Here is a 57,671-nt window from a genome sequence, read left to right on the forward strand (position 1 = left end):
GCTCCTCGGGGGCGGCGACTCCGTCGCGCAGGTTGAGCGTGGCGGTCAGGCCGACGTGCTCTCCGACGGTGACGTCGGAGGCGTCGGCAACCGTCATGACTGCGTCGGAAAGGGGGTGGGGGCGCAGGGTGACGCGCACGTACATGGGGTCGGACTGGCACACGCCGAGGTCCTGCTGCTTCATATCCACGCCGCCCGCTCCGAGTGTGCCCTCCATGGAGCACCAGGGGCTGAAGTCGTACTTGGACTCGAGGAATTCGATCTTGTAGGTGGCGCGCAGAGTCGGGTCTGCCGCGCGCACGGTGGCCGTGTACTGGTCGGTCGTACCGGGAACGAGGTCGTAGGAGACGTCGACGCGGCGCGAGGCCACGGGCAGGCGGTCGGGGTTCCATTCGGGCGCGGGATCCGGGTTGGAGGGGCCCAGGATCGTGTCGGATCCACCGACGCTGACGGGCTCGGTGTCCTTCTGGGAGTACTGCACGGCCTGGGAGACCCAGCGGGCGGAGGTGGAATCGGAGGGGATGTAGATCGCCTGGACAGCCGCCGCGTCCGCGCCGAGCAGCTCGGAGACGGTGACGCGACCGCCCTCAACCACGGCCTCGGTCAGGAAGTAGCCGTTGACGGTGATCCACGCGCGTCCCGTGTCGGTGGAGACGCCCGTGTCGATCATGATGTCGGTGAGGTGATTGTCGCCGGGGTGCTCACGCTCGGTGTGGTGGGACAGGGTGAGCGTGGGTGTGGCGGCGTTGCCGTCGGTGCGCTCGGCTCGTGCCGCATTGTAGGCCGAGACGATGTCCTTGATGGTGCCGTCGGCGGGGTTCGCGCCGCCGACCTGCCAGACCAGCGGGGTGATCGGCGAGGAGTAGATAGCGGTGCCGTCGGCGCTGCGAGCGGTCATCTTGTAGTTCGCGACGTAGCGACCCGGCTGCGTGAAGGTCGTGTACAGGTGCGTGTGGCGGGGGTTGTAGACGCTGCGGTAGGCGGTGTCATGGCTGGAGAGGAAGCGGTTGACGCTGTCTCCGTTGTCGATGAACATCTCCATGCGGCCCGGGCCGTCAACGCTGATGAGGTCGAGGGTGTAGGTCTCACCCTCGAACTTGTCGGTGTCGCCGATCTCGCCGGCGCCGAGGCCAGCCCAGATGGGCGTGTTGCCGGGGCCGGGGTTCTGGGGCGCGGCGTTCAGGACGGTGCCCTCGGCACCCAGNGTCGTAGCTCGCGTCCGACAGGGAGGCCGGGCGCACGAAGCGCGCGTTAGGGCCGACGGACAGGGTCGTGGAGGACAGGGTACGCAGCACGGAGGTTCGCGCGGCCGTCAGGGAGTCATCCTTGACGGCGAGCCCGTAGGTGGTTCCGTTCTCACCGGCCGCCTGGGTCAGGCGCACGTCCAGGTGGCCTCGCGCGATCTCGACGGGGTCGGAGAGCAGGGACGAGGCCGGGGCCGGGGCTTCCCCGTTCCCGTGACCGGGCGAGGGGCTGGGGTCTGGAGTGGGCATGGGCGCCGGTTCAGGCTCCTCGGGGGCGGCGACTCCGTCGCGCAGGTTGAGCGTGGCGGTCAGGCCGACGTGCTCTCCGACGGTGACGTCGGAGGCGTCGGCAACCGTCATGACTGCGTCGGAAAGGGGGTGGGGGCGCAGGGTGACGCGCACGTACATGGGGTCGGACTGGCACACGCCGAGGTCCTGCTGCTTCATATCCACGCCGCCCGCTCCGAGTGTGCCCTCCATGGAGCACCAGGGGCTGAAGTCGTACTTGGACTCGAGGAATTCGATCTTGTAGGTGGCGCGCAGAGTCGGGTCTGCCGCGCGCACGGTGGCCGTGTACTGGTCGGTCGTACCGGGAACGAGGTCGTAGGAGACGTCGACGCGGCGCGAGGCCACGGGCAGGCGGTCGGGGTTCCATNCGAGGTCACGCGAGAGCGCGTCACGAACTACACCTACTGGGACTACCAGAAGCTGCGTTTCCCGAAAAACCAGGGGATGCGCATCGACTTCGTCTACTGTTCACCCGCCCTCGCGGCTCTCGTGAGCGGCGCCGCGATCGACCGCGACGAACGCAAGGGCAAGGGCGCCTCCGACCACGTGCCCGTCATCGTCGACGTCGACTAAGAGAGGCGACGAGGCCGGAACTCACTCTCGCACGCAGGCAAGGGTCAGGGCCGCGGTGCTGGAACGCAACCAAGTAAGACCCGCTTACGCGCGTCACCACAACACTCAGGATCGTTCGCGCGCAAGAGCCAACAGAGAGGCGTTGAGGCTGGCCCAGTTGTCGTGATGCCACGGGCCGAAAGGTTGCGCGCCGACAAAGACCGCACTCGCGCCTAGGTCCGGGTCCGCCCACACAAAAGACCCTGACTGTCCGAAATGCCCGATCGTTCGCTCCGAGGCATCGGGAGCGGTCCAGTGCGGCGACTTCTCCCCGCGAATCTCCAATCCCAAGCCCCACGGGCATGGAGCGAAGCGCCCGTAGCCAGGAACGACGCCCGCGAGGGCAGGAAACTGGGAAAGCCCGGCGAGAGCAGCCAGCGGAGCGCTCACCAGGGTCGGGCGCGCCAGCTCCGCGCCGAAAAGACTCAGGTCGTCCGCCGACGCGACACCAGCGTGCGCGGGACTGCCCGGAATATCTGCCGTCGTCATGCCGAGTGGCTCGAAGACGCTGCGCCGCACCCACTGCGCGACACCCATGCCGGTCGCCCCGGCCAGGACCTCGCCGAGGACGTCGAAACCCTCGTTGGAATAGATCCGGCGTTTGCCCGGCGCCGCCACGGGGCGACGCCCCTCGAAGGGCAAGCCCGAGGCATGGGCGAGCAGGTGACGAATGGTTGCTCCTTCGGGACCGGCCGGATCATCAAGGCCGATGAGTCCCCGCTCAACGGCGACGAGGGCAGACCACGCGACGATCGGTTTAGTGACAGAGGCGAGAGGAAAGACACGATCAACGTCGCCGTGAGAATAGAGAACGCCGCCCTCGACACGAAGGACGAGGGCGACGTCGAATGACGGTAGAGGGCCAATCACGCGGTGGCCACCGGAGCGGGCGCGGATTCTGCTGCCGCCGTCGTCTTCTCGCTGATCTTACGCAGCGTGCGCGCGTAGACTTCAGCGACTTCCTCGGGAACGGATGCGCCGAGCTGCAGCACGTAGTGCGCGGGCAGGTGCAGAAGCTGAACGCACACGGCTAAGAAGTCCGCGACAAACTCGCGGGCGTCGATGGGCTCGTCGTTGTAGCGAGCCGACACGACCGAGCCATACCAGTAGCGGATCAGGATCTTTGCGAGCGTACGGGGGGTAGTACCGATGTCGGCACCCTCCTCGTCGACGAAGCTCTGGATCATGACGGTCAGAGCTTCCTCCATCTGCTGTGTCCGGAACTTGTAGTGGATATGCGCAGGATGGGCCTCCGACGAGGACTCCGCCCACAGCACGCAGTCCAGGGCGATGGCCGCGTCCGCGCCAGGCTTCATTGCGAAACGCATCTCGCCTACAGCCCAGTCGACGAACGAACCAGCGGTGATGCCGCCTTCGTCGAATCCGCCCTCTACTTCGTCGTTAATGGTCACGTCAAAGAGCGCGTTCATTTCCTCGTGGCGCTGAATCGCGCTACGCAGGATCGCTTCCTTCGACGGGAAGTGATAGACGACGGCGGGGTGCGAAATACCGACTCGACGACCGAGGTCACGCAGAGAGAAGCCGTTGTAGCCTCGCTCTGCGATCAGGACCATCGCTGCCGAGAGGATGGATTCACGCGTTGCCTGTCCGACAGAATAGGCTCCACGGGCCTTCCTCTGGGTTGTCATATCATCTCCTGCTGTTGCGGGCCTCACATACCGAGAGTCCGAAATACACACTGGTATTTAGTGTAGCGCGCAATGTCAGGGTTTACCAACATTCATGACAAGGCCATCAATCGTGTCGTTGATGTCAACTGTCACATTCTGCCCATCCTGGACATGCCCACCCAGCAGAAGAACGGCCAGACGATCGCCGATCTCACGCTGAATCAAGCGGCGAAGCGGTCGCGCACCGAAGGCCGGATCATAGCCCACACGCGCTAGCCAGCCGCGAGCAGGTTCACTAACTGTCAAGTTAATTCGACGATCGGTAAGACGCTTTTGGAGCGAAGCAACCAGCAGGTCAACGATCTCTCCAAGATTTTCGCGGGTCAGGGCGTCAAACATGACGGTCTCATCCAACCTATTGAGGAACTCGGGTCGGAAACTGGCCCGCACGACCGACATGACCGCATCTTTCTTCCCCTCCGCCGTCAAATCAGGGTCCGCAAGATATTGCGAACCAAGATTAGACGTCAAAATCAGAATCGTGTTGCGGAAGTCGACCGTTCGCCCCTGCCCATCAGTGAGACGCCCATCATCGAGGACTTGCAGGAGGATGTCGAAAATCTCAGGGTCAGCTTTCTCCACCTCATCCAGCAGAACCACGGAATAAGGACGGCGACGCACGGCTTCAGTCAGCTGACCACCCTGCTCGTAACCCACGTATCCCGGAGGAGCTCCGACCAGGCGCGCAACCGAATGCTTCTCCGAGTACTCAGACATGTCGATACGCACCATAGCGCGCTCATCATCAAAGAGAAACTCTGCGAGAGACTTGGCCAGCTCCGTCTTACCCACGCCCGTAGGACCCAGGAACAGGAAGGAACCGGTGGGACGATTCGGATCAGACAGGCCCGCACGCGAGCGACGCACGGCATCAGACACTGCTCGCACGGCATCTTTTTGCCCAATGAGCCGCTTACCCAGTTCACTCTCCATGTGCAAGAGCTTCTCCGTCTCGGTCTGGAGCAGCTTACCCGTCGGAATTCCCGTCCACGCTTCGATCACCTCGGCGATCTCGGTGGGGCCAACCTTCTCAGCGATCATCGGCTCATCAGTGGAGACCGCCTCCTGCGATGCGACCCGAGCCTCCTCCTGCGCAATCTGGCGCTCGACGGCAGGAATCTCGCCGTTCTGCAGGCGACCAGCTTCCTCCCAGCGCCCCTCGCGCACGGCGAGTTCGAGCTGAGTGCGCAGCGTATCGAGCTGGACACGCAGATCACCCACACGGTTGTGGCCGGCCTTCTCGGCCTCCCACCGGGCAGTAAGGGCGCGCAGCTGCTCCTCGCGGTCCGCCAGGTCCGCGCGCAGCTTGCTCAAGCGATCCTGGGTCGCCTCGTCGAGGCTCTCCGGGTCGGACTCAGTCAGGTAGGACTCCTCCATGCGCAGGCGATCCACGCTGCGGCGCAGCTCGTCGATCTCCACCGGGGAGGAGTCGAGCTCCATGCGCAGACGCGAGGCGGCCTCGTCAATCAGGTCGATGGCCTTGTCGGGCAGCTGACGACCCGTGATGTAACGATTCGACAGGGTCGCGGCGGCCACGAGCGCACCGTCGGAAATGGTCACCTTGTGGTGGGCCTCATACTTGGGGGCGATGCCACGGAGGATAGCGACCGTATCCTCGACCGAGGGCTCACCGACGAAAACCTGCTGGAAGCGGCGCTCCAGCGCCGGATCCTTCTCGATATTCTCGCGATATTCGTCGAGCGTGGTCGCACCCACCATGCGCAGCTCGCCGCGCGCAAGCATAGGCTTAAGCATATTGCCCGCATCCATGGCACCCTCGGAACCACCGCCCGCACCAACGACCGTGTGCAGCTCATCGATGAAGGTAATGACCTGCCCATCCGAACGCGCAATCTCAGCGAGGACCGCCTTCAGGCGCTCCTCGAACTCGCCGCGATACTTGGCTCCGGCGACCATCGAGGACACATCCAGGGAGATCAGACGCTTGTCACGCAGGGATTCGGGGACATCGCCCGCGACGATACGCTGTGCCAGCCCTTCGACGACGGCGGTCTTACCGACACCGGGTTCGCCGATGAGGACCGGGTTATTCTTCGTGCGCCTCGACAGGACCTGGACGACGCGTCGAATCTCGTTGTCTCGACCGATGACCGGGTCGAGCTTGCCCTCGCGCGCCACCTCGGTCAGGTCGCGGCCATACTTCGCCAAGGCCTCGAACGACCCCTCGGGATCAGCGGAGGTAATCGGGTCAGGACGCAGCTGGGCGAGCGCCTGCGTGAGCGCATCGGCCGACGCTCCGCCCTGAGTCAGGATTCGACCAGCCTCGGTGTCCGAGGCGGCCAGAGCAATGAGCAGGTGCTCAGTCGAGACGTACTGGTCACCCCCCTTATCCGCAAGCTGTTCGGCTTCCTGGACAGCGCTGAGCAACGCACGCGAGGCCTGGGCGGAGCCAGCGGATACCCCCTGGGTACTCGGAAGGGCTACCAGGGCATTTCGTGTGCGTGCGCCAATCATGCGCGCATCCGCACCCACGGCCTCGAGCAAGGACAGAGCAATGCCCTCGCGCTGCTCAATGAGAGCCTCAAGCAGGTGAATGGGTTCAACCTGCGGATTACCGGCCGCCGACGCGGCCTGGAGCGCCGAAGCAACGGCTTCGTGCGCTTTCGTTGTCATCTCATGTGCCATGAGATCATTCCTCCAAATGGTTCGCAATTGTCGCGTCGACGATTCCCGACGCTTCTAAGGGACATAACGAACCCAAAGTTGAGTCTATTCCACTCAACTTCAAGATGAGAAACGACGCCGCGACTCAGTTCTCAGGAAGCCACGCAGGACCATCAAAGCCGCGCTGATGCCCACCCGACGGACCCGAATCCTGCCCATCCTCAACCCCATAACGCTCCGCGAGCGCACGGAAAAGTTGCAACGTCGTCGCCAGCGCACACATCACCTGCTGCACCAGCTGCGCATCCGTCGCCCCATACTCGTAATCACCATTGACCTCAGCAACCACGCGATCACCCTCAAGCTGCTCTGCCACGTAAGCCTTGGGCCACAGGAATTCCCCGTGCCACGCCTGGAGGAAATCGCGCAAATCATCCCCATACTCCAGAGGGATAAGCTGCTTCATGAACGCAACAATCGACAAAACCTCACGCGAATCACCGAGGAAACGGAAGCAGAACAGGTGCCCCTCCCACAGGCCGCACAAGTCGCCGTCATTGTCAATGCGCCATGCCCAACCTTCAGAGTCGAAAAGCAACCCCAGACGCTCTTGCGTGATGGGACGAACCATATCGAAGCGATTGGCTTCGAACTCCGAATTACCCGTTGCGATTCCTTCCACCGTCGCTGCGTTGCTATCCTCCCATTGTTCCACATCGGAAGGCACACCGTCCGTCGGTTCGGCGCGGCGAGGCGACTCCTCGCCGTCGGCTCCACCGTCGGCATCCGCCCGCCATAGCCAGCCCATGATGACTCACCTACTCGTCTCTCTCATCCTTGACGCGCCACTGCATCACAACTTCGGAGACGTGAGCGCGTCGACCGTCCCGACACGTGAGCTTTATACGCACATCCATCGGCCGCCTCCTCGCTCGCCACATCATGCCACCAGCGTGTGTATCGCCACACCCTCACAGTAGCGCAGAATCCGCGAAATACCAATGGCCACGCAGTCTCACATGCATCGCTACCCTTATCCCCCAGGAGCACCCCACAACTATCGCCGCAGCTCACCGCTATGACACAGAGACATTCTCAAATAGTTGTCTAGTGCATCACATTTTGTTGCACCTCTTGCACGCCGCATACTTTTGGGCTATTTAGACCGCCGATCATTCTCCGGTGGGCCGTAGTAACCACGCACCCCACGGGCACCCCCAACACCATTCAACGGAACTCTCCCGGACGGAGGAACCAGGCCGCCAGGCACCACCCCAGGAACCAGGCCGCCAGGCACCACCCCAGGAACCACCCCAGGAACCAGGCCGCCAGGCACCACCCCAGGAACCAGGCCGCCAGGCACCACCCCAGGCACCACCCGAGGAACCAGGCCGCCAGGCACCACCCCAGGAACCACCGGTCCCCACGGCGCCATCGGCACAGGGGGAAGCGGCAGCACCGCCGCACTGCGTGCGACCAGCCATCGTAGGAGCCGCTCAGCGGGTCCCCGCGTGTGACCCATACCGTCGGATACCACGCAGCCAACACCAATGACGGCCCACACGGCCAACGCAATGAGCGCTGAGACCACCACACCCACCGATCGCACACCCGCCAAACCCAGGCACGCAAAGACAGCGACGAAGAGCAACGTCTGAGCAAGGTAGGCGGTCATGGAACGGCGGCCAATGGCACTCAAAAAAGAACGAACGACGCCCAGCTCCTCAGCTGGCGAGCTGCCCGACATCATCGACAAACCACAGTCCACGCGCGGACCACCGCCCAAAAGCGCCAGAAGGGCCAGCCACCCACAGGCTCCAGCAACACCGCAGGCATGAAAGAGCGGGAACGTCCAGCCAGCACCACCCACATGAGCCCAATCGAGCTCACCAAGCGCGTACGGCACAGCTCCCAACGCGCCAACAGCCAGGCCACCACACGCGAAGATCCCAAGCGCGCATCCATGGCGATGAGGATCCTGTAAGGCTCCCCACCGTTGAAGGGCAACACCGATCATGACACACGGGATGACAAGAGCAGTGAAGGCAGCGAACGGCGTCGCAAACAGCCACACACCGAACGACATCGCAGGATAAGTCGCACCCACAGACATCGGACTGTGATACTCGAGCGACATGGGCCGGCCCCCCGCCCCGTACCCGATCGAAGCCATGGATAACAAACTCAACGCCGCAAACGATACTGCGACCACCACGCGCGGCCACACGCGCGTCATGACGATGACCTCCGCGAAAACCACCGCGACGAGGCCATACGTTCCAATAATGTCACCCTGAAAAACGAGAGAATGCACTCCACCAATAGCCAGCATCCACCAGCCGCGTCTCCGAATTAAACGCGACGCCGCACATCGAGCGCGACGCTCCACGGCCTCGCCAAAAAACTGCCACTGCGCGGGATTCCAGCCGGCGCTCAACTCGGCGGGCAGCGCGCCCAAGNGACCCCCGACACGTAAAGGAAACATCATGACCAACGATTCCCACAAGGCGCGCCTGGCGGCGCTCGTCCAGGAGCTGTCCGTCATCCACGAGAAGGTCACCCTGGCGTCGGGGCGCGAGTCCGACTTCTACGTCGACATGCGCCGCTCGACGCTGCACCACGAGGCGGCTCCCCTCATTGGCCACGTCATGCTGGACCTCCTGGAAGAGGCTGGCTTCGCGGTGGGCGAGGAGTACGTGGCCGTGGGCGGCCTGACGATGGGCGCGGACCCGGTGGCCACCGCGATGCTNGAAGAAACGCACCCAGAACGGCACGTTCGCCAATGCAATAAGAGCCAGCATGAAACCGCGCGCAACGTCGGGGGCGGGGTAGCGTACCTGGCGCTGGCCAGTGAAGGACAGGGAAGACAAACAGACTCCTTTCACGGTGCAAACCCGGAGCGTCAGGGGGCGAAAAAGGGGCGAGGCCGGAGCAGTTTCCGGGACACGCCCCCTCCACGAGTCACTCGCTCAGCGGTAGACAGACATCATCGCCTGCTGGGTGAGTTCACGCCGCTTCCGGTTCACCCGTACCAGGAGAACAATTCCGACGATCATCACAATCAGACCAATCACACCAACGACGGTCGCCCACACGAAAGGCACGATAAAGGCCATACCCGCCTCATCAGGCGACATACCGAGTCCCACGACCTGCGCACCGGACGACAGACCATCACACGAGAGCTGATAGTTTCCAGGCGAAATGCCCGTAATCGAGAAAATACTGCTATCGCCCTGATAGGCATTCATCACATAACCAGCACCGTTCGCGTCGGTGAGGGAGCACGAATTGGCCAGACCATCTGTGATCAAGACCGTAAAGTTGCCTCCCTCCGAGACGGACACAGTATCGCCGTTACGTAGTCCGCCGTCACTGCCGGCGAGCTGGTCAAAGGTTGAACCGAGGCCCGCGATCAGCGTGACCACCAAGGTGATCGGTGCGATGACAAGCATTGCAACAATGCCAATAACCAACGTGGTAATACCGGGGGCACGGCTGGGCATAGGGGGAAGTTCCACAATGGGTGACCCGTAGCCTGCGCCAGGGGAACCGGCGTAGCCCTGGTCGGCTGCGCCCGGGTAGTCCTGGGGAACATCGACATTTTCGCCGTACTGGGGCCACGGCGTGTTCGCTCCACCCGACGATCCATAGGAGGACGGATTCGACATGTCAGTGCCTTCCTCGTGAGAATTTGTTTCAAGCATAACAACGCAACGAGCGCCCCGAATAACGTGTCGCGACGAACGGAACGCCGACCTCCACACGTCAAAGCAACGGTCGAGGCCGGAGAAACGTTCCGGGTACGTCCTCGTCACCGGGTTCGAACTCGCCGCGAACGCGGCACGCGCCTATCGTAATTGCCTGCTACTGCCACGCACCGGTGTGTCCATGGTCGAGGGAGCAGCCTCACGCATATGCAGTAGGGACGCACTCCGAGTAGCGCGCATTCGTAAGCTAGGACAACTGAACACCACTTAGGCGCTGCGCACGCAGCTGGGCCACGCCGGGAACCTCAAGGGGTTCCAGCGCTACGCCTGTCGCCCGCTCGAGCAGCAGGTCCGCCAGCTCGGGGTTGCGTGCCAGCGCCGGGCCGTGCATGTAGGTAGCAATGATAGACCCCTGAACGGCTCCGTCGTAAGCGACCTCAGCGGGTTCGCATCCCTGCGGCGTCCCATTGCCCACGCCCGCGACGACACGCCCGAGGGGAGCCGCGTCGGGACCCAGAACGGTTCCACCGCCGTGGTTCTCGAAGCCGCTCAGCGGCTGGGTGAGTCCATCAACAAGCGGTAGGGTCACAAGTTCACCAATGGCGCGATGGCCTTGCGGCTGGGTCGTAATGTCCAGAACTCCCATGCCAGGCACGCGAACGCCGCGCGCATCCTCGTACCAGTGGCCGAGGACCTGCAGCGACGCGCAAATCGCCAGAAGCGGACGCCCGGCATCGAGAGCACGAGCCAGGCCCGAAGTACCCCGGAATTTGTCGGCTGCAAGCGCCTGGGCAGTATCTTCGCCGCCACCCAGCGTGTAGATGTCGAGGCTATCAGGGATTTCTTCGGTCAAGCTGACGTGGACGACTTCAGCGTCAATACCCCTCCTGCGGGCACGTTCAGCCAAGATCAGGGCGTTGCCCGTGTCCCCGTAGGTGCCCAACACCTCGGGCATGAGGACACCAATGTGCAGCGTGGATGCGCTCACCGCTTGCCTTCCTTTCGGTCGAGCAGGACCTTAAAGTCGCGCATTGCCGTGTAGTTGAGGAGGACTTCGACGCGCCCCGGCTCACAGCGAGCCAGAGCATCCATCGGTAGGTCCACGAGGTCGCAGTGAATGCCCGCGTACTCGAGGCGGACGGCCAAGTCGGCCCCGCGCTCGCCACAGGCGATGACGCGGCGACCGGGCCGGTTGACACCGGAGAAGTCAACGTCCCACAGCCAGGACAGGTCCTGCCCATCGGGCACCTGCCCGTTGACGCCAATGACGACCTGGGCGACCCTCGGATCAATCATGGTCATCGCTTCCTGCCAGCCCGCGGGATTTTTCGCGAGCATCAAACGGGCGCTCCGACCATTCACGTCGTGAACCGAATAGCGGCCCGCGACCTCGGTAACACGACTGACGGCCTGCGCGGCCACCGCGGGGTCGATACCCATTGCGACCGCAGCAGCGACTGCCTGCGCCGCGTTGCCGAGATTCGCTCGACCGGGAAGCAACAGGTTGAGGGGGACGTTCACTCCGCCCGGTCCGTGCAAAGTTGCTCGCGGGCCGTCGGGGGCCAGGTCAACGTCGGTAAGCCACCAGTGGGGCTGGGGCCGACTCTTCAATGCGGGAAGCTCTTCATCGGCGAAGGCAGGGATCAGGTGCCAGTCCTCACCGTTGCGCACGACGCGCCCTCCGCGCGGGTAGGCCGCCGAGTCGCCACCCCACCCCGCGCCGGCGGCGACCCACACGACGCGGGGGTTATCCGCGGCTGCGGAGACGATGAGCGGATCATCGCAGTTAGCGACGACGACGGCGTCCGGATGGGCCGACGAACCCTCGCGAAGGCGCTTTTCCACCGAGCCGATCTCACCGACGCGATCAAGCTGGTCGCGCGAGAGATTCAGGTAGACGAAAACGTCGGGCTTTACATCAGCGGCGACCGTCGGCACATGCATTTCGTCGACCTCGAGGGCAGCGCGAGAGGCATCCTTTCCCCGCATGAGCGCAGTGATGACGCCTGATGTCATGTTGTCGCCGTTGATATTGGAGGCAACAGGACCAGCACTCTCCAAAGCGGCACGCACCATGCGCGTCGTCGTGGACTTGCCGTTCGTGCCGGTGACGATAACGGATGAGAAGGGAGCTGCCAGCTCAGCGAGGAAGCGCGGGGAGATGCGCAGCGCGACCTCCCCGCCGATCATGCCGCCGGAGCCTCGTCCGAGGGCGCGGGAGGCAAAGCGGGCGGCGCCACCAGCCGCGTTGGCCACACGGGAGCGCACCGAGAGGTGATGCGATGATGTCGTCATGCATCAAGGTTAGCGCGTGCGCGGACATGTCTGCGCCTTCGGAAGGTGCCCACTCCTTGCCCTGAGATGATGCGCACGTGAGAGTAGGCGACGCGACGATCGCCCCGACACGCCGAATGCGGGATGACCTGCACTAATAGTGCTGCATTGCATATTGACGTTACCCACGCCATGTCACTGTGATGACATCGATATGTCTCAACGGTCAATACTGACGCCGGCGCCGCAGGCACCCAAGAGCATCTCCCTTCAAATTCTGCGTTTTTTCAAGGAAAAATACACCTAGTAGCCAAAGCCGCAGGTCAGCGGCCATTTCGTGAAAAATGTCGTCAACGAGACGCACACTATTTTCAGGTGGGGTGCACATTCGTTCAACACCCCAATCGAGCACATTATCGACTATCGAAACCAGCCGTGACCTGGTAAAACTGTCGTAGCAGGCGAGAGCCTGTCGCCTGTTCCAGGCTTCGGTCAAGGATCCAGTGTGCCCCCGGATCCCTGATCGAATTACGCTGCGGGACTCATCCGGTGGATGGGTCCCGCAGCCCCTTGTTACCTCACTGTCGAGACGCCGTCACAGCTTCCACTGCGACTGCGACTGCGACTGCGACTGCGACTGCGACTGCGACTGCGAGCATATCCGTAGGGTTCCCCCCGCGTCCATCTCACGCCACCTCCGTCTCGGTGCGCCAATCTCCGTGCGCCAGCATCCGTGCCCACTCAATCCGCACGTGGGTCCGATGACATGCACGTGGGTTCGACACCTCGCACGTGGGCCCTCTAATCCGCGCGTGGGCGGCGCCGCCCCGAGGCGCGACCTCACCACCATCAAATGGGGGGAATTGCGCTGCACGAGGACCCGTGCGCGACTTGCCTGCCGATGACATCGCCACCAAACGGGGGGAATTGCACCATTAGGGGCGCGACACGCCGGCGACACGCCGAGGGGAGGCTTCTAATGCTGCAAAACCCCCACCACTACCCCTGGCGTCATGCTCCCTCACTGGTGCAGGACTGCCCGGCGGGGCGCCGATAAACACTGGAAGGACGTCGCCGACGGGACCCTGCTGCACGCGCGGCCAGCTCCCAGGCGATGCTTGTGGCCGATGAGGTGCAGTCCTCCCGATCGGACTTGATTTTCTCAACCAGGGCGCCCCTGTCGACGAGGTGGGCACGCCACCGCCCGGACCCACTGCGGCAGCGCCGCCCCGACGCGGGCGCGTCGGGGCGGCGGTTCAGCACTCAGGACACCGGCATTGCGTCGAGCCTCTCACCGGGAGATGATCGTCCCCTCGATAACGGCGCGAGCGCTTGCGCGCCCGGCAGGCCCAGGCTGCTTCGATCGTCCGGCAGGCCCGGGCAGCTCCGGGCGGTCGAATGGCCCGACCGCGAGCATCGCCGCGCGGGCACGGATCGGGTCCCACACGGTGAGCGGTCCGCCGGAGGACGAAGCAGGACGTTCCCACGGGCGTTGGCCTCGACGCAACGGCATGACCTGCCCGTCCGCGGACGCTGCGAACACGCGGTTGCGGCGAGCTTCGGACGCTGCGACGGACTCGCGCAGGGTATCCCGCTCGGATTCGAGAGCCTCGACGCGGCGTTCAAGTTCAAGAATGCGACGGATCCCCGCCAGGTTGATGCCCTCCTCCTGGCTCATGCGTTGGACGTCACGTAGGCGTTGGACGTCGCGTTTCGTGTAGCGCCGACCTCGGCCCTTCGTGCGGGCGGGGATGACCAGGCCCAAGCGGTCGTATTGACGCAGGGTCTGGGGATGCATCCCCGCCAGCTCGGCCGCAACCGATATGACGAAGGTGGCTGCCACGTCCCCAGTCGTTGCCACGGCTTACTCCTCGGCGCCCTGAGCCAGGCCGGCGCGCACGTCGAGGTCGCCCTCGGTCTGCGCCAGCTCCTTCGCGAGCTTCTTCAGCTCGCGGCCCGGCTTGTCGGGTACCTGGATGGACACGCGAGCAATCAGGTCGCCCGTCACCTTCGAGGTCTTGACTCCTCCGCCGCGCACGCGGATCTCCGCGCCCGAGGAGGAACCCGCGGGCACCTTAACGGTGGCCGTGTTGCCGTCTACCATGGGCACGTCGACTACGCATCCGAGGATGGCCTCCGACACGGTGATGGGTAGGGTGAGCACCAGGTCGTTGCCTTCCCGCGAGTACACGGGGTGAGGCTTGACGGTGACTGAGACCTCGAGGTCGCCGGTGGGGCCGCCATGCGTGCCCGGCTTCCCATGGCCCTTGACGCGGACCTTTTGACCATCCTTAATGCCCGCCGGGATGCGGACCTTAATGGGAGAGCCGCCAACCTTAATGGTCAGGGTCGCGCCGTTGAGGGCTTGAACGAAGGAAATCGCGAGCTTCGCGCGCACGTTGGCGCCCTTCTTAGGCGTCGGCGCACTGCGCGGAGCTTGACCGCCGCCACCGAAGGACGAGGCGTAGGCATCACCACCGAAGTGAGCGCTGCTGGAGCCGTTAAAGAGACCGGAGAGGATGTCCTCGAAGCCGGCCCCGCCGCCGGGCATGCCGGAAGTTTGGAAGCGCACGTTTCGTGCGCCCCCACCAAAGCCGCCGCCGCCACCGAAGGCTCCGAAGAGGTCCTCGAAGCCACCCGTGCCGCCCGAACCGGCGGCGAATCGTGCGCCCCCGCCGGCCATGGCGCGGATTGCGTCGTAGCGCTTACGATCCTCGTCATTGGACAGGACCGCGTATGCCTCACCAATTTCCTTGAACTTGGCTTCGGCCACCTTGTCGCCCGGGTTCTGATCCGGGTGCCACTTGCGAGCCAGCTTACGGTAGGCCTTCGTGATGGCCTTCTTGTCCGCTGTCTTGTCGACTCCGAGGACCTTGTAGAAGTCCTTGGAGAACCATTCTTGTTCACTCACGCGCGTGTCACCTCTCTTTCAGTTACGAGCGTGTTGTTGCTGTTATTCAGGGTTGTTCACCAGTACTTTCGCGGCGCGCACCACGCGGTCTCCGCGGCGGTAGCCACTGGTGAGAACCTGCCCGATGACGGGGTGGTCGACGTCGGCGCTGGTGGTGGCCATGAGGGCGTCGTGCAGCGCGGGGTCGAAGTCCTCGCCCGCGGCGCCGTAGCGCTCCAGCTCGAAGCGCGTCTTGAGCGTGTCCTCGAGTTTCGTGGCGATCGACGCGAAGGGCCCGTCCTGCAGGTCGCCGTGCGCGCGTGCGGCGGCGATGTCGTCGAGGACGCTGATGAGTGATTCGATGACGTCGTCCTGGCCCGCGGTCTTGTGACCGGGGATGGCCTCCTTGGAGCGGCGCACGTAGTTGGCGTACTCCTGGCCCTGGTTGTACAGTTCCGCGTTGGCGCGGGCCAGCTGGTCTTCGACGGCTGCGATGCGTTCGAGGGCCTTGGCGAGGTCAGAGTCCTCGACTTGATCCTCGAAGGCGCTCATGTCGTCGGTCGTCGCTTCGGACGAGGCCTGGGCTGCGTCATCTGCGCCAGGCGCGGTGTCGTTGTTCTCGGATTGACCTGCCGCCTGGCCGACCGGGGCCGACTCGGTGGAGTCGGCCCCGGCGACGTTGGCGTCTTCGTTGGGCGCCGAGAAACCGTTGGTTTCTTCGGTGCTCACTTGTCGTCCTCGTCAACGATTTCGGCGTCCACGACGTCGTCCTGCGCGGGCGCGGACTGGGCTGCGGCCTCGTCGGCCTGCTGCTTGGCGTAGATCTCCTGGCCGATCTTCATGCCGGACTCGGACAGGGTGGCCATCGTGGTCTTCACGGCCTCGATGTCGTCGCCCTTGAGGGCTTCCTTGACGGAGTCGACGTCCTTCTGGACGGCCGCGCGGGTCTCCTCGGAGATCTTGTCGGCCTCGTCCTTGAGCAGCTTCTCCGTCGAGTAGACGGCCTGCTCAGCCTGGTTGCGGGTGTCGGCTTCCTCGCGGCGCTTCTTGTCCTCGGCGGCGTGCTCTTCGGCCTCGCGCACCATGCGGTCGATGTCCTCCTTGGGCAGGGAGGAACCGCCGGTGATGGTCACCGACTGCTCCTTGCCGGTGCCGCGGTCCTTCGCGGAGACGTGGACGATGCCGTTCGCGTCGATGTCGAAGGTGACCTCGATCTGCGGCACGCCACGCGGGGCGGGAGCGATGCCGGACAGCTCGAAGGTGCCGAGCAGCTTGTTGTCGCGGGCGAACTCGCGCTCGCCCTGGTAGACCTGGATGAGCACGGAGGGCTGGCCGTCCTCTGCGGTGGAGAAGATTTCCGAGGCCTTGGTCGGGATCGCGGTGTTGCGGTCGATGAGCTTGGTCATGACGCCGCCCTTGGTCTCGATGCCGAGCGACAGGGGGGTCACGTCGATGAGCAGGACGTCCTTGCGGTCACCCTGGATGACGCCGGCCTGCAGGGCGGCGCCCACGGCGACGACCTCATCGGGGTTGACGCCCTTGTTGGGTTCGCGACCGCCGGTGAGCTCCTTGACGACCTCGGTGACGGCGGGCATACGGGTGGAGCCGCCGACGAGCACGACGTGGTCGATCTCGGAGACGGTCACGCCGGCCTCGGCCATGACGTCACGGAAGGGCTTCTTGGTGCGCTCGAGCAGGTCCGCGGTCAGTTCTTCGAACTTGGCGCGCGTGAGGGTCTCATCCAGGTGGATGGGGCCGTCTGCGGTCATGGACAGGTACTGCAGCGAGATGTTCGTGGAGGTCGCGGAGGACAGTTCCTTCTTCGCCTGCTCGGCGGCTTCCTTGAGGCGCTGGAGGGCGACCGCGTCCTTGGACAGGTCGGCGCCGGTCTTGGCTTTGACCTGGTCGATCAGCCAGTTGACGATGCGCTGATCCCAGTCGTCGCCGCCCAGGTGGTTGTCGCCGGAGGTGGCGCGCACCTGAATGGTGGAGAAGCCGTCGTCATCCTTGCCCACTTCGAGGAGAGACACGTCGAACGTGCCGCCACCGAGGTCGAAGACCAGGATGAGCTCGTCTTCCTTGCCCTTTTCGAGGCCGTAGGCCAGGGCCGCGGCCGTGGGCTCGTTGACGATGCGCTCGACCTTCAGGCCGGCGATCTGTCCGGCGTCCTTGGTGGCCTGACGCTGCGCGTCGTTGAAGTAGGCGGGAACCGTAATGACGGCCTCGGTGACGGGCTCACCCAGGTAGGCCTCGGCGTCCCTCTTCAGCTTCTGGAGGATACGCGCGGAGATTTCCTGCGCGGTGTACTTCTTGCCGTCGATCTCCGTGGTCCAGTCGGTGCCCATGTGGCGCTTGACGGAGGAGATGGTGCGGTCAACGTTGGTGACCGCCTGACGCTTGGCGATCTCGCCGACCAGGACCTCGCCGGTCTTGGAGAAGGCGACGACCGAGGGGGTCGTGCGGGCGCCTTCAGCGTTAGGGATGATGGTGGGTTCGCCGCCTTCGAGGACGGCGATAGCGGAGTTGGTGGTACCGAGGTCGATGCCGACTGCACGTGCCATGGTTGTTGTCCTTTCGTTCACGAGGCCGACCGCGTTTTCGGTGGGCGGCTCGCGTTGGTCTGTGTGGCGCCGGGGTTTCCGGCACATCATTGAGTCTGATGTACTCAACTTTAGGAGCAGGGTTTTTATTCCGCAACCCGTAGCTCTTTAACTTGAGTCTGATGTACTCAACTTTCAATTCATGGTTTTATTCCATCCACACCAACACCAGACCAGGCCCGGCCCTGACCAACCCATCACGATCATACGAAATCACTTCGTAAGTAACGCGAAACCAATACGTTAGAAAATGCAAAGCCTCGTGGTGGCACACCGCACCGACACTCTGGCAGACTAGAGGCACTCTCACCGTTCGAGAGCCACGTCAATCAATGGAGACTTGATGCGCATCACAAACCGACTGGCTGGCAGCCTCCTCGCTGGCCTACTAGCACTTGGAACGGCAGGTCCCGCCTTGGCAGACACTCCCGAAGCCGGCGGCGCCCAGTCCGCCGCCCCCGCCCCCCAGGAAACCTACGACGCACGCTACGCGATCCCCGCAGCCGTACCCGCCTCCAGCGAGGCGAAGGTCGCGCAGTGGCAGGACATGAAGTACGCCATGTTCATCCACTGGGGCGTCTACTCCTCCTACGCAGGCTGGTACAAGGGCGAGAAGCAGGAAGTCGGCTACCCCGAGCAGATCAAGGCATGGGGCCACCAGCAGACCTGGGATCAGCGAATCCCGCTGCAGGGCATCCCCCGCGAGGAGTACCTGGCCACCGCCCAGACCTTCGAGGCCCCCAACTTCGACGCGACCTCGTGGTGTCAGCAGGCCAAGGACAGCGGCATGAAGATGCTGCTCATCACCTCCAAGCACCACGACGGCTTCGCCATGTGGAACACGGCCACCACCGACTACAACTTCACGAAGCAGTCACCCTCCCACCGCGACCCGATCCTCGAACTGTCACAGGCCTGCAACAAGGTCGGCATCAAGTTCGGCCTCTACTTCTCCAACATCGACTGGGAGAAGCAGCCCGAGGACCCCTGGACGAACGCCAACACCCTGGACGAAGAGGGCTACATGGACTACATCCATGCCCAGCTCAAGGAGCTCCTCGGCGGCAAGTATGGCGAAATCACCGAGCTCTGGTATGACATGGGCAAGCCCAACGAAAAGCAGTCCGACCAGCTGCGTCAATGGGCCCACGAGCTCCAGCCGAACATCATGATCAACTCGCGCGTCGGTAACGACCGCGCGGACTTCGAGGTCGGCTGGGACAACGAAATGCAGTCCGAGCAAACCCAGGGGCCCTGGGAGTCGGCCGTCTCGATCTTCCACAAGACCTGGGGCTACGCCAACTGGGACGACGCAGCCCCCACCTACAAGGACACCGGCTACCCGGACTACACCGACGAAGAATGGGACCACATCCAGCAGGTCGACAACACGACTGCGCTGCGCAAGGCCCCGGGCGGAGCCAAGACGAAAACCACCGAGATCGTGGGCAACATGTTCTCGACCGTGGCCCTGGGCGGCCAGTTCCTCTTCAACGTCGGCCCGAAGTTCGACGGCTCCTACGACCCGTGGGACGCCTCGGTCCTGAAGGGCGTCGGCGACTGGAACCGCGCACACCCCGGCATTCTGGGCAACTCGCGCCCGACCCACTACCCCATCGAAACCTGGGGTAAGACCATGGTCGATGACTCCCACATCTACCTGGGCATCGAGAAGTGGCCGGCAGAGGGCACCATCACGCTGCGCGGCGCCGGCGCCAACGACATCTCTTCGGTGAAGCTCGACGGCTCCGACGCGGCTCTGACCTACAAGGTCGAAGGCAACGACCTCGTCATCACCCTGCCCGCACAGCCCGACGAGATCCTCCCCGTCGTCACGGTCACCACGAACGGCACGCCCAACTACGTGCCCACCGGCCTGACCACCATCGGCGAGCAGGCGACCACGATCCCCGCCTCCAGCCTCGAAAAGTTCAAGGCCCCCACCCCCAAGACCGGCGAGACCAGCTTCACGGCATCCATCACCTCGGGCGACAAGGTCGCCTCGGGCGTGACCGTCTCCTTCGATACCGAGGGCTTCACGGACTCCTACGCGAAGTACAAGGTCACCGTCGCCGGCCAGGTCAAAGGCGGCCTGACCGTCGCTGACCTGAAGGCGGGTGTCGGCCCCTTCACGATCGGCCCGAACCAGACCGCTCGCGCCACCCTCGAGTACGACAACCCGGCGTACGTGCTGAAAGGCTTCGGCAAGGACACGACCGTCACCTCGGTCACCGTCAAGGCTGCGACCCTTTCCACGCCCGCCGTCACCGTCGAGCCGTCGAGCGTCGAGGCCGGCAAGACCGTCACCGTGACGGGCACGGGCTTCGCTCCTTCCACTACCGTGACGCTCACGCTGCACTCCGAGCCCGTCGAGGTCGGCGCAGCCACCGCGGACGCCAGCGGCGCGTTCACCNCCCCCACTTACACTTGAAGGATGCGCTGCGACCACTATGACGCCGGAACCTGCCGGTCCTGCTCCCTCCTCCCCCAGCCCTACGAGCGTCAGCTCGCGGGCAAGGAAGAGGCCGTCGCGGCCGCCCTAGCCCCCGTCCCGGGAGCCGACCATCTCCACTGGCTGGCCCCGGCCTCGTCCCCCGAAAGGGGCTTCCGCACGAGCGCCAAACTCGTCGTCGGAGGAACACGTCGCCGCCCCACCCTGGGGATCCTCGGGCATAACCGCCGCGGCGTCGACCTGCCCGGCTGCCCCATCCAGCACCCGGCGATCAACCGCGCGACGCCCGGCCTGAAGCGTTTCATCCGCTCCCTGAACCTCACCCCCTACGACGTTCCCACCAAGCGCGGAGAGCTGAAAAACATCCTCATCACCGTGGGCGAGGGCGAGCGGCTCATGATCCGCTTCGTGCTGCGCACCCGCGAGCGCGTCTCCGACATCCGCCAGGCGCTGCCGCTGCTGCGCGACCTCGTGCCCAGCGCCCACGTCATCACCGCGAACATTCACCCCACGCACGAGGCCATCGTGGAGGGGCCCGACGAGATCATCCTGACGCGCGCCCGTACGCTGGCGCTGTCCGTCGAAGGCCTGGAGCTGGGGCCTCGTTCCTTCGCGCAGACCAACGCGCACGTCGCCTCCGCCCTGTACGAGCAGGCCTCGGTGTGGGCGTCTCGCCCCTTCGCCGACGGACGACTGCCCGAGAGCCTCTGGGACCTGTACTGCGGCGTCGGCGGCTTCGCCCTCGCCTGCGCGCGCGCCGGATTCCCCCGCGTCACCGGCGTCGAGGTATCCTCCGGGGCGATCTCCTCAGCGATCAGCGCCGCACGCCACGCGGGCCTGTCACGGCGTGCTGCCACCTTCATCACGGACGACGCGACCTCGTGGGCGCGCGCCCAGCCCGAGGCGGACGTGCCCGACGTGATCGTCGTGAACCCGCCGCGCCGAGGCATCGGAGCCGACCTGGCCGCCTACCTGGACCAGTGCGGCGCGCCGCGCGTCATCTACTCCTCGTGCAACCCCACGTCGCTCGCCAAGGACCTGGCGGCCATGCCCTCCCTGCGCCCCGTCGAGGGCCGCCTCTTCGACATGTTCCCCCACACGACCCACGCCGAGGTCGCCCTCCTCCTGGAGCGCGCGTCAGCGTAGGTAGCTCCGATCGGACGGCCCGCCCCGGCCTCGTTCCACGTCGAGTGCCACCTCACGACAGGCGAGCGGATCGACTCGCGCCCGGCGCAGTTGCTCCACGCGCTTCCTGTCTGATCCATCTTTACTCCTCGACGGGGAGCACCGTCCACCCGTTCCACGAACCACCCGAGCGCCCAGGTTCACCGCCCCGTACAGTTACAATTGGACCTAACGTTAGGAGAATTATGACCGTCGAACTGATCACCGCCGCCACGCCCGAGCTCCACGAGGCCATGGCGCGCCTCCTCCCCCAGCTGTCCCGCTCCGCCAAGCCCATGAGCGAGGCGGACGTTGAGCGCTTCCTCGCCCAGGGCAGCGTCCACCTCTTCGTGTTCCGCCCGGACGCAGCCGACGACGAAGGCAACCGCCCGATCCTCGGCATGCTGTCGCTGGCCACCTTCGAGATCCCCACTGGCGTGCGCGCGTGGGTGGAGGACGTCGTCGTCGACGAGGCCGCCCGCGGCCAGGGCGCCGGCCAATCCCTCGTGGTAGCCGCCATCGAACACGCGAAGAAGGTCGGCGCGCGCACCGTCGACCTGACGTCACGCCCCTCGCGCGAAGCCGCAAACCGCCTCTACCAGCGCGCCGGCTTCAAACTACGCGAAACCAACGTGTACCGCGTGACGCTCGAGCAGAAGTAAGCACGCGACGCACGCGCTGCTTGCGACCCTAGTGTCATGTGCACCGCATTCGGCGCGTGCGCTGCTTGGGTTGCATGCACTGCACGTGCTCCACGCGTTCTTCGTGTTGCCGCCCGCCCCCGCATGATGCGTGGGCGGGCGCTTCGCGTAGGGTGAGGCCCCCTCACGTGCGCGGCCGGACTGTCCTACCCGAGGGCGGCACTGACCTGGCTGGTGACGTTCCGGATAGGTGACGGCGATCCGGATAGGTTATCGCCACGTGGATAGGTTAATAAGCTATCCGGATGCTCATAACCTATCCAGATAGCAACAACCTATCCGCGTATGCGGGGCGCATCGACACCGCTGGACTATGTCGGACGGCAATGGACGAGAGAGCGCAGCATTGCACGAGCCACGAAGCGGTGCATTGCCTCTTCAACGAGTGCAGTGCCTGCCTCACCAGTGCACGACCGGCGAGCAACAAGCTCAATCACGAATTCCAACCACGCCGCCGGCGTGGACGGCGCCGGAGGGCCGGAGGCCGGAGGAATCAACCCCATCGGTAACGTTCAACCTCGTCGGGTACAAGCCACACCGCAACAAGCATTTTCGTGAATTCAGGGGCCAAGGAGCCGCTCCCAACGCCCGCAGCCCTCGACAGGGCCAAGACTGACCAAAATTCGCACGTAATTTAACACGGTCACTTTTGGAGACCGTCCACAAACGTTGCAATTGCAACGACGTCAGTTCATGGTTTGAAGTAACCGCAAGGGAATTACGTGCGACATCGATGCGGAGAGACGGGTCCTGGCCGGGCTTCAAGGCACGGTCCTGGCCGCGGTGCCGGTGGGCGGCAGCAGGGCCAAGACTGACCAAAAGTCGCACATAATTTCCTGCGGTCACTTTTGGAGACCGTCCACAAACGTTGCAATTGCAACGACGTCAGTTCACGGTTTGAAGTAACCGCAAGGGAATTACGTGCGAAATTGCTAGGCGGTGAGCGATGAGCACGCTAGCGACGAACAGCGACAAGCCTCGCCCGATTGGAGGCCGCCGCAGGGCCTGCAGGGCCTTGCCGCGGTGCCGGTGGGCGGCAGCANGGCGAATGCGACGTCCAGGTAGGTGGTGACGTCTCCGTTGTAGTAGGTGACGGGTCCGACAACCTCGACGGAGAGGAGGCGGCGCACATCAATGCGAACGTCGGCCTCCTCCAAGGCTTCGCGGGCGGCAGCAATCGCGGGTTCCTCGCCCGGGTCAACGATGCCGGTCACGGGAGTCCAGGCGCCGTTATCGGAGCGGCGCACGCACAGGATGTCGACGGCTTCGGGCGCGATGGGGCGCTCCCAGTCGATCGGCGGGCAGCCGGGGGCCGGGCGCCGGATAACGACGGTCNGCCTCGGCGGCCAGGGCGACGATCGCGGGGTCTTCGACGATGCGCCACTTGCGGCCCAGCGGGCTCCACGACTCGGTGCGCACGCCGATCTGCTCGTGGTAGGCCAGTGCGGAGGCCTGCGGGAAGTAGGGGTGCAGCTCGATCTGGTTGACGCTGGGGTACTCGCCGGTCTCGGCGTGCACGCGGTCGAGGTGTTCGGGCAGGAAGTTGCACACGCCGACGGAGCGGATCAGGCCGCGGGCGCGCGCGTCCAGCAGGGCTTGGAAGGCCTCGACGTAGAGGCCGCGCTTGGGGTTGGGCCAGTGGATCAGGTACATGTCCCAGTAGTCCAGGCCGGCGCGCATGAGGGATTCCTCGACGGTGTAGATGGCTTCGTCGTAGCGCTGGTGGCGCCCGGGGAGCTTGGAGACGAGGCGCAGCTCCTCGCGGGGAACACCGCAGCGGCGTACGGCCGCGCCGAGGGCGCCCTCGTTCTCGTAGTTAAAGGCGCTATCCAGCATCCGGTATCCGGCCTCGACCCCAGAAACTATCGCGGACACGCCCGAGGTGCCGCGCAGGTTGTAGGTGCCCAGTGCGATCGCGGGAACGTCCAGGCCGTCGGACAGGGTGTATGCGGGATTCTCGCTCATGAGTCAAGCATAGGCGACGCGGAGCGTCCTACCATGGGGGGTATGGCACAGCTTGAACTGGATGAGGTCCACGCGAACGCGGTGGACTATCAGCATTTCCTTCTTGATTCTCCTTCCCCTTTTCACGCGGCCGAGGTCGTGGCTCAGCGCCTGGTCGACGCTGGGTTTAGGCGCGTCGATGAGAAGGGCGCGTGGGATGCGTCTCCGGGCGGTCACGTGATGGTGCGCGGTGGCGCGGTGGCCGCGTGGTTCGTGCCCGAGACGGTCGCCGATGACGCGGGTTTCCGTATCGTGGGCGCGCATACGGATTCGCCGGCGTTTTCGGTGAAGCCGTCGGTGCAGTCGACGACGCCGGATGGCTGGGGCCAGATTGACGTCGAGGTGTACGGCGGCATGATGTGGAATTCGTGGCTGGATCGCGAGTTGACGCTGGCGGGTCGCCTGGTTTTGACGAATGGCGAGGTGGTGTTGGCGCGCACGGGTCCGATTGCGCGTATCCCGCAGCTGGCGATCCACCTGGATCGTGAGGTGAATCCGGTGGGGTTGAAGCTGGATCCGCAACAGCACCTGCATCCGATGTGGACGGTCGATAACCCGACCGGCAGCGTGTTGGAGATTGTCGCTCGCACGGCGGGCCTGGAGGATGCTTCCCAGATCGCAGCTTTTGACCTGATTTTGACCCCCAGCCAGGGGCCGGGTTTTTTCGGCGACAAGGGTCAGTTCGTGGCCGCGTCGCGTCAGGACAATCTGTCGAGTGTGCATCCGGGCCTGGTGGCCCTGGAGCGCCTCGCCGCGGCGGGTGCGCCCGCGGGCGGGGACGTCACGGNGCGCTCAGGGCTTTGGCGACGGCGCGGCGGAAGCGGTCGTTCATGGGAGGGAGCTGGTCGCCGCGGAAGAACGCGGTCTCGCTGTTTTCCCCGTCGGCGGGGCTCGGTTCGCCGCTCACCCACTCAGCGGCGAATGCGACGTCCAGGTAGGTGGTGACGTCTCCGTTGTAGTAGGTGACGGGTCCGACAACCTCGACGGAGAGGAGGCGGCGCACATCAATGCGAACGTCGGCCTCCTCCAAGGCTTCGCGGGCGGCAGCAATCGCGGGTTCCTCGCCCGGGTCAACGATGCCGGTCACGGGAGTCCAGGCGCCGTTATCGGAGCGGCGCACGCACAGGATGTCGACGGCTTCGGGCGCGATGGGGCGCTCCCAGTCGATCGGCGGGCAGCCGGGGGCCGGGCGCAGGATAACGACGGTCGTGCCGGGCATCCACAGGGGCGCGTGGCCGACGTGTCGACGCAGCTCAAGGACGAAGTCGGGGGTAGCCATGGCCCTAGTCTAAAGCGTTCACAGGAACGAAGTGATCATCGGCAAGAGCAGTATCTTGACGATGATCGCGAAAGCGAAAAGGGTCGCGTAGGCCGCCTCGATGCGCTCGTCGGTGACGCGGGCGTCGGCGGCCTGCAGCACGGCTGGCTGTCCGAGGAAGCCGGCGACACCGCCGGCGGCGCGCGGCGCAGACAGGCCGATAAACTTCGCGCCCAGGGCCTGGAGGACGCAGCACACGAGAACCATGACGGCGGCGAGGACGGCGGCGCGCCAACCGTCAGGGCTGCCGAGCAGGCTCGCAAACTGCGGGCCTGCGTTGAGGCCGAGAGCCGCGAGGAAAAGCATGAGGCCAATCTGACGGATCGTCAGGTTCGCCGCGGCGGGCAGGGTCCACACGAGCGGACCCGTGCGGCGCAGAGCACCCAGCAACATGCCGACGATCAGGGGGCCCGCCGCGGCTCCCAGCTGGAATCCCTGTCCGCCGGGCAGCGGGAAGGACACGATACCCAGGAGCAGACCGAGGACCAGGCCGATGCCGAACGCCATGCCGTCAACCTCGGCGACTCGCCGCTCAGAGTCACCCAGCCACTGCGCGATGTCGTCGAGTTCATCCGTGGGGACGACGACAGCGACGTGGTCGCCGAGCTGCAGGTCGAGGTCGTCACGAGCCAGGAGGTCCAGGTCGCCTCTACGCACTCGGGTGATGACGGCTCCGAATCGCTTCGTAACGTTGAGTTCCGACACGCTTCGCCCTGCGACGTCAGGGTTAGAGACGACGATACGTTCAAAAGCCAGGTCGGACCGATCATCCTCGAGGTTATGGTCGAGGATTTCGCCGACCAGGGGAGCGGCGTCTTTGATCGACGCGGGGTCGCCAACCATGACGACATGGTCGCCTGGCAGAAGGTCTTCGCCGGGCGCGATGACGCGCGTACGATCACCGCGGCGCAGGTAGGACAGACGCACGCGCTGCTCGCGCCACGCGGTGATGTCACGCGTGTTGATCTGCTTGGAGATATGAACGCTGACAGCCTCGAGCGACGCGCCCGCGAGGGAGGGCGTGTCCTTGGGACCCAGCCACTTCCTCGTGACGGTGATCGTCACGATGAGAATGCCCCCGATGACGCCGATCGGATAGCCGAACGCATAACCGACGGCTGCGTTCGCGTCGCCCGTGAGCCGCGTCGCCGTATCCAGGGCGGGCGCCGCCGTCAATGCTCCCGTGAAGAGGCCCGAGGCGAGGCCAGAGGACAGGCCGAGAAGGCGACCACCGACGAAAGTAATAACTGCACCAACGACGCAGACGAGCGTGGTGAGGGCCAGGAGGTTCGTCTGCTTGCGCAGGTCCTGAAAGAACGTCGCACCAGCGGAAATGCCGACGCAGTACACGAAGAATGCGAGGCCCATTGACTGGACGATCGACATGTGCGTGCTGACAACCTCGGGATGGATGGCGGAGACCGTCAGACCAACGAAGAGAGCACCCGCCGCACCGAAACGAAGGGGACCGATCCGGATCGCCCCAATCGCCGCGCCCAACGCGACGACGACAAACAGCGCGAGCAGGGGTGACGACGAAAAGAGAGCTGCCATACCTTTCAGGGTACCTGTCACCCCGCACGGCAGGCGTGATGTCCCGAACGAATACCTCGTTATAACGCTCACGACGATGGGTATAGACTGCTTTCAGAAACTGAAAGGACGGTCATGTCGCAACCAGTACCCGGATGGTACCCAGATCCCGCTGGCAGCCAGCGCCTGCGCTGGTGGAACGGTGGGCAGTGGATCGATCAGTACCAGCCCATGCCCGGCGTCACCGTGCAGGGTGCGCCCGCCCAGCACGGTACGCCCACCCCGAACAACCAGCAGGGCGTCCCCGGACCGCGCTTCCAGCAGGGCGTGCCAGGTCCCCAGGGCGCACCCCAGCAGCGCCAGCAGGGCGTGCCAGGCCCNCTTCGAGCGGATGCTGGCGGCTTCGTCGTGTGTGAGTGCAGACGCGGCGCATTCGGTGCATCCGAACTACGCGGGCCATCATGATCCGGATAACCGCCCGGTGATGGGGCGTGGCCCGGTCATCAAGATCAATTCGAAGCAGCGTTACGCGACGGACGGCGAGGGCATTGCCTTGTGGAATCGGGCGTGCGCGGCGGCGGGTGTGCCTTCGCAGAGTTTCGTGGGCAACAACGCGATGCCATGTGGTACGACGATTGGCCCGATCACGGCGTCCCGCCTGGGGATTTTGACGGTGGATGTGGGCGTGGGCTTGTTGTCGATGCATTCGGCGCGCGAGATGAGCCATATCGATGATCTGCTGATGCTGTCGAAGGCACTCGCGGCGTACTGGCGCGGCGCCTGAGCGCCCGGATCGNCCAACAGGGCGTGCCAGGTCCCCAGGGCCTACACCAGCAGCGCCAACAGGGCGTGCCAGGCCCACAGGGCCAACCCCAGCAGCGCCAACAGGGCGTGCCAGGTCCCCAGGGCGCACCCCAGCAGCGCCAACAGGGCGTGCCAGGCCCACAGAGCGCACCCCAGCAGGGCGCACCCCAGCAGCGCCAACATACCCAGGCAACCATTCCGGGCGCGTCCCAGCCGGGAATGCGCACCCAGCGCAGTATGCCCACCCCGAACAACCAGCAGGGCATCCCCGGGTCCCGCTTCCAGCAGGGCATGCCAGGCCCACAGAGCGCACCCCAGCAGCGCCAGCAGGGCGTGCCAGGCCCACAGGGCCAACCCCAGCAGCGCCAGCAGGAGCAGGCCGCCACCCGGGACACGTCTGCGAAGAAGACGCGGCACATGCCCTCCGCGAAGCCGGCACCAACGGTGTCCTCCGATCCCTATAACGCCACAGGTACCAAGCCGACGTTCGATAGTTCCGACGACGCTTCCTCCGATAAGACGGACAAGAAGAAGCAGAAGTCCAGTTCCGGTAAGGGCTGGCTCATCGGCACGGCAGCAGCATGGATCGCGGTCATTGCTCTTGCCGTGACCTCCATCTACGTGGGAACGATGTTCAAGAGTGCCCGCGCCGACCTCGCTCAGGCCGAATCCGAGCACAGCACCGCGCAGAGCGAGCTCGACCAGGCGAACTCTGATCTACAGCAGGCGAACAAGGACCTCGAGGAGGCACAGAAGTGAGCAGCACAACGTCGCAGGCGCATTCGACGTCGCGCGTTTTTAAAATTCTCACGATTGTCGGGGTGGCCTTGGCCATCTGCCTGATGATCACGTCAGGCTTGCTCGGGTATGGGACCTACGCGGCGTCGAACAAGGCGACGCAGACGCGCGCCGACACGGAGTCTTTACACGCCCAGAAGAAGACCACCGAGACTGAGACAGCAACCGTACGTACGCAGGTGACTGCTGCGAAGAACTCTTCGGCGGCCACGACATGGTGCGACGGCTTAACCTCCGACCAATCAGACATCACGATGCTCGACAATAAGAGCCTGGAGCTGAAGAACAAGTCCCAGAGTGAGCTTGATGCCATCGCAGCGCAGTGCCCAGCAAAGAAGGCTTTCATCGAAGCCTTCCGCGACGCGCCCTCGAATCTTTTCCTTGGCAAGGTGACTGATTGCACGCCAACAGACAACGGTTTGACAATGTCGGGTTCTCTGACCCTGAATGGAGACTCTTTGACAAGCGTGGGAGACCTTCAGGTCACTCTCAATCTCTTTGTCACTGCTTCGACACCGACGAGTTCCGACAAACCTCTTGGGACGACTACGCTCACGATTTCGGGCGGGTCGGGCACATTCAGTCAAACGCTGCCCGATCCCGGCATCTCGAGCGGTCACTGCAACGCCGTTGCGACAAATGTGTGGCCGGTGGGACTCTGATTCCATCGTTGCCCGCTAGTCGCAGGGCAGCTAGACTTCCTGACCAGGTATTCGACTTGTTGTAACCCGAGAGAGAGTAACGATGAGTGTGCCCGTGCAAGGCTGGTATCCCGACCCCACCGGCGCCACACAGCTTCGGTGGTGGGACGGGAGTTCCTGGACCGACGTCACGACGCCCAACGCGGCGCGAGCGAGCGATGCCAACACACCTGAAGTCTGCGTGCCGGACGAGGCCTTGGTCTCGTCGCACGGGAATAGTCAGATTCCGCTCCCGGGACACGCGCCCGACAACCCCTCACCCTGGGAGGAAACCCCGGCCTCGTCAACGACTTCGAGGACCCCTAAGCCCGGCGATCACGGACCCGCACGATCAGGAACGCTCCGTTGGACGCTCGCGTGCGTCGCCTCGTGGATGCTCGTTGCTACCTTCGTCGGTGTCCTCGTCTTCGCATGGTCACATTTGGGTGCATCCGGTGCGATCTATGACGACGCGAAGGAGCATGCACGAAGCGCGCAGCAGGAACGCGACTCCGCCCAGTCCACGCTCGATGACATTAACCGCCAGATCGAGGAGGCCGAGAAGTGAGTACTGTTCCCGTTCCTGTGCGAGCAGCGACCGTCGCCGGCACGATCCTCGCCGTCATCTTCATCACCTTGTCCGCTGTCGTTGGTGGCGTGAACGTGTGGCGGACACGCTCCGCGGCAACCTACGAGGCCGAGGCCAGCCAGGCCGTATCCGAGAAGGCCGCCATCGACCAGCAGATTATTGAGGCCCAGACCCACCTCGAGGCCGCTAACGCCCACAGAGACGCCACCGCCTGGTGCGCGTCGGTCACACGCGACAAGGCGGGTTCGATGCGCGATGTCGTCAAGTCCTATGATTCGGCGACACAAGCCGTTAAGGAGGCCATCCACGCCCAATGCGCCGACAAGGAGTCCCTAGCCAACGCGCAGCGCACACTGTCGGACTCTGACTTTTCTATTGCGATCGGGACATGCACGACCGACCAAGTCACGACGACGATGAGCGGCACGTTGACGATGACACAGTCGAGTTCCGTCGCATCCTTCGGTGACCTTGATGTCACGATTATCGGGTACACGGTTGACAAGGACGCGTCTTTTAACCCTTCCTCCCCCTACCAGGGGTCCACGACCGCGACACTGACACCCGGGACGCCTCTCACCTTCACTGTGTCGGTACCCTATGATCCGCAGATGTCCGCCACATCCGAGTGTGGCGCGACCATGACCTCGTGGTGGCCTTCAAGCATGTAGTGCACCGCGTGGCCTGTCCTCACACCGATCACTGCCATGCCATATGGCATTGCTGCACCGATCGCGTGAGTTGACGATCACACACGTGTGCCACGAAAGACACCACTGACCCTTCATTTAATTTTAACTTTTCATAGAATTTACGGGACACAGTGAAAGGAGCTTCCTCGTGAGCAACCCTATCCCTGGCTGGTACCCAGACCCAGCCGGTTCCCCCCAGCTGCGCTGGTGGGACGGCGGCCAGTGGACCGACCAATTCCAGCCTGATCCCGGCGCACAAGCACCCAGCTCTGCTCCCGGCGGCTTTCCCGGCGACGCTGGTTCCCAGAAGAACGGCAACGCTGGCACCGCCCAGGGCTACGCCCCCATGGCATCTAGCGCGCCCTCCGGCTATCCCGGCAACGTGGGAGCACAGGGCTACGGAGCTTCCGCAACGAACTCTGCCTCCGGCAACGCCGGCACCGCCCAGGGCCACTCCCCCATGGCATCTAGCGCGCCCTCCGGCTATCCCGGCAACGTGGGAGCACAGGGCTACGGAGCTTCCGCAACGAACTCTGCCTCCGGCAACGCTGGACCCAGGGGCACCTTCAACGCAAGCACCGCGACCAACAGATACCCCTTAGGCACTCGGCCCAACGCTCCCGCCAAGCCCTCCGGTCCCAAGACGACGACCGGTCAGATCATCACCTCCATCGTGCTGGTCTGCCTGACCCTCGCTTTTGGCGTCGGCGCGCTCATCGGCACGAAGAGCTACGTATCCCACAACAAGGAATACAAGCAGGCTCAGCAGGAGCTGAACCAGGCGAAGGAAGATCTCCAATCGATCCAGGAGTCAAGCAAGTGAGTACAAGCGTCACCCCTGCGCCTACGGCCCCCAAGAAGAACCCGACCATGACCATGGTCAACCGCATTCTGCTCGTCCTCGCGATCCTCGTCGGGGTCGCAGCCGCGGTCATGATTACCCTCAGCGTTATGCGTTCCGTCGCCACCGAGAACACGCGCAAGGAGACGGAATCGACGCGCCAGCAGGCAGCGGACCTGTACGCCACCAACTGGTGTAACCAGATCACCGCTGATAACGCCTCGAACATTTCTTCGCGCTACGCCGACTACAGTTCGGCCGATAAGACGAAGTCAGCCGCCATCGACAGTCGTTGCCCCAAGCGCGTTGAGGTCGCGCAGGTGGTCAGCACCTTTAGCGCGAGTGACGATTTTAAGATCAGCGACAAGTCGTGCACGATGAACGCGGATGGCAAGTCCGTCTCCTGCGCCGCGGAAGTCACGGTCACTGACTCTGATCTGGTCGCCAAGCTCCCCGATTTCTCCTCCGTCGACGTGACACTCAAGATGACCTACTCGGATAGCGGCCTGTCGTTCATGCCCCCGAAGCACACCGAAGACAACGTCGCAATCGTCAAGGTCGATTCGGACGGCAAGGGCACAGCCGTGTTCCAGGCCCCCTACGATTCGTCGTGGGGCGATTACTACAGTTTCGCGGTCACCTCGTTCTTCCCGAACGAGTAGGCCCGCAGCTTTCACCACTGGTCCCGTCGTCCCATGGGCGGCGGGACCAGTCGTTGTGCCTGACGCGTCGAAGCCACCGCGCCCCGACCGATTGTCTTGCCGATCGGGTCAGTGGTGTTCGTGGGAGTCGTAGCCGCGCAGACGGTCCAGCTCCCGCCGTTCCTTCTTGGTGGGTCTCCCACTGCCCTTCTCGCGCACCGCGATGGGTATATGGACGCGTGGCCGCTCGGGCGTGCGATCGTCGTAGGCCATGCGGGCCTGTGGGTAGGACACGCGTTTGTTCAACGGTAAGACAACGCCGAGGATCCGGTCGAAACCTTCAACGCGCAGGCGCACCTCGTCACCCGCGCGTACCTTGTGGGCAGCCTTCACCGGTTCGCCGTTGACCCGTACGTGACCAGAACGCACTGCGGCGGTCGCCTGTGAGCGAGACTTCAGCTGGCGGATCGCCCACAGCCACGTGTCAACGCGCACGCAGGACGAGGCCAGGGCGCCTGGCGGAATCACGACCGTCTCGGGTACGTCACTCATGAGCGGGCTTAGTTGATGCGGCGGATTCGATGCTGCTGACGTGGCGTCAGAACAATTGCGACGAGCGCACACAGGAGAGGCATGCCGACGAGCATACCGACGAGGGCCCCCCACGGGATGACCGGCGTGAGGGTCACCAGGGTCCGGAAGATGCCCGAGCGGGCGAAGGTGACGACCGCGAGAACTCCGACGATGAGGCCTGAAAGAACCGCGGTGGGGATCGCGTTGAGGGCCAGGACGACGCCCTGCCAGGTCGTAACGTGGCGGCGCATGGCGGGGGCGGCGCCGATCGCGTCGAGGGTGTCGAGGTCTGGGCGCATGTCGGAGGCCGAGAGAGCCACGACGAGCGCGACCGTGGCCGCCGCGGCGACGATCGCGATCAGGGCCGCGACGTAGGGCAAGACGATGGATCGCATGGTCGGGGTGATGACTTGGGCGCTGGCCCCTGGTACCTGCCGGGCAATAGTCGCTTGGAAGGTTGGCGCATCCACCGAGTTAACAGGATTGTCCACCGTCAGGAGTTCGCCCAGCGGAACGCTGTCAAGACCGAGGGTCGTCGCTGCGGCGGGTGAGAGAACCATGACATTGACGCGTGTGAGCGGCGACGCCGCGAAGGATTGGGAAGCCATCACTTGCGCGTTCGGCAAGGCATCGTCCGATGCGCCGGCTGCCTTCGCCGCCGCAATGTCTTTCATGTCGAGACTGCGCAGCTCGGCCTGCCCCGCGCCGTTGATCCATGCCGGATCAGGAACGAGCACGCCGCCCGCATTCAAGGTTGCAATTGCGCGGACCATGTCGTCTTCGTTGGTGAAGTAGCCTGCTTGGCGCAAATAGGTGCCGTCGTCGACAATGTATGCAACATCGAGCTCAGCCATTTGCCCCACGGCGGCCAACTGCGTGAGCGTTGAGTGATCGGCGGGCACGATGGCCTCAACCATGGTTTCGGGGCCGCCGGGTCCGCTGTTCCATGCGATGCCGTAAAGGGTGGCCTTGGACACGACCGTGCGCTCGTTGCCGACTGCGTCAGTCGCTGACTTCATGAGGGCACGGGAACGGGTCACTGAATCGGTCTTATCGATCGCTGAGACGAAGATCTGTCCGCGCTGGCCCACGTGTGGGCGCGAGTTCCATCCCGCCTCGTTCGACGAGGACAGGGTGATGAGCAGCGCACATGCAACAAACACGGTCGTGAGGATCGAAGCCATGGCCGGGAACGTTCGGTGGCCGTTTCGAACTGCGTCACGCAGCGCTAGGCGCATACTCATGGACGCCCGACGGTTTGGTACACGCCAGCGTGTGAAGACGTACGGGATCGACCCGATGAGGCCAACTTCGAGGAGGGCAACTCCGAGGACGAGGGTGAACACCGAACCAAACCAGGCGGCGACGGCTAGCAGGGGGATGCCGGATAGGAGCAAGACCGGGTAGATCATGCGGCGACGCACGAGCCGTGAGGGCTCCCACACGCGTCCTCCGATCACAGCGGAGGTATCGATATGGGAGGAGGTGTGTGCCGGTGATACCGAGGCCATGAGGGACAGGAGGATCGGCAGGGTAACGGACAAGGCGAGCGGCCAGAAGGGAAGGATACCGATGCCGAGGCCTGACCATAGCCCAATGCCGACCATCAGCCCTGCGGAGAGCATCACCGAGAACGCGGCTGAATAGATACCGATGACGATGCCGTGTGCGACGGTGAGTCGGCGCCCATCTGAACGGTCGCCACCGTTGGCGACGATCATGGCGGCCGTGCGCATGACGGAGCGTTGAGCAACCGTGTAGAGGGGGGAGATGAGCAGGATCATCTCGGTGACGATGAGCAGGACGCCGGCGATTCCGAGCAGGTACTGCCAGGGACTTGAGCTCCGCGATGACTGTGGGACCTCGTATTGGGCGATCAGTGCGGGCAGAGCCGATGCGTCCGGTGGACTAGCGAGCACTTGGCGGGAGACGACTGAGAACCCTGATTTGTTGAGCGTGCGAACGTCGTCCCACGTGACGGGAACGGGTCCCGTCACGTACCAGGCTGTCTGCGTTCGCCCCGCGACCGCGAGGCGATCAATGTCGAGCGTTCCGTCGCCGATGATGGCGCACCCGCTGCCAGCGATAACCGCGTCGATAACGGCGTTTCCTTCGAGGGCTTGCGTCGTTCGATCTTTCGCGACCGTGAGCGAGAGGGCGACCGTATCGCCGGTGGTTACGCCAAGGGCGCGTGCGACATCGTCAGAAATAACAGCGTGATTGGTTTCGAGGACTCCGTGTCTGTGTCCCGCTTGGACGCGAGGCGCGTCCAGGGAGGCGGTCTGTATGCCCGAATCGACCGTGTAGCCTGTTCCACCGGGTGCCGTCAGGTGAAGCTGATAGAGGGTGTCAACCGCCACGAGCTGGTCGCCCGGAGGGACCCAATCGGCGAGGGTCTGCATCGTGACGTCGACTTCCTCGTCCGAGGCTGTCTTGGAGAGGCGGTCTGCTGTGAAGTCCTGGTCGAGGGCGGTCGAGGAACGACGGAGGGTGACGGCCTGAACATCGGAGGTGTGGCCCAGCCAGGACGACGCCTGGTAGCGCTGGGAGGTCGTCACATCCCAGAACGTGAGGGAACCGATCGCAACGACGATCGGCAGGGAAATCAGAATGACTGCCGTGAGGGTGCGCCCCAGGCTATGGCGCGCATCGCGTGAGGCGATGCGGAGTACTACTCCCCATCGCCTCATCCGTATCCTGAGTCGGCTCATTAGTTCCTTGGTGCTGTGTCTGCCAGCAGGTCCCTCAACGAGTCTGCGCGCGAACGATCAACGATGCGACCATCTCGCAGGAAGACTGTGCGGTCTGCCCACGCGGCCATTCTGGCCTCATGAGTCACGAGGATACCGGCTGCGCCCGCATCTATGTGGTCACGCAACACCAACATGATCTGTTCGCCAGTGTGAGAGTCCAACGCGCCGGTCGGCTCGTCGGCAAGAATGACCGATCGGTTACCGACGAGGCCGCGGGCGATGGCAACCCGCTGACGCTGGCCTCCAGAGAGCCTTTCTGGAAAGCGGTCAGCGAGGTCGGCGACGCCGACTTCTTCGAGCGCATCCATTGCTGCCCGACGAACCTTCGAAGGACTGACACCATCGAGCTGTAGTGGCATCTCGACGTTTTCGAGCGCGGACAGCGAGGGGATCAGGTTGTAGTCCTGAAAGACGTAGCCGATTGATCGGCGACGCACTTCGGCACGATGCACGCTATCCAGTGACGCGAGGTTGACCCCGTTGACGTACACGCTTCCGCGCGTCGGACGTTCAAGCCCTCCCGCGATCGACAGAAGCGTCGACTTACCCGAACCTGACGGACCCATAACAGCGAGAAGCTCGCCGGGCGCGACCTCAAGGTCGATCCCGTCGAGCGCTCTCACTCGGACACCGTTGGCGCCGAACTCATGTCCGACGCCAACTATCCGGATTGGTAGTGGTGCAGGCTGACTCATCGCACTCCGGCGCGCTCCGTCATACCGGCGTCGGACTGAGCCCAGTTCATCGAACGGCCCTTCGCGGCGGCGAAGGCGGCGCGACGAGCGGCCTCCGAGACCGCGCCGGACTCGATGTGGTCCAGCCAGTTAAGTTCGGCCTCGAGGTCAAAAATATGACGCTCCAGGATGAGCTTCCAGGCGAGCTCTCCTTCGTCGGCTGAGGCCTTCAGGCGAGTGNGCCTGCTCCAGGAGCTCGTCGGTGACGGGGCCGTCCACGGTCAGGTGGAAGCACTTCCCCTGACGCACGGCCTCAAAGCTCGTGATTCCGAGCCTGGGCAGCGCCGAGCCGACGGCCTTGCCCTGCGGGTCCAGGATCTCAGGCTTCGGCATCACTTCCACGATGATTCGCCCCACGGCGTTCCTCCTTGTGTTGTTGGTGAGGATCCCGCCGCGCACCTCGCCCGGCGGGCACGTTGGTTACAGGACCGGGTCAACCCCGGTGAGTCGGCGATACGCCTCAACGTATCGGGCGGCGGTCGCTGCGGCGACAGCGTCGGGCAGCGCGGGCGGGTTCTCCCCGGACGCACGGTCCCACCCGGATTCTTCCGAAGTCAGCCAGTCGCGCACATACTGCTTGTCGAAACTCGGCGTCACCTGGCCCTCAACCCACCGGTCCGCAGGCCAGAAGCGCGAGGAGTCGGGGGTGAGAATCTCGTCCGCGAGCACGATCGCGCCCGTGGACACATCGATACCGAACTCGAACTTCGTATCCGCGATGATGATGCCCCGCTCGGCGGCAATGTCTCGAGCCTGACGGTACAGGGCAATCGACAGGTCACGGATCGCGGTCGCGTACTCCTCGCCGATGCGTTCCACCGTCTGTTCGAAAGTGATGTTCTCGTCGTGCTCACCCAGCTCGGCCTTAGCGGCCGGCGTGAAGATCGGCTCTTCCAGGCGCGAGGCCTCGGTCAGCCCCTCGGGCAGGGCGATGCCGCACACGGAACCCGACTCGCGGTACTCCGCCAAGCCGGAACCCGTCAAGTAACCGCGCACGACGCACTCAATGGGAATCATGTACAGGCTGCGGCACACGACCGCGCGCCCGTCCACCTCCGCAGGAACCGTGAAGCGCGTGGGTTGCGCGCCCTCCAGGGCACGCGAGGCCTCAGCCGGAGCCTTTGTGCCAACGGCCAGCAGGTGGTTTTCCACGAGGGGACGCAGCTTGCCCATCCACCAGATCGCCAGCTGGTTCAGGACCGCGCCCTTACCGCGGATCTCAGTGGGTAGCACGTAGTCGTATGCGCTGATGCGATCCGACGTCACCATCAGCAGCGCCTCAGGGCCAGCCTTCGCGTGGCGAGGGCGCCCCACCGCCGGCGACGCTTCCGGCGCGGAACCCACCACGGCCTCGTCAGGAGCGTAAATGTCGCGGACTTTCCCCGAACTCAGGGGGGTCCAACCGTGCAGGGAGGTGGGCATGATGCTCCTCAATGTTGTGTCGTTAGTCAAGAGTGACGGCCAGGTCGGCGGGCCACGTCGCGATGTCGCTGCGGTGTTGTTCACCAGCAAAGTGGATGAGGTCGACGCCCCGGTAGGCGAGCGCCCGCGCCTGGTCGAGGGTGGCCGCGCGGGCGACAACGTCGAGGACGCGTCCGCCGGAGTTCACCAGCGCGTAGGNGCGTTCGAGCTCGTCGGGGGAGGCCTGGAAGTTGCCTTCGCCGTTTTTGAGGGGCACGGTGATGGTGTCGCCGACGCGGTAGGCGCGCGTCCACGCGGTGTCCGCGTTCTCGATGCGCAGCACCTGGTCGCGGCACAGGAACTTCTGGTGGTCGTTACGGATGAGGGCGCCGGGCAGCAGGTGCGACTCGCACAGGATCTGGAAGCCGTTGCAGATGCCCAGGACGGGCAGGCCTCGTCCGGCCTCGCGCACGATCTCGCCCATGACTGGGGCGGTCGCGGCGATCGCACCGCAGCGCAGGTAGTCTCCGTAGGAGAATCCTCCGGGGATAACGACCGCGTCGACGCCGTGCAGGTCGGCGTCCTTATGCCACAGGGACACCGCCTGCGCGCCCGCGATTTCCACCGCGCGGGCGGCATCGCGATCGTCAAGGGTGCCGGGGAAGGTGACGACTCCGACGCGGGTCACTGCGCGCCTCCCGCGTAACGGGCGTCGGCCTCGTCGATGGCCTCGACGCGCACGACGTCCTCGATGATCGGGTTGGACAGGACCTCTTNTGACATCGCGCAGGGAACCCAGGGTCGAGCGACGCTGGGTCTGAATCATGGCCTCAACGTCGACCGTAGGATCGGCGGCGGCCACAGCTAGCTTCATAACAAGCTCATCACGTTCGGGATGCTCGCGCGGAACCGGGGTGGACCACCAGGCAGCGAGGACTTCGCGACCGGCGTCGGTCAGCTCGAAGACCTCGGAATCACGGCCCGCATTGGTCTCGGCATGAGACACAACCTGACCATCGCGCTCAAGGCGCTGCATCGTCTGGTAGACCTGGCCAATATTGAGTGGCCAAGCTCCACACGTCTGCTCCTCGAACATCTGCTTCAGACGGTAGACACCCGCGGGCTGCTGCGCGACGAGTGCCAGCAGGGCATTGCGAACCGACATAACTCTCCGTTCGTTGTCGTGACGTGTTGGCGATCGTGGTTGAACAGTATCTATCCTACGCCAATCCCCCTCCGTTAGCGGACACATAACGGTGGGTTACCTAACAAAAACCCTACCGTTTGGTTAGAACTAAGGCCCCGTCATTGCAAGCGAGAGGACATTAATTAACCGGAATGCTAATACGCGCGCCGACCATGTTGCAGACATCATAGGGCAGCTTTCCACTCATATTTCAATGTTTTATAAGTCAAGTGGTCAGAGTCTTCACAACGCAGGTGCCGACAGGCACAAAACACCCAAAATCGACCTATCACACATATTTGACCAAGGATCGATCGATAAATTGACAGCACAAAGTCTCAAACTATGAGACTCCGTCTTCAGTTTCGAAGAACCGTTCCACCCTCCGGCGCCTTCACACCGATGCCACGCCTCACACCCTCGCAACATCCTGGCACACCCAGACGAAGCCAACGCCCACTTCACGGAACGCTACACTAGAGCACATGAGGAGGATTCACCGATGAACGTTCCTGCCCCCGCCGACCCGCCCCCAGCCTCGGCCCCGATCCCCACACTCACCCTCCCCACCGGCGCCCCCATCCCCGTACTCGGCTTCGGCACCTACAAGATTGCACCAGACGATACCTATGAGGCCGTCAGCCGCGCGCTCAACATCGGCTATCGCCACATCGACACCGCGCAAATGTACGGCAACGAAGCCGAAGTAGGAGCCGCGATCGAGACATCCAAAATCCCCCGCGACGAGATTTTCCTCACAACAAAAGTGGACAACTCCAACCACGAACCCGAGCGCGCAGCCGCATCCATCCAACGTTCACTAAACGACCTGCGCACCGACTACGTCGATCTCCTCCTCGTCCACTGGCCACTACCCACCCTCTACGGCGGCGACGTTACCCTCCCCTGGCCCGCCCTCGAAGATGCCTTCACCGGCGGCAGCGCGCGAGCCATCGGCCTGTCCAACTACGAACGCAAACACATCGAGGCCGTCCGCGCCGCCGCCACCGTCGCCCCGCACGTCCTCCAAGTCGAAGCACACCCCTTCTTCCCCAACGCGGACCTGCGCACCTACGCGCAGGGACTCGGCATGGTCTTCGAAGCCTGGTCACCCCTCGCACGCGGACGCGCCACCACAGACCCAACCCTGCGTGCCATCGCAGACCAACTCGGCGTAAACGCCGCCCAGGTCGCCCTACGCTGGGCTATCGACCGCGGACACGTCGTCTTCCCCAAGACCCTTCGCCGAGCGCGCATGGCAACAAACATCGACGCGTTCTCCTTCTCACTCACCCCCGAACAGACAGCACGCATCGACACCCTCAACAGAGGCGAATCCGGGCGCACCGGATCGCACCCCGCCACCATGAACCGACTCTGACGACAGGTACGAAAGACACATGGCATCCAAGCTCACCCGCGCCGACCGCGCTATCGTGCGACTCGCCGACGGAACCGTCAAACAGCAGAACCTGCTCACCGGCACGGAGGTGTGGACAGTCCCCGGGCGCGGAAACCGTCCCCTCGCCGCACCGCGCAGCGACCACAACCCCATCGACCACGAAGCCGACGGACACCACTGCGCGTTCTGCTCGGGCCGATACCTCGAAACACCCCCCGAGAAATCCCGCCTCGTGCGCCGCGAGGACGGCACGTGGGAGCAGCTCGACGCCCTGGCAGCCGACAAACTCACCGACACAGTCGCAGAGTTTCGTCGCATCCCCAACCTCTTCGAGATCGTCTCCTACAACTACTGGCATCTCAACCACGGACACGTGCCCTCAGAAAACGACCGGCGCCGCATGGCGCACTACTTGGCCTCGGATGCTGGATACGAGCACGTCATGAACGTCGTGCGCGCACGCATGTTGGCCTCGGGCATGAGCGAAGGAGAGTTCGCGGCCACCAGCGAAACCGCGCGCCTGCAGGCCGCCAACGGATTCTTCTCCGGCGGCCACGACCTAATCATCGGCAAACGCCACTTCGTCGATGGTGCCACCGAGGCTCACGAACTGGCCGGGTCAGGTACCCTCACGCCCGAAGAGCACGCGCAGTACACCTCCTACACAGCTCGCTCAATGCGCGACCTGTACGACCTCGACCCCGCTGTGCGCTACGTCGCTACCTTCCAGAACTGGCTACGCCCCGCCGGCGCATCCTTCGATCACCTGCACAAGCAGCTAGTCGCCATCGACGATCTGGCCGTGCAGACGGAAGCGGAACTCGAACGTCTGCGCGCCCAGCCCGACATCTACGACCAGATCTTCACGGTGGCAGCCACCCGCAAACTCCTCATCGCTCAAAACGAGCACGCCGTCGCCCTGGCCGGCTTCGGGCATCGTTTCCCAGGCATCGCGATCTGGCCCCTGCACTCGCCGCGCAACCCGTGGGAGGTCAGCGACCAGGCCATGGCCGGGATCTCCGACATCCTGCACGCTGCACACGCCGCGACAGGGGCAGACGTTCCCGCAAACGAAGAGTGGTACCACCGCCCACCCACCGTCTCCACACCCATGCGCTGGCGAATCCTGCTCAAGTGGCGTATCTCCACCCTGGCGGGCTTCGAGGGCGGCACCCGCATCTACTTGAACACGATCGACCCGTGGAAGGTCGTTGAACGCACGGTCCCACGCCTGCGCGAACTACGCGACAAAGGACTCATCGCCCCCATGCGTATCGGCGACGAATGCCGGGTCAGCCCCTCGATGCTGCGCGACTAGGAACGCCCCTCACTCATCACCATCGTCGTCGGGATCAACCCCCGGGTCCTGTTCACTCGTCTCATCACGGGCAGTAGTGACATCCGGATTCGCCGCAGACTCTTCGGCGGGGTCAGTCGTAGCGACGGAGACGGGCGACACCAACGCAGACTTCCAAGTTGACAGCCACGCGTCCAACGCGTCCAGGGACCCGACCGTCTCGTCAGCGACAACCGTCTCGCCGCTGATTCCCATCAGCCACGCCGCCTTGGTGTCAGTCGCGAGCACGCCGTCGATCGGATAAGCGGCACCCGTGGTCGCCAGGGACCGCTGCGCAACCTGACCCTGGAGCCACGCGATGAGCGACTCAGCGCCGTCGGTTGCGGGGGCGCTCACAGCAGCCGCATACATGATGCGCGCGATACACGTCGATGACACAGCTGTGCCGTATGAATCCGCGCCTGTGTTCGTCGCTGCTGCCGCCGCCAGGGAGCGCGGCGCAACAACCAACGGGTAGGAGCCGGACGTGCCCGACGCACTCCCCTCGACCTCGGACAAATAGCTGTCGGAGACGTGCGTACCAGCGCTCCACGCGCTGATAGTCTCCCCCAGGGAAGCGTCCACGCGCGGGTTCAGTGATTGCACGAACGTTCCCAGACCTTCACCGGTCTGCGCGGCAGCCTCCTGCACGAAAGCGCGCCCCACCGAAGACGAGGCCGGGTCTGGGAGAGCGAGCAGTGCGCGCACACGCGGCGCCGTCAGATCATGAAAGGACGTCGGCAGTGGACGACTGTTCGCGCTCATCCACGACTTGTCGGCGATCACACACACGTCGTCACGACCGTATGCGACCGCCGCAGGTGCCCCCTCGAGGACGGTACCCGTCAACGTCGTCGTGTCCTGAGGAGCCACGGACGCAATCGTGCCGGCCGCCGCCGCCTGTAGCGCGTCAGCGCCGTCCAAGCCCAGAACGACATCCGCATCAGCCTGAGCGATCGAATCCACCCCGTCAACGGGAACAACAGCGATCGAAAAACCCGTCGCCTTCGTGAACTCCTGTGCGGTCTCCGTGGGCAGCTGGGCGCCGCCCACCAGGGCAACAGTCACCACGCCGGAACCGGTCCTGGGCGTGGGGGCGTTGATCGTACCGCGCACCCCCCCGTTCGACGTCGAAGCACGCGCGCTTTGACCGGGAACGATCGGCGCGGCGAAAGGATCCTGAGGGGCGCTCGACGACACAGATGGGGTACAAGCTGCAACGGTCGTCGCCACGATCACGAGGGCCGACAGCGCAAAAAAAGAGCGGGCGCGAGCCATAACGAATCCTTCGGACGGGGACAGTACCCCTCTAGCATAAGACAGCTGGCCCGTGGCCCTCGCGCAAGAGGGCCGTGTGGGGCATCATGGAGGCACGCGCACCCGCGCGGGGACAGTCAACCCACGCCAGGAGATACTCATGGATCCCGCCACCATCGAAAAGGTTGCCACGACCGCCGTCATCGCCGGAGCAGCTTTCTTGGCCACCAAGATTTTTGAAACGGGCTGGAAGATCACCACGAAGCGCCCCGTTCCCGCCGAGGACGCCGACGACGTCACCCTGACCTCGCTGGTCATCTTCGCCGCCACCTCCGCCGCCCTCGCCGCCGTCGCCCAGCGCTACGCCTACAAGGGTTCCCAGAAGTGGCTCGCCCCCAAGCTCGAAGCGCGCTTCGGCGTGCCCCAGCTGGAGGCCTGAGACCCGGACCCCCCGTCCCTGCCCTCACACGAGCGGCAGGAGGGACCCAAGGTCCGTGCGCTCACCCGACGCGCTCACCCGGGAGGCTGCCACGGCCTCGTCCCAGGTGAGACGCCCGCACGCCAGAGACAGCCACGTGTGCGCGTCCGTCTCCACAACGGCGGGAGGCGTCCCCCCCCGATGCGTCGTCCCGGGCAGGATCTGAACCGCGCCCGCCGGCGGCACACGCACCTCGACCGACCGGCCCGGGTGGAGGGTCCCCAGCTCCTCGAGTGTGAAGCGAACGGCCGTCAAGGCCACCGGGCGCGGAGCCTCCTCACCGCATTCGACCGCACGACGCCAGGCGCGCAGTGCTTCCATCCCCCGGACCGGATCGATGCGTCGTTTCGCCATGCGTCGATTCTACGCCGCGCCACCGTCGGCGTGAGCGTGCATTCCTACCGCCCAGTCAGGCACAATGGAGTGAACTACCCCAACTGAGAGGTACCCGTGAGCGAGACAACCTCCCTTATCACGCTGCGTTCGATCCTCGACATCGAGATCGCGCGCACCTACCAGTGGGATGCCGCCACCATCATCACTGTCTCCGGCGTCGACCGTGCCGGCGACCTGACGACCCGCATCGTCGAGTATCCCGGAGCCCTCGCCGACATCGCCGCCGAAGGATTCTCGCCCCACTCGGCCGCCGGACACGCCCTGTCCCACGAGCTGCACGACGCGATCCAACGCCGCGTGCGCCTGTGGATCGCCGACATCCCCACCCCCCAGCTGCCGCGCCTACGCGACGCCCTAGGAGCTGACGTCGTTCACGAGGCCGGGGTAGCCTCCGGCGGTTACACGCCCATCGCACTGTCCCCCCTCGCCCTGCTCGAAGCGTGGGCGGAAGGCACCGACGAACAGCGCGAGTTCATGCGCGTAGCCATGTCAGGGCTCGACACGCTCTCCACGGCCTCGCACGCCACCCGCGCCTCGCGCGCCGTCGGCGCCTCCATCATCGAACGCTCCGCTTTCCTCAAGCTGTGCCGCAACCCCAAGTTCATCGCCTACGTCGTCGTCCTCGTGTACTCGATGGCGCGGGCCGTGCCCGTCATGTACGTCCCGCACTTCCGGGGCGACTGGCGCATCCTGTGGGCAATCGACATGGTCACCGCCATCCCCTACACGTGGGGACTCATCGAAATGGTCGCCGGGCAAAAACTCTGGCACCGGGTCGTTGGCGCCGCCACCGCTTCCGTGACCTTCCTGGCGCCCTACGTGTACTTCCTCATGTACGGGCGCCACGCTCCCCCGGGCGTGTGGACCGCCATCGCCTGCATTTTCTTCGGCGGAATCTTCCTGGAGGTCTTCCGCTACCAGCGCGACCGGGCCGTCAAAAAGGGCCTCGCGGAGCAGCTATAGCTCCCGCGTCCCTCCCCCAACCACTCTGTGCGCCCGAGAGTAGCGGCCCGTCGCCCGCCGACCTTCCGCGCCGGGGGCCTGCGGCGCGTCACCTCNTGCGGATGAAGCCCGCGACCATGAACCAGCCGCCGCCGACCCAGAAGAGGATGAGCGTCCACAGGGGCTGGAACGGGTAGACGACGACCAGGTAGGCGCAGGCGACGATCCACGCGGCGGCGCCGACGATGTTGGGGATCTGGAAGCGCTTGACGCGCGCGGGGTGCGTGTAGTGCAACGGCACGAGCGTCAGGATCGCGAGGATGATCGTGGCGGCGATATTGACCCACGCGGGGGTCTGCAGGACGTACATGACGATCGCGACGCAGTTCCACGCGGCGGGGAAGCCCACGAAGTAGTTGTCGTTGGATTTTTCGCCGTCGTTCGCGTAGCAGAACAGGGAGGAGACGATGATGACGATCATCATGACGACCGGCACGGGCTGGGAGCCGAAGGGCAGGTGCAGCGCCATGAACAGCGCGGGCAGGAAGGTCCACGTCAGGTAGTCGACGAGGTTGTCGACGACGCCGCCGTCGAACCACGGGATGGCGTCGCGCACGCCGACCTTGCGGGCGAGGGTGCCGTCGACGCCGTCCACGACCAGGGCGATGACGAGCCACAGCCACATCATGGGGATGTTGTTGTTGAGGATCGCGAACAGGGCGAGCGTCGCCCACACGAGACCGGAGATGGTGAACGCGTGGACCCCCCACGCGGCGATGACGCGGCCCAGGCTGGGTTTGTGTGTCGCGGACGAGGCCTGGGCGTCGTTTTGCGATTGGGTGTCGATGGCAGTTTCTTCGGGCACGGCGGCTCCTGTAGGACGGGTACTTTCCGTTCCACAGTATGCCAAAGATTGGTGATCAATCGGTAGGACATGACACAGACCACGCGGCTCGGCGGGCCAGGGGGCGGCGACACGTCTCATCGGTAACGCCAGGTTTGCCTTAGTTCATTATGGTCAACGCCATTCCTTATCCCGGTTGCACGAGAGAGGATGCCGGACGGGGGGAGCGTTGCCGCGTCGGTCGTCTGCACACGTCGCGCGTTGACGCGGGAAATGAGGACGGCGTCGGGGCCCGTGAGAGGACCCTCTGCAGCCTCTCGCGCCATGGCGTTCTCGTCGGAGGCCCCTTCGGACAGGTCGCCACACCGCCGCGAGACGCCCGGGCTACCGCGCGAAACGAGCATGATCGGCACGCCTGTATTACTACTAATACCCTAGTTGACAGACCTTTCCCGGGAATCTATCCACAGAGCAATTCCTCTCCAGTGAAAGAGAACACAACGATGTTTCACTCTCAATGTACCGGGTCCAAGCGCCGCGCAGCCATCATCGCCGCTGGCTTGTCGCTCCTGCTGGCGGCATGCTCGCACGCCCCCAAGCCAGACGCCACGCCCACTCCTACCGCCACCCCGGAGCCCACCACGGCCTCGCCGAGCCCGACGGCCACGACACCCTCTCCTACCCCGTCCGCGTCGATCGCGTCGCCGACGCCGAGCGCAATGGCCAGCAAGTCCCCCGAGTGGAACCCGACGCTGGACCAGGCGGTCGCGAAGGAAGAATGCGGACACACGACATACTTCTCAAACCCCTGGGAAACTCTTTCCGGATCCAACGATGTCTCGGCCATCGCGCAGAAGACCTACAACAACGGCTTCAAATGCGAACTCGAGAAGAAACTGGACGACGGCTCCGTTGAGCTCCTTGTGCCGCAAGGCGCCAAGACCTTCACCACCACAGCGGGCCAGTCGGACTACTCGCGGGACACAAACATCACGGTGACCTTCGAGATCAGCGACCCTATCTCGGACAAGGTCCTCGATTCGGCGTCCCTACGCCTCAACGAGGCGAAGGAGTTCAGCATCGACGTCTCGTCGGTTCCGCGCCTCAAGCTCAAGGTAGTCGCGGAGGCGGCGCAGGGAGAGAGCCGCAAGAGCGACATTAGCGTCAACGCCATCTGGGCAGACCCGAAGTTCTCGTAGGAGGACGCTTCCACGGGGACGACACTGCCGCCCCATCGACCCGGCCCGCGAATCGCGCGATTCGCGGGCCGGCGTCCGTTCGTCACGGCCCCGACATGAGCAATGCGGGTGGAGAGAGGACACGCGTGTTGGTCGAGGCTCAGTCCCAGACATCGTCGAGGGCTGCGTCGTCGGAACTAGCGGGCTCGCGTCGACGACTGTGCCGGTGGGTAGCAGGTCACAGCCCAAACAAATCTCGCACGTAATTTCCCTCGGTCATTTTTCGAGACCACCAGAAAACGTTGCAATTCCAACGACCTGAATTCAATATTTGAAATACTTGCGAGGGAATTACGTGCGACATTGCTGGGGAACCACTCCGGTATCTCACACAGAAGAGGCCGCCGACACCCGGAACACCAGCGGCGCCACAGGCAAGGCAAAACACCAGGAAGCACCGGCGTGAAGGGCACCGGAAGGCCTGGCAGCGCTTCGATGAACGGACTGCCCCCAAACAAAAGTCGCACGTAATTTCCCTCGGTCATTTTTCGAGACCACCAGAAAACGTTGCAATTCCAACGACCTGAATTCAATATTTGAAATACTTGCGAGGGAATTACGTGCGACATTGCTGAGTGTTGAGCAAGGCAGGGGAATTACGTGCGACATTGCTGAGTGTTGAGCAAGACATGGGAATGACGTGCAACATCGCCGAGTGACGAACAAGACAAGGCAACACACAGCAACACAAGCCCCACCAGTGCGAAGGGCGCCCGGAACACCAGCGGCACCGCACAGCGAAGGGGCGCGGGCCGACAGGCCCGCGCCCCTAGGCGCTCGATCAGACGCAACTCAGAAGCGCTTGCGTCCCGTCTCGCTCAGCTCACGCAGCTCGTCGATCGAAGCGATCCAGCCGCAGCCCTCGCCCTCGGCGGCGAGCAGATCCACGCCGCTGATCGCGAGCATGTCACCACCCGTCGTGCCGATGCGCACGGCATCCACGCCCTCCGCCTCGGCGGCCGCGAACACGGCCTTGAGCGCCGCCTCGGGCACCGCGACGAAGGNGTGACCGATGACGGCGGCCTCGACGTCCCACTTGTCGATGATCTCGAAGAAGCGTTCGCGATCCTTGGGGGTCACGATCGCCATCATGCGTTCCTGGGACTCGCTCATGAGGATCTCGCCCGCGGTGAGCGTGGGGTCACGCAAGAGCACGTTCTCGAGGTCGACGTGCATGCCGGAGTCACCGTTGGAGGCCAGCTCGGAGGTCGCGCACGAGATGCCCGCGGCGCCGAGGTCCTGGATGCCCTGGACGACGTCGGCCTCGAACAGGTCGAGGCAGCACTCGATGAGAACCTTCTCCATGAAGGGGTCGCCCACCTGGACGGAGGGGCGCTTGGCGGGCATACCGTCTTCGAAGGTCTCGGAGGCGAGGATGGAGGCGCCACCGATGCCGTCGCCGCCGGTGCGCGCGCCGAAGAGGACGACGAGGTTGCCTTCGCCGGTCGCGTTCGCCAGGTGGATGTCGTCGTGGCGCAGCTTGCCGATGCACAGCGCGTTGACGAGGGGGTTGCCCTGGTAGGAGGGGTCGAACTCGGTTTCGCCGCCGATGTTGGGCAGGCCCAGGCAGTTGCCGTAGCCGCCGACACCGGAGACGACGCCGTGGACGACGCGCGCGGTGTCGGGGTGGTCGAGAGCGCCGAAGCGCAGCTGGTCCATGACGGCGATCGGGCGGGCGCCCATGGAGATGATGTCGCGGACGATGCCGCCCACGCCGGTGGCCGCGCCCTGATAGGGTTCGACGAAGGACGGGTGGTTGTGGGACTCGACCTTGAAGGTGACGGCCCAGCCGCCGCCGATGTCGACGACGCCGGCGTTCTGCCCCATGCCGACAAGGAGGTTCTTCCTCATGGCGTCGGTCGTGCGCGCGCCGAACTGCTCGGCGAGGTGCTTCTTGGAGGACTTGTAGGAGCAGTGCTCGGACCACATGACGGAGTACATGGCGAGCTCGGCGTTCGTGGGTCGGCGCCCAAGGATGTCACAGATGCGCTGGTATTCATCCTCTTTGAGGCCGAGTTCCTTCCAGGGCATGTCCTGGCCGGGGGTCGCGGCGGCGTTCTCGACGGTGTCGGGCAGCTCGCGGGTGTTTTCGGAGGTCATTCGTGTTTCCATTCGAAAGATCATGGACGAGGCCGGTGCGCCCTCACGGGAGAGGGCGCGGTGGCGTCGTCAGCCGACGAGGGATGCGAGGACGGAGTGGAAGATGCCCAGGCCGTCGGTGCCGCCGTGGTGGCTGGCGCCGTCGGGGCCGAGGGAGAGCGGGCCGNTGCTTGGCGAAAGACTTGGAGGCCTCCAGGCGGGCCGCGTCCTTCGTCGGGCCGAAGACCGGAATCCCGTAGTCGAGGACCGCGTCTGCGACTCCAGCGACCAGCGGAGCTTCGGGGCCGACCACCACAAGGTCGACCTTCTCTGATGTCGCACGCCGTACAACGTCCTTCGGATCAAGCGGATTCATCGTGAGCGAACGACCCAGCTTCTCCAGCGCAGGATTGCCCGCCTGGACGACCAGCGACACCGGCTGCTCAGGAGTGGACGTTCGAAGCAGCGCACGAGCGATCGCATGCTCACGACCCCCGTTACCAACGAGAAGAACCTTCACAATTTAAGCCTATCTATGTTTGAGTGCATTACGGGCCGACACGAGCCGATATGGGCACACCTCACAGCGTCCGTGAGACACGCGTCCACCGCTCACCAGGCACCGTTCGGGTTTCCAGAGCGCTTACTGTCGTCTTGATCCCGACGCTTTTGTTCGCGCTCCCCGTTTTGGTTCTGCAGATCCTGACGACGCTGCTTCTGCTCCTCATTTTCACCCGCGTACGGGTCGGGCGTCGGGCTGGCGCTAGGAGACGATGTCGGACTCTCGGAGGGTTCCGGCTCGTTATTATTTGTGCCGTTCTGCGGATCCTTGTTTTGCTGGTTCGGGTCCTCCCCGTTCTTCTCCTGTTCCGTGTCTTGCTTCTTCTGCTGGACGCGGTTCTTGTTTTCGTTTGCGGGGTTGTCGGAATCACCAGACTGGCCCTGACCGCCGGACTGGCCCTGGTCACCGGACTGATTGGACTGGCTGCCACCGCCGCCGCCTGCGGTCTGGCAGGGCGAGATCAGGTCTTCAGCCTCCTGGTAGGAATTGATCGCATCATCCAGAGAGCCACCCTCACGCAGAGCGTCGGCCTGGATTTCAATGCCGATACCCAGGTTGACGCGCACGCGGCACTCGTAGGAATAGGGTTCGAGACGACCAGGCTGAACCTCAACAGCCTTAGGCACCAGGTCGTAGGCGGTGCGCAACTCGTTAACGCCATCGTCGACCGCGTCCTGACGCACCAGGGTGGTCCCCAGGTTGTAGTGAGCAACCCAACGCTCGACGCCAACTGAAGTCCATGCCATCTGTCCCTCGTATCCGGCCTGCGCGGCTGGGTACTCCCCGTTGGTCCAGTGGGCCAGCGACGAGCGTGACCACAGGGTCATGCCGATTAGGTAGGCGGAGGCTGCCAAAGCAATCACGAGGATCGGAATCGAGTACCACAGGGGACGCAAGGCGCGGGGTGAACGCTGAATCTTCTGGTTGCCGGAAGTGGCCTGCGCTAGCTTGGCGCGCACCGACGGATCGACGGTGTCCGCTTGGGGGGCACCGAAGGGCAGCAGGTCTTCTTCGCGTGTGGAATTCTCAGATTGCATGGGAGTTCCTCAACTGTTGGGCCCGCAGCGACAGGGTTGCACCCTCCCACGCGAGGAGGCCACCGAGGATAAGCGCAAAGGGCCAAATGATGTAGCGGTACGTAGATTGCATGTTGCGCGCCTCAGCAATTGTCGAGGCCCCCTCGAGGACATCGTTCGCGTACGACTCGATCGCCGACTTGTCGGGAGAGTGCACGTAGCTGACGCCGATGCGAGAGGCGACATCTTGCAACGCGGCCTCGTCGATGCGCGAAATGGCGACGGGATTGCCCGGCTGGGAGGAGTCGTGAATGTACTCATCGCCGCTTTGAGCGCCGGAGTCTCCCAGACGCAGCACCTTCATCTGGCCGCCCTCCGAGGTGCCATAACCGATGACGAGGCCACCGTCGACGTACTCCTTGACGGCATCCCAGTCGCTCGGGTCCCCACTGGGAGCGCTGGACCAGTGATCCTGGTTCGACGTCTCCCCGTCAGAGAAGATAAAAACGGCGCGAATATTCTGGGGGTGGCGTTCCTTGTTTTTCTTCAGGAGCGTGAGGAGTTCCTTGGCAGGGCGGTTGATAGAAGAACCCTGCGAGGACGCCGACAGCTCACGGTTAAAACTCTCCATGTATGCGTTGACGGCAGAAGCATCGGTCGTCAGCGGCATGTCGGTATGCACCTTCGAGTCCCACGACAGGATCGAGAAACGCGAGCCGGTGAGGACACCCATCAGCGTACCCACGTCGTTACGTACGCCATCGATGCGGGGCTTGACGCCATCCCAGTCCTCAGCGGCCATCGAACCCGTGCGGTCAATCACAAAGTACACCTCGAGCGTCGAGGCAACCTCCACCGCCTGGCCGGGGATGGAGGGACCCGCACCCATGATGACGACGGTCACAACAATGAACGAGCGTCGAATCACGTCGCTGACTCGCCTGCGCACCGACCGTCGGGCGGACAGGAACACAAAAGCGGCCGCGACGAGGGCAATGAGGATCAGCAGAAACAGGTTGATAACGGGGTGAAATACCATGTCAGAGCCTCCCGAAGGCAAGCATTCCCAGCAGGGACACGACGCCAAGGAGCGTCCACCCCAGGGCGGAGGTCGGGCGATCAGTTTCCAGCATCTTGCCAGCCGAGTCGAGGTCTTCCTTCTGCTCAGCCTCGATCTGCTGAACGACAGAGTCGACGGATGCGGGCGAGGACGCATCATAGAAGTCACCACCCGTGGACTGCACCTGATCACGCAGTTCCACGGCCTCGGTCGACAGCGCCGTCATCGAACCGGGGTACAAAGCCGTGACCGTCACCGCCTGACTCTTCGCGAACTCAATCGCCTCAGGCAGCGTGTAGATACCCGATCCGAGCACCTCGTTATCGGTGGCCAGCAGAATCGTGCGCGACCGCGCCTTGTCCGTGTGGTCAAAGCCGAGGACGCACGAGGCAAGGCCGTCGCCGACCAGCGACGCTCGTTCCTCGTCCGGGTCAGCGAACGTCGGCTCCAGGTAGTCAATCAGCTCTTGCGAAGCGGAAATATGCCCACCGATCTGCGAGAAACCCTTGTCGATGACGTCGGACATGTCCGTGAGCACATCGTTGGCCATCTCGTAGTCATCCGTCAGCGGGAACATCGTCATCGAGTAGGCGTTCCACAGCTGCAGCGAGATTCGCTCACCCTCGAAGTGTGAAATGATCTGCTTGAACGCGTCACCAATCTTCGAGTCGTAGGGAAGCATCGACCCCGATGCGTCGAGGCAGATGACGATGTCTCGACTCGAGGACTTATCGTGCTTGACGTAACGGTCTACGGGCGCGCCCGCAGACACGGACGTCGCAATGACCGCAATCATAAAGCACACGCACGCCATCGCCAGCGACGCGCGAGTGCGACGCACAAGAGCCTGATACTTGGGCAGCCCCCGCAGGAAACCGGTGTTCGCAACCCACCCCTTCTTACCCGAGCGTTCACCCGCTCGACGTGCACGCCACCATCCGAGGGCGGTCGCCGCGACCACCACCAGCAGGACAATGGGAATTAACCACCAAAACCTCATACGTTTACCGCCTCCACGGCCATGGTCAACACGTTCGTGACAGCCTCATGCGAAGGCTGGCCCGCAGGGATGTCATCCCCCGTGAAACTGGGGATCTCGCACGCCTGAAGGACATCGGACAGGCCGGGCCACACGGGGACAAGCCTGCGTACTTCCTTCACAGTTGCAACCTCGAGGTCACGACCGGTGCGCTCCGTACCGAGGGCACGCATCAGGCCTGCAAGCGCCAGATGCACGCCGCGCGCATCCAAGTCACCGTCGGCGTAGCGATCCGCAATCTGATCAATGTATGTCAGGTACTTTTTACGGCGCGCATCCGTGATCGTCTGCAGCTCCATGACCTCGCCGATGCGCGAAGTCCACCACCGCCACAGTGAGTAAATGATCCACCCGATGACGGCCACAAGGATCGTCACGCCCAAGACCCACATCCAGTTTGGATACATGACAGGATCCTGCAAGTATTCTTTAATGTCACCGGACATGTGATCCCCTTTCGAGAGCACGCATGAGCGCGCGGGGTACCTCAGCGCTGGATGCCACGTCCACGTGGATGACTCCCCGCTTGTCAAGCATTCGGGTGACCGCCGCGCGGCGCGCAGCCATAACGTTGTTTGCTTCGCCTGACAACTGAGAGTCGCGCAGCAGGAAGTCCGGCAGCGGACCCTCGTTGACGTCGACGACGTCCGTGCCCTTGTCGAGGCTGGTCGGGTCGATGTCCGCGACGCATATCTGTATGACCTGGTGGCGTACGCTCAGGGATTTGATGAGGTCGTCTGATTCCCTCGACGGCGTGGGCTGGGTCGCGTCCGTGACGATCACGAGGAGGCTGCGCCTGTTCGTGACGGTCCTCGCCCGTGCCAGGAGCTTGGGGACGTCCGAGTGCGGCGAGGTCAGAGTGATGTCTTCCTCGATACGGCGCAGCACAGTTTCGGCGTGCGCGTTACCGGAACGTGCACGCATGAAGCGCACGCGCTTGGAGTCGCCAGCGACGAGGCCGATCTGGTCTCCTCGGGCGACGGACAGCCAAGCAATGGCCTCGCACGCGGCCAAGGCAATCTCTTCCTTCGTCTCTCCAGAAGGCGCGAGAGCACCCATTTCACGACCGGTGTCCACGACGAGCATGACCTGCACGTTCGCCGTGGCCTCGTGTCGCTTGATGACGGGCGAACCTGTGCGAGCCGTGGCCGCCCAGTCGATTTCGCGCACGTCGTCACCCGGCTGGTAGGGGGCCAGGTCCATGAACTCCCAGCCGCGCCCCTGCCGGAGAGCGGAGTGCTGACCGTCCATGATGGACAGCAGCTTTCGCATGACGGGCAGCTGGATGCGCGTAGAGAGCGCGTGGATTTCGCGCGAGCGTACAGGCATGACGTTCCTTCAGACGATCGACTGACGTGGGAGCGGCGTTCGTTACGGAACGGGGACCGCGTTGAAGACGGCGTCGATGAGGCCCTCGATGGACACGTTGTCGGCCAGGGCATCGAAGGTGCGGATGATGCGGTGACGCAGGATGCCGTAGCGCATGTCCTTGATGTCGTCGGGCATCACGTGGTTGCGACCGGCCATGAGAGCGAGAGCCTGGGCGATCTGCATGAGCGCGATGCCGCCACGCGGGGAGGCACCCACGCGCACATGCTTGTTCCAGCCGGGCAACGGGTTCGGACCCGCACCACGCGTCGTGTTGATGATGTCGACGATGTAGGCCTTGAGCGTGTCGTGGACGAAGACGCGGCGGCGCGCTTCCTGGAGGGTACGCACGTCCTCGAGCGTGATCGGGACGGCGTCGGCTGGGGTTGTCATCTGGCCGGAATCGATGCGGCTGAGAACTTCGAGTTCCTCAACGGGAGTCGGGTAGGTGATGACTTCTTTCAGGAGGAAGCGGTCCATCTGGGCCTCGGGCAGAACGTACGTGCCTTCTTCCTCGATGGGGTTCTGTGTCGCCATGACCATGAAGGGGTTGGGCAGCTTATGGTTCACGCCGCCGATGGTGGTCTGGCGTTCCTGCATGGCTTCCAGCATGGCGGACTGGGTCTTCGCAGACGATCGGTTGATCTCGTCCAGGAGCACCATGTTCGCGTGGACAGGGCCGAGCTGAGTAACCATCTCGCCGCGCTCCTGATTCCAGATCTGGGAGCCGACGATGTCGTTAGGCATCAGGTCGGGGGTGCACTGAATGCGGCGGAAGGTTCCAGACACAGCCGACGCGAGGGTCTGCGCTGCTGTCGTCTTGGCCAGGCCGGGAACGGATTCGACCAGGACGTGGCCGCCGGCGAGCAACGAGGCGATCAGCGCGCGGCGCAGCGCTTCCTGGCCGACGACGGTGTGCTGGTAGATGTTGGTCATGCGATCGAGCAGGCCCTTAGCGTGGGCGAGCTCGTCATTCGTCAAGTAGTTGGGCACGGACTCTCCTTGCGTGCGCGGTCGGATGCCCTCCCAGTGTAGCCCGACGCGGCCCATCTGACACAACCCGGTCAGTTTTCGCACACCTAACCACGACGCCGCCAGGAGCGAGACGGGCAGGCCTAGAGCCTGTTAGACACGCGAAGGAGAGCAGACATAAAGGGACGGGCCCCGGAGTTACCTCCGGGGCCCGCAAAGCCGCATCAATCAGGCCTGCTTCGCGGCGGCGATACGCGCGCGGAACTTGGCCAGCTGCTCGGTAATGGCGGCGGGGAGCTTGTCACCGAACTGCGAGAAGTACTCCTCAGTGTCGTCCATCTCGGCGGCCCAAGCATCAGGGTCGATCGCGAAGAGCTTCGCCCACACGGTCTCGTCGATGTCGAGTCCATCGAGGTTGAAGTCCTCGAACTTCGGGTAGCGACCGGTCACACCGTCAATGGCCTCAACCTCGCCGGCGGCGCGGCGAACGATCCAGTCCAGGACGCGGGAGTTGTCGCCGTAGCCGGGCCACATGAAGTTGCCGTTTTCGTCCTTACGGAACCAGTTGACCTGGTAGACCTTCGGGAAGCCCTCACCGAGCTTGTCCTGCATCTCCAGCCAGTGACCCCAGTAGTCGGCCATGTTGTAGCCGCAGAAGGGCAGCATGGCGAAGGGGTCGTGACGCAGCGAGCCGGCCTTGACGTCGGTCGCAGCAGCGGTGACCTCAGAGGCCACGGAGGCGCCGATGAAGACACCGTGGGCGGGCTCGTACTGCTCGGCAACCAGCGGGACGTTCGTGGCGCGGCGACCACCGAAGAGGACAGCGTCAACCGGGACACCCTCGGGGGCTTCCCAGTCGGGGCAGATGATGGGGCACTGCGATGCGGGGACAGTGAAGCGGCTGTTCGGGTGAGCAGCCTTCTCGCCGGACTCGGGGGTCCAGTCGTTGCCATGCCAGTCGATCAGGTGCGCCGGAACATCACCGTCAATGCCTTCCCACCACACGTCGCCGTCGTCGGTCAGGGCGACGTTCGTGAAGATGGAGTTGGCCTTGCCGGTCTCCATGGCCATGGGGTTGGTCTTGTATGAAGTGCCGGGGGCGACGCCGAAGAAGCCGGCCTCGGGGTTGATGGCGCGCAGGCGGCCATCCGGGCCCGGGCGCATCCACGCGATGTCGTCGCCGACGGTCTCGACCTTGTAGCCGGGGATCGTGGGCTGGAGCATGGCGAGGTTGGTCTTGCCACAGGCCGACGGGAAGGCGGCGGTGACATGGAACTGCTGGCCGGTGGACTCGCGGGTCAGGCGCAGGACGAGCATGTGCTCGGCCATCCAGCCGTCGCGGCGGGCCATCGTCGAGGCGATACGCAGGGCGAAGCACTTCTTGCCGAGCAGGGCGTTGCCGCCGTAACCCGAACCGAAGGACCAGATCTCGTTGGTCTCAGGGAAGTGGGTGATGTACTTCTCATCGTTGCAGGGCCAGTTCGAGTCTTCCTGACCGGGCTCAAGAGGAACGCCGACGGAGTGAACGGCGGGAACCCACACGCGGCCCTCATTGATGAGGTCCATGGCAGCAGCACCCATGCGGGTCATGATGCGCATGTTGACAACGACGTAGGGGGAGTCGGTGATCTCAACACCGAGCTGGGAGATGGGGCCACCAAGGGGACCCATGGAGAAGGGAACCACGTACATGGTGCGACCCTTCATGGCACCCGTGAACTTCTCGTGCAGGGTGGCCTTCATTTCCTTCGGATCCGCCCAGTGGTTGGTCGGACCCGCATCCTCTTCCTTCTCACAGCAGATGAAGGTACGGGACTCAACACGCGCAACGTCGGACGGCTTGGAGCGAGCGAGGAAGGAGTTAGGACGCTTCTCCTCGTTGAGCTTGGTGAACATGCCGCTTTCGACCATCTGCGAGGTCAGGCGGTCCCACTCTTCCTGGGAGCCGTCGCAGAACTCAATGGCGTCAGGGGTGGTCAGCTCGGCGATTTGCGCAACCCACTTGATGACATCTTCGGGAGCGTTGGCCGGAGCCGCCGCACGCACGTCCTGTTCGGTCACGGACATTTTGCCTCCTGAGGCATTTCGGATTGTCGAGGCCGCAATGTGCGTCCCCGATTGACAGAATCAATCATGCCGGAACGTTTGCCCGCGCCTGCGGGCGCTTGGTCCCGGTCACACTCCAATCGTAGTCGAACCAGTCACATGCCGCCCGGTCGGCAGGGACCTTCTGCCCATCCACAAGGGGGCAACATGCCCCACTAGCGCACCAAGGCCTCGCGAACGGGACCGAAGGATAACAACCCGACCACCACGTGAGATACAACACGACCATTGGGGTCACAAAAGCGCATCTGAACTTGAAGTGTGCCCACCCCATGACCGACGATTACAGGTAGCACAACAGTGCCGTTCACCGTTGGAAGGACCGAGTACACCATGGGATTCCGAAACAAGACCCAAGGCCCTGACTTTTTTGAAGACTTCACCGCTCAGGCCCGCCAGCTCGTGCAGGCCGTCGAGTTTTTGACCCACATCTACGCCGCCTCCCCCGAGGAGCGCATCGCCCTGCGCGATCAGCTCCACGAGGTCGAGCACCGCGGCGACGAACTGAACCACGAAATCATCCAGCGCATCAACTCCTCGTTCATCACGCCCTTCGACCGCGAGGACCTGCAGTCGCTGGCCTCCCACCTGGACGACTGCCTCGACTTCATTGATGAAGCCGGCGATCTTCTGGTCGTCTACGGCATCGCCGACATCCCCTCCTCCCTGGTCTCCCTGCTCAACACGCAGATCGAGGTCATCAAGAACTGCGCAGATATGACCGCGGCGAACATGCCCAAGCTGAAGTCCCCGGTGGACATGCGCGACTACTGGATCG

At 64.1% G+C, this 57,671-nt stretch carries 49 protein-coding genes and 12 pseudogenes (1 of these 61 cut by a window edge); 20 read left to right on the forward strand and 41 right to left on the reverse strand.

What is annotated here, in order from left to right; translation table 11 throughout:
* The coding region (locus BQ7477_RS04185; protein ID WP_338072948.1) for a choice-of-anchor M domain-containing protein at window positions 1-1,204 on the reverse strand (1,204 nt) is incomplete at its 3' end.
* A gap of 697 nt (window positions 1,205-1,901) precedes the next feature.
* Here BQ7477_RS04185 and BQ7477_RS04190 point away from each other — a divergent pair.
* Window positions 1,902-2,105 (forward strand): annotated as a pseudogene (locus BQ7477_RS04190) (endonuclease/exonuclease/phosphatase family protein); the annotation flags it as partial.
* A gap of 105 nt (window positions 2,106-2,210) precedes the next feature.
* Here BQ7477_RS04190 and BQ7477_RS04195 read toward each other — a convergent pair.
* The 6 genes and pseudogenes from BQ7477_RS04195 to BQ7477_RS12755 form a co-directional block, all read right to left on the reverse strand.
* Window positions 2,211-3,014 (reverse strand): serine hydrolase domain-containing protein, encoded by an 804-nt coding sequence (locus BQ7477_RS04195; RefSeq protein WP_073982912.1) that lies wholly within the window; start codon window positions 3,012-3,014, stop codon window positions 2,211-2,213.
* Window positions 3,011-3,793: a TetR/AcrR family transcriptional regulator gene (locus tag BQ7477_RS04200; RefSeq protein ID WP_073982913.1), complete on the reverse strand. Its 783-nt coding sequence runs from the start codon at window positions 3,791-3,793 to the stop codon at window positions 3,011-3,013. Before BQ7477_RS04200 ends, BQ7477_RS04195 begins: the two co-directional genes overlap by 4 nt.
* A 75-nt stretch (window positions 3,794-3,868) precedes the next feature.
* Entirely contained in the window at window positions 3,869-6,481 is a 2,613-nt protein-coding gene (gene clpB, locus BQ7477_RS04205; protein ID WP_073982914.1) for an ATP-dependent chaperone ClpB, read from the reverse strand.
* Window positions 6,482-6,605: 124 nt separating this feature from the next.
* Window positions 6,606-7,268, reverse strand: coding sequence for a type III secretion system chaperone family protein (locus tag BQ7477_RS04210; protein WP_073982915.1), 663 nt, complete (start codon window positions 7,266-7,268; stop codon window positions 6,606-6,608).
* Between the two features lie 419 nt (window positions 7,269-7,687).
* Entirely contained in the window at window positions 7,688-7,927 is a 240-nt protein-coding gene (locus BQ7477_RS12030; protein WP_234968693.1) for a hypothetical protein, read from the reverse strand.
* Window positions 7,928-7,991: 64 nt separating this feature from the next.
* Window positions 7,992-9,005, reverse strand: a pseudogene (locus BQ7477_RS12755) (DUF418 domain-containing protein); the annotation flags it as partial.
* On the opposite strand from BQ7477_RS12755, the pseudogene BQ7477_RS04220 reads away from it, so the two are divergent.
* Window positions 8,947-9,207 (forward strand): annotated as a pseudogene (locus tag BQ7477_RS04220) (type I phosphoribosyltransferase); the annotation flags it as partial. The pseudogenes BQ7477_RS12755 and BQ7477_RS04220 overlap by 59 nt on opposite strands.
* A 222-nt stretch (window positions 9,208-9,429) precedes the next feature.
* Here the strand turns inward: BQ7477_RS04220 and BQ7477_RS11840 are convergent.
* The 8 genes from BQ7477_RS11840 to dnaK all read right to left on the reverse strand — a co-directional run bounded on the left by BQ7477_RS11840 (window position 9,430) and on the right by dnaK (window position 17,895).
* Entirely contained in the window at window positions 9,430-10,131 is a 702-nt protein-coding gene (locus tag BQ7477_RS11840; protein ID WP_084795641.1) for a hypothetical protein, read from the reverse strand.
* Between the two features lie 286 nt (window positions 10,132-10,417).
* Window positions 10,418-11,158 (reverse strand): type 1 glutamine amidotransferase, encoded by a 741-nt coding sequence (locus BQ7477_RS04230; protein WP_073982918.1) that lies wholly within the window; start codon window positions 11,156-11,158, stop codon window positions 10,418-10,420.
* The gene (locus tag BQ7477_RS04235; RefSeq protein ID WP_200783464.1) at window positions 11,155-12,465 is read right to left on the reverse strand and encodes a Mur ligase family protein; all 1,311 of its coding nucleotides are present in this window, start codon (window positions 12,463-12,465) and stop codon (window positions 11,155-11,157) included. Before BQ7477_RS04235 ends, BQ7477_RS04230 begins: the two co-directional genes overlap by 4 nt.
* Window positions 12,466-12,670: 205 nt before the next feature.
* Window positions 12,671-12,940, reverse strand: coding sequence for a hypothetical protein (locus BQ7477_RS11405; RefSeq protein ID WP_129582496.1), 270 nt, complete (start codon window positions 12,938-12,940; stop codon window positions 12,671-12,673).
* A 795-nt stretch (window positions 12,941-13,735) separates the two neighbouring features.
* A complete protein-coding gene (locus BQ7477_RS04245; RefSeq protein WP_073982920.1) occupies window positions 13,736-14,305 on the reverse strand; it encodes a heat shock protein transcriptional repressor HspR in 570 nt (189 codons plus the stop codon).
* 3 nt (window positions 14,306-14,308) lie between these two features.
* Window positions 14,309-15,355: a DnaJ C-terminal domain-containing protein gene (locus BQ7477_RS04250; protein ID WP_073982921.1), complete on the reverse strand. Its 1,047-nt coding sequence runs from the start codon at window positions 15,353-15,355 to the stop codon at window positions 14,309-14,311.
* 42 nt (window positions 15,356-15,397) lie between these two features.
* A complete protein-coding gene (locus BQ7477_RS04255) occupies window positions 15,398-16,063 on the reverse strand; it encodes a nucleotide exchange factor GrpE (protein WP_073982922.1) in 666 nt (221 codons plus the stop codon).
* Window positions 16,060-17,895, reverse strand: a complete 1,836-nt coding sequence (gene dnaK / locus BQ7477_RS04260; RefSeq protein WP_073982923.1) for a molecular chaperone DnaK — start codon at window positions 17,893-17,895, stop codon at window positions 16,060-16,062. Before dnaK ends, BQ7477_RS04255 begins: the two co-directional genes overlap by 4 nt.
* 598 nt (window positions 17,896-18,493) lie before the next feature.
* Between dnaK and BQ7477_RS04265 the strand changes: the two genes are divergently transcribed.
* The 3 genes from BQ7477_RS04265 (at window position 18,494) to BQ7477_RS04275 (ending at window position 22,212) form a co-directional block, all read left to right on the forward strand.
* Complete coding sequence (locus tag BQ7477_RS04265) at window positions 18,494-20,365, forward strand: alpha-L-fucosidase (protein ID WP_478209455.1); 1,872 nt, start codon at window positions 18,494-18,496, stop codon at window positions 20,363-20,365.
* 3 nt (window positions 20,366-20,368) lie between these two features.
* Window positions 20,369-21,532: a class I SAM-dependent methyltransferase gene (locus tag BQ7477_RS04270; RefSeq protein ID WP_073982924.1), complete on the forward strand. Its 1,164-nt coding sequence runs from the start codon at window positions 20,369-20,371 to the stop codon at window positions 21,530-21,532.
* Window positions 21,533-21,756: 224 nt separating this feature from the next.
* Window positions 21,757-22,212 (forward strand): GNAT family N-acetyltransferase, encoded by a 456-nt coding sequence (locus BQ7477_RS04275; protein WP_073982925.1) that lies wholly within the window; start codon window positions 21,757-21,759, stop codon window positions 22,210-22,212.
* Window positions 22,213-23,294: 1,082 nt separating this feature from the next.
* Here the strand turns inward: BQ7477_RS04275 and BQ7477_RS12760 are convergent.
* Both BQ7477_RS12760 and BQ7477_RS04285 read right to left on the reverse strand, forming a co-directional pair.
* Window positions 23,295-23,600, reverse strand: a pseudogene (locus BQ7477_RS12760) (NUDIX domain-containing protein); the annotation flags it as partial.
* Window positions 23,593-24,216: pseudogene (locus tag BQ7477_RS04285) on the reverse strand (aldo/keto reductase); the annotation flags it as partial. The pseudogenes BQ7477_RS12760 and BQ7477_RS04285, both read right to left, overlap by 8 nt.
* A gap of 42 nt (window positions 24,217-24,258) precedes the next feature.
* On the opposite strand from BQ7477_RS04285, the pseudogene BQ7477_RS04290 reads away from it, so the two are divergent.
* Window positions 24,259-25,041, forward strand: a pseudogene (locus tag BQ7477_RS04290) (zinc-binding metallopeptidase family protein); the annotation flags it as partial.
* Here the strand turns inward: BQ7477_RS04290 and BQ7477_RS04295 are convergent.
* Together BQ7477_RS04295 and BQ7477_RS04300 are read right to left on the reverse strand one after the other, a co-directional pair.
* On the reverse strand, window positions 25,037-25,534 hold the full coding sequence (locus BQ7477_RS04295; protein WP_073982926.1) for an NUDIX domain-containing protein: 498 nt from the start codon (window positions 25,532-25,534) through the stop codon (window positions 25,037-25,039). The pseudogene BQ7477_RS04290 and the gene BQ7477_RS04295 overlap by 5 nt on opposite strands.
* A gap of 18 nt (window positions 25,535-25,552) precedes the next feature.
* The gene (locus BQ7477_RS04300) at window positions 25,553-27,127 is read right to left on the reverse strand and encodes an aspartate:alanine exchanger family transporter (protein WP_073983010.1); all 1,575 of its coding nucleotides are present in this window, start codon (window positions 27,125-27,127) and stop codon (window positions 25,553-25,555) included.
* Between the two features lie 114 nt (window positions 27,128-27,241).
* Between BQ7477_RS04300 and BQ7477_RS12345 the strand changes: the two genes are divergently transcribed.
* Both BQ7477_RS12345 and BQ7477_RS04310 read left to right on the forward strand, forming a co-directional pair.
* On the forward strand, window positions 27,242-27,571 hold the full coding sequence (locus tag BQ7477_RS12345) for a DUF2510 domain-containing protein (protein ID WP_084795664.1): 330 nt from the start codon (window positions 27,242-27,244) through the stop codon (window positions 27,569-27,571).
* Window positions 27,489-27,890: pseudogene (locus tag BQ7477_RS04310) on the forward strand (M18 family aminopeptidase); the annotation flags it as partial. The gene BQ7477_RS12345 and the pseudogene BQ7477_RS04310, both read left to right, overlap by 83 nt.
* Window positions 27,891-27,931: 41 nt before the next feature.
* Here BQ7477_RS04310 and BQ7477_RS04315 read toward each other — a convergent pair.
* Window positions 27,932-28,327, reverse strand: a complete 396-nt coding sequence (locus tag BQ7477_RS04315; protein WP_073982928.1) for a hypothetical protein — start codon at window positions 28,325-28,327, stop codon at window positions 27,932-27,934.
* Here BQ7477_RS04315 and BQ7477_RS04320 point away from each other — a divergent pair, their 5' ends adjacent.
* The 6 genes from BQ7477_RS04320 (at window position 28,328) to BQ7477_RS04345 (ending at window position 32,172) form a co-directional block, all read left to right on the forward strand.
* A complete protein-coding gene (locus tag BQ7477_RS04320; protein WP_073982929.1) occupies window positions 28,328-28,669 on the forward strand; it encodes a hypothetical protein in 342 nt (113 codons plus the stop codon).
* On the forward strand, window positions 28,666-29,370 hold the full coding sequence (locus BQ7477_RS04325) for a hypothetical protein (protein WP_073982930.1): 705 nt from the start codon (window positions 28,666-28,668) through the stop codon (window positions 29,368-29,370). The genes BQ7477_RS04320 and BQ7477_RS04325 overlap by 4 nt, the downstream gene beginning before the upstream one ends.
* 82 nt (window positions 29,371-29,452) lie before the next feature.
* The gene (locus tag BQ7477_RS04330; RefSeq protein WP_073982931.1) at window positions 29,453-29,956 is read left to right on the forward strand and encodes a DUF2510 domain-containing protein; all 504 of its coding nucleotides are present in this window, start codon (window positions 29,453-29,455) and stop codon (window positions 29,954-29,956) included.
* Complete coding sequence (locus BQ7477_RS04335; RefSeq protein ID WP_073982932.1) at window positions 29,953-30,648, forward strand: hypothetical protein; 696 nt, start codon at window positions 29,953-29,955, stop codon at window positions 30,646-30,648. The genes BQ7477_RS04330 and BQ7477_RS04335 overlap by 4 nt, the downstream gene beginning before the upstream one ends.
* Window positions 30,649-30,817: 169 nt before the next feature.
* A complete protein-coding gene (locus tag BQ7477_RS11065) occupies window positions 30,818-31,492 on the forward strand; it encodes a DUF2510 domain-containing protein (RefSeq protein WP_084795644.1) in 675 nt (224 codons plus the stop codon).
* Window positions 31,489-32,172 carry a hypothetical protein gene (locus BQ7477_RS04345; protein WP_073982933.1) on the forward strand — a complete coding sequence of 228 codons (684 nt, stop codon included), beginning with the start codon at window positions 31,489-31,491 and terminating at the stop codon, window positions 32,170-32,172. The genes BQ7477_RS11065 and BQ7477_RS04345 overlap by 4 nt, the downstream gene beginning before the upstream one ends.
* Window positions 32,173-32,280: 108 nt before the next feature.
* Here the strand turns inward: BQ7477_RS04345 and BQ7477_RS04350 are convergent, their stop codons facing one another.
* From BQ7477_RS04350 to BQ7477_RS13240, 9 genes and pseudogenes are all read right to left on the reverse strand, one after another.
* Window positions 32,281-32,703 (reverse strand): RNA-binding S4 domain-containing protein, encoded by a 423-nt coding sequence (locus BQ7477_RS04350; RefSeq protein ID WP_073982934.1) that lies wholly within the window; start codon window positions 32,701-32,703, stop codon window positions 32,281-32,283.
* Between the two features lie 8 nt (window positions 32,704-32,711).
* Complete coding sequence (locus tag BQ7477_RS04355) at window positions 32,712-35,414, reverse strand: ABC transporter permease family protein (RefSeq protein WP_073982935.1); 2,703 nt, start codon at window positions 35,412-35,414, stop codon at window positions 32,712-32,714.
* 20 nt (window positions 35,415-35,434) lie between these two features.
* A complete protein-coding gene (locus BQ7477_RS04360; protein WP_073982936.1) occupies window positions 35,435-36,172 on the reverse strand; it encodes an ABC transporter ATP-binding protein in 738 nt (245 codons plus the stop codon).
* A pseudogene (locus BQ7477_RS12765) lies at window positions 36,169-36,390 on the reverse strand (PadR family transcriptional regulator); the annotation flags it as partial. The gene BQ7477_RS04360 and the pseudogene BQ7477_RS12765, both read right to left, overlap by 4 nt.
* Complete coding sequence (locus tag BQ7477_RS04370) at window positions 36,320-36,568, reverse strand: phosphoribosylformylglycinamidine synthase subunit PurS (RefSeq protein WP_073982937.1); 249 nt, start codon at window positions 36,566-36,568, stop codon at window positions 36,320-36,322. The gene BQ7477_RS04370 and the pseudogene BQ7477_RS12765, both read right to left, overlap by 71 nt.
* Window positions 36,569-36,631: 63 nt before the next feature.
* On the reverse strand, window positions 36,632-37,633 hold the full coding sequence (locus BQ7477_RS04375) for a phosphoribosylaminoimidazolesuccinocarboxamide synthase (RefSeq protein WP_073982938.1): 1,002 nt from the start codon (window positions 37,631-37,633) through the stop codon (window positions 36,632-36,634).
* Window positions 37,634-37,655: 22 nt separating this feature from the next.
* Window positions 37,656-38,300 (reverse strand): phosphoribosylformylglycinamidine synthase subunit PurQ, encoded by a 645-nt coding sequence (gene purQ, locus BQ7477_RS12770; RefSeq protein WP_073983011.1) that lies wholly within the window; start codon window positions 38,298-38,300, stop codon window positions 37,656-37,658.
* Window positions 38,297-38,386 (reverse strand): annotated as a pseudogene (locus BQ7477_RS13235) (phosphoribosylformylglycinamidine synthase subunit PurS); the annotation flags it as partial. The pseudogene BQ7477_RS13235 and the gene purQ, both read right to left, overlap by 4 nt.
* Window positions 38,385-38,777: pseudogene (locus BQ7477_RS13240) on the reverse strand (PadR family transcriptional regulator); the annotation flags it as partial. The pseudogenes BQ7477_RS13235 and BQ7477_RS13240, both read right to left, overlap by 2 nt.
* A 523-nt stretch (window positions 38,778-39,300) precedes the next feature.
* Between BQ7477_RS13240 and BQ7477_RS04390 the strand changes: the two are divergent.
* Window positions 39,301-40,179 carry an aldo/keto reductase gene (locus BQ7477_RS04390; protein WP_073982939.1) on the forward strand — a complete coding sequence of 293 codons (879 nt, stop codon included), beginning with the start codon at window positions 39,301-39,303 and terminating at the stop codon, window positions 40,177-40,179.
* A 19-nt stretch (window positions 40,180-40,198) separates the two neighbouring features.
* Entirely contained in the window at window positions 40,199-41,518 is a 1,320-nt protein-coding gene (locus tag BQ7477_RS04395) for a DUF4921 family protein (RefSeq protein ID WP_073982940.1), read from the forward strand.
* A gap of 9 nt (window positions 41,519-41,527) precedes the next feature.
* On the opposite strand, the gene BQ7477_RS04400 is transcribed toward BQ7477_RS04395, so the two are convergent.
* The gene (locus tag BQ7477_RS04400) at window positions 41,528-42,814 is read right to left on the reverse strand and encodes a type 2 periplasmic-binding domain-containing protein (RefSeq protein WP_073982941.1); all 1,287 of its coding nucleotides are present in this window, start codon (window positions 42,812-42,814) and stop codon (window positions 41,528-41,530) included.
* A 139-nt stretch (window positions 42,815-42,953) separates the two neighbouring features.
* Between BQ7477_RS04400 and BQ7477_RS04405 the strand changes: the two genes are divergently transcribed.
* A complete protein-coding gene (locus BQ7477_RS04405) occupies window positions 42,954-43,232 on the forward strand; it encodes a DUF4235 domain-containing protein (protein ID WP_073982942.1) in 279 nt (92 codons plus the stop codon).
* Between the two features lie 24 nt (window positions 43,233-43,256).
* Here the strand turns inward: BQ7477_RS04405 and BQ7477_RS04410 are convergent, their stop codons facing one another.
* Window positions 43,257-43,625 carry a sterol carrier family protein gene (locus tag BQ7477_RS04410; protein ID WP_073982943.1) on the reverse strand — a complete coding sequence of 123 codons (369 nt, stop codon included), beginning with the start codon at window positions 43,623-43,625 and terminating at the stop codon, window positions 43,257-43,259.
* A 96-nt stretch (window positions 43,626-43,721) separates the two neighbouring features.
* Here BQ7477_RS04410 and BQ7477_RS04415 point away from each other — a divergent pair, with 96 nt between their 5' ends.
* Complete coding sequence (locus tag BQ7477_RS04415) at window positions 43,722-44,630, forward strand: cytochrome C oxidase subunit IV (RefSeq protein WP_073982944.1); 909 nt, start codon at window positions 43,722-43,724, stop codon at window positions 44,628-44,630.
* An 88-nt stretch (window positions 44,631-44,718) separates the two neighbouring features.
* On the opposite strand, the gene BQ7477_RS04420 is transcribed toward BQ7477_RS04415, so the two are convergent.
* On the reverse strand, window positions 44,719-45,456 hold the full coding sequence (locus BQ7477_RS04420; RefSeq protein WP_478209456.1) for a CDP-alcohol phosphatidyltransferase family protein: 738 nt from the start codon (window positions 45,454-45,456) through the stop codon (window positions 44,719-44,721).
* A 500-nt stretch (window positions 45,457-45,956) separates the two neighbouring features.
* Between BQ7477_RS04420 and BQ7477_RS04430 the strand changes: the two genes are divergently transcribed.
* Entirely contained in the window at window positions 45,957-46,652 is a 696-nt protein-coding gene (locus BQ7477_RS04430; protein WP_129582498.1) for an NPCBM/NEW2 domain-containing protein, read from the forward strand.
* A gap of 1,047 nt (window positions 46,653-47,699) precedes the next feature.
* Here BQ7477_RS04430 and BQ7477_RS04435 read toward each other — a convergent pair.
* The 9 genes and pseudogenes from BQ7477_RS04435 to BQ7477_RS04475 all read right to left on the reverse strand — a co-directional run.
* A pseudogene (locus BQ7477_RS04435) lies at window positions 47,700-48,791 on the reverse strand (AIR synthase-related protein); the annotation flags it as partial.
* Between the two features lie 169 nt (window positions 48,792-48,960).
* Window positions 48,961-49,290, reverse strand: a pseudogene (locus tag BQ7477_RS04440) (phosphoribosylamine--glycine ligase); the annotation flags it as partial.
* Between the two features lie 92 nt (window positions 49,291-49,382).
* Complete coding sequence (locus BQ7477_RS04445) at window positions 49,383-50,369, reverse strand: tetratricopeptide repeat protein (protein ID WP_073982948.1); 987 nt, start codon at window positions 50,367-50,369, stop codon at window positions 49,383-49,385.
* Window positions 50,359-51,387 (reverse strand): vWA domain-containing protein, encoded by a 1,029-nt coding sequence (locus tag BQ7477_RS04450; protein ID WP_073982949.1) that lies wholly within the window; start codon window positions 51,385-51,387, stop codon window positions 50,359-50,361. The genes BQ7477_RS04445 and BQ7477_RS04450 overlap by 11 nt, the downstream gene beginning before the upstream one ends.
* A gap of 1 nt (window position 51,388) precedes the next feature.
* Window positions 51,389-52,408: a vWA domain-containing protein gene (locus BQ7477_RS04455; protein ID WP_073982950.1), complete on the reverse strand. Its 1,020-nt coding sequence runs from the start codon at window positions 52,406-52,408 to the stop codon at window positions 51,389-51,391.
* Window positions 52,405-52,893, reverse strand: a complete 489-nt coding sequence (locus tag BQ7477_RS04460; RefSeq protein WP_073982951.1) for a hypothetical protein — start codon at window positions 52,891-52,893, stop codon at window positions 52,405-52,407. Before BQ7477_RS04460 ends, BQ7477_RS04455 begins: the two co-directional genes overlap by 4 nt.
* Window positions 52,883-53,776: a DUF58 domain-containing protein gene (locus tag BQ7477_RS04465; RefSeq protein WP_073982952.1), complete on the reverse strand. Its 894-nt coding sequence runs from the start codon at window positions 53,774-53,776 to the stop codon at window positions 52,883-52,885. The genes BQ7477_RS04460 and BQ7477_RS04465 overlap by 11 nt, the downstream gene beginning before the upstream one ends.
* A gap of 42 nt (window positions 53,777-53,818) precedes the next feature.
* Window positions 53,819-54,808, reverse strand: coding sequence for an AAA family ATPase (locus BQ7477_RS04470; protein WP_129582499.1), 990 nt, complete (start codon window positions 54,806-54,808; stop codon window positions 53,819-53,821).
* Between the two features lie 207 nt (window positions 54,809-55,015).
* A complete protein-coding gene (locus tag BQ7477_RS04475) occupies window positions 55,016-56,854 on the reverse strand; it encodes a phosphoenolpyruvate carboxykinase (GTP) (RefSeq protein ID WP_073982953.1) in 1,839 nt (612 codons plus the stop codon).
* 372 nt (window positions 56,855-57,226) lie between these two features.
* Here BQ7477_RS04475 and BQ7477_RS04480 point away from each other — a divergent pair, with 372 nt between their 5' ends.
* Window positions 57,227-57,671 carry the 5' portion of a DUF47 domain-containing protein gene (locus BQ7477_RS04480; protein WP_073982954.1) on the forward strand. The gene runs 188 nt beyond the window's last position, so the window shows 445 of its 633 coding nt (coding positions 1-445); its start codon is at window positions 57,227-57,229; its stop codon lies off the right edge, out of view.

This window comes from Actinomyces bouchesdurhonensis (assembly GCF_900128465.1).
In the GTDB taxonomy this organism is placed as follows: domain Bacteria; phylum Actinomycetota; class Actinomycetes; order Actinomycetales; family Actinomycetaceae; genus Pauljensenia; species Pauljensenia bouchesdurhonensis.

Coding starts and splice junctions, on each gene's coding strand:
- BQ7477_RS04200 (WP_073982913.1), bottom strand. CDS start 3,793: ATGACAACCCAGAGGAAGGCCCGTGGAGCCTATTCTGTCGGACAGGCA.
- clpB (WP_073982914.1), bottom strand. CDS start 6,481: ATGGCACATGAGATGACAACGAAAGCGCACGAAGCCGTTGCTTCGGCG.
- BQ7477_RS04210 (WP_073982915.1), bottom strand. CDS start 7,268: ATGGGCTGGCTATGGCGGGCGGATGCCGACGGTGGAGCCGACGGCGAG.
- BQ7477_RS11840 (WP_084795641.1), bottom strand. CDS start 10,131: ATGTCGAATCCGTCCTCCTATGGATCGTCGGGTGGAGCGAACACGCCG.
- BQ7477_RS04235 (WP_200783464.1), bottom strand. CDS start 12,465: ATGACGACATCATCGCATCACCTCTCGGTGCGCTCCCGTGTGGCCAAC.
- dnaK (WP_073982923.1), bottom strand. CDS start 17,895: ATGGCACGTGCAGTCGGCATCGACCTCGGTACCACCAACTCCGCTATC.
- BQ7477_RS04270 (WP_073982924.1), top strand. CDS start 20,369: ATGCGCTGCGACCACTATGACGCCGGAACCTGCCGGTCCTGCTCCCTC.
- BQ7477_RS04275 (WP_073982925.1), top strand. CDS start 21,757: ATGACCGTCGAACTGATCACCGCCGCCACGCCCGAGCTCCACGAGGCC.
- BQ7477_RS04300 (WP_073983010.1), bottom strand. CDS start 27,127: ATGGCAGCTCTCTTTTCGTCGTCACCCCTGCTCGCGCTGTTTGTCGTC.
- BQ7477_RS04320 (WP_073982929.1), top strand. CDS start 28,328: ATGCCCTCCGCGAAGCCGGCACCAACGGTGTCCTCCGATCCCTATAAC.
- BQ7477_RS04330 (WP_073982931.1), top strand. CDS start 29,453: ATGAGTGTGCCCGTGCAAGGCTGGTATCCCGACCCCACCGGCGCCACA.
- BQ7477_RS04350 (WP_073982934.1), bottom strand. CDS start 32,703: ATGAGTGACGTACCCGAGACGGTCGTGATTCCGCCAGGCGCCCTGGCC.
- BQ7477_RS04355 (WP_073982935.1), bottom strand. CDS start 35,414: ATGAGGCGATGGGGAGTAGTACTCCGCATCGCCTCACGCGATGCGCGC.
- BQ7477_RS04360 (WP_073982936.1), bottom strand. CDS start 36,172: ATGAGTCAGCCTGCACCACTACCAATCCGGATAGTTGGCGTCGGACAT.
- BQ7477_RS04375 (WP_073982938.1), bottom strand. CDS start 37,633: ATGCCCACCTCCCTGCACGGTTGGACCCCCCTGAGTTCGGGGAAAGTC.
- BQ7477_RS04390 (WP_073982939.1), top strand. CDS start 39,301: ATGAACGTTCCTGCCCCCGCCGACCCGCCCCCAGCCTCGGCCCCGATC.
- BQ7477_RS04395 (WP_073982940.1), top strand. CDS start 40,199: ATGGCATCCAAGCTCACCCGCGCCGACCGCGCTATCGTGCGACTCGCC.
- BQ7477_RS04400 (WP_073982941.1), bottom strand. CDS start 42,814: ATGGCTCGCGCCCGCTCTTTTTTTGCGCTGTCGGCCCTCGTGATCGTG.
- BQ7477_RS04405 (WP_073982942.1), top strand. CDS start 42,954: ATGGATCCCGCCACCATCGAAAAGGTTGCCACGACCGCCGTCATCGCC.
- BQ7477_RS04410 (WP_073982943.1), bottom strand. CDS start 43,625: ATGGCGAAACGACGCATCGATCCGGTCCGGGGGATGGAAGCACTGCGC.
- BQ7477_RS04430 (WP_129582498.1), top strand. CDS start 45,957: ATGTTTCACTCTCAATGTACCGGGTCCAAGCGCCGCGCAGCCATCATC.
- BQ7477_RS04445 (WP_073982948.1), bottom strand. CDS start 50,369: ATGCAATCTGAGAATTCCACACGCGAAGAAGACCTGCTGCCCTTCGGT.
- BQ7477_RS04450 (WP_073982949.1), bottom strand. CDS start 51,387: ATGGTATTTCACCCCGTTATCAACCTGTTTCTGCTGATCCTCATTGCC.
- BQ7477_RS04455 (WP_073982950.1), bottom strand. CDS start 52,408: ATGAGGTTTTGGTGGTTAATTCCCATTGTCCTGCTGGTGGTGGTCGCG.
- BQ7477_RS04460 (WP_073982951.1), bottom strand. CDS start 52,893: ATGTCCGGTGACATTAAAGAATACTTGCAGGATCCTGTCATGTATCCA.
- BQ7477_RS04465 (WP_073982952.1), bottom strand. CDS start 53,776: ATGCCTGTACGCTCGCGCGAAATCCACGCGCTCTCTACGCGCATCCAG.
- BQ7477_RS04475 (WP_073982953.1), bottom strand. CDS start 56,854: ATGTCCGTGACCGAACAGGACGTGCGTGCGGCGGCTCCGGCCAACGCT.